Annotated in this window: 56 protein-coding genes, 1 tRNA gene, 1 pseudogene and 1 riboswitch (2 of these 59 running past the window's edge); of the genes and pseudogenes, 15 read left to right on the top strand and 43 right to left on the bottom strand. The window is 41.5% G+C overall.

Going from position 1 to position 57,671, the window contains the following annotated elements; all coding sequences use genetic code 11:
* A protein-coding gene (locus UE46_RS06310; protein ID WP_036062591.1) for a FadR/GntR family transcriptional regulator crosses the window boundary here: on the top strand, positions 1 to 505 show its 3' portion. 176 nt of this gene lie to the left of the window's left edge; only the last 505 of its 681 coding nucleotides appear in the window; its start codon lies off the left edge, out of view; its stop codon occupies positions 503 to 505.
* A gap of 5 nt (positions 506 to 510) precedes the next feature.
* Positions 511 to 1,725, top strand: coding sequence for a CynX/NimT family MFS transporter (locus tag UE46_RS06305; protein WP_036062594.1), 1,215 nt, complete (start codon positions 511 to 513; stop codon positions 1,723 to 1,725).
* A 60-nt stretch (positions 1,726 to 1,785) separates the two neighbouring features.
* Here UE46_RS06305 and UE46_RS06300 read toward each other — a convergent pair whose 3' ends face one another.
* The 9 genes from UE46_RS06300 to UE46_RS06260 form a co-directional block, all read right to left on the bottom strand.
* Positions 1,786 to 3,435: a peptide ABC transporter substrate-binding protein gene (locus tag UE46_RS06300; protein ID WP_036062597.1), complete on the bottom strand. Its 1,650-nt coding sequence runs from the start codon at positions 3,433 to 3,435 to the stop codon at positions 1,786 to 1,788.
* Between the two features lie 148 nt (positions 3,436 to 3,583).
* On the bottom strand, positions 3,584 to 4,777 hold the full coding sequence (locus tag UE46_RS06295) for a M20 family metallopeptidase (protein ID WP_036062599.1): 1,194 nt from the start codon (positions 4,775 to 4,777) through the stop codon (positions 3,584 to 3,586).
* 27 nt (positions 4,778 to 4,804) lie between these two features.
* Positions 4,805 to 5,659: a MetQ/NlpA family ABC transporter substrate-binding protein gene (locus UE46_RS06290; RefSeq protein ID WP_036062601.1), complete on the bottom strand. Its 855-nt coding sequence runs from the start codon at positions 5,657 to 5,659 to the stop codon at positions 4,805 to 4,807.
* Between the two features lie 49 nt (positions 5,660 to 5,708).
* A complete protein-coding gene (locus tag UE46_RS06285; protein WP_036062603.1) occupies positions 5,709 to 6,359 on the bottom strand; it encodes a methionine ABC transporter permease in 651 nt (216 codons plus the stop codon).
* Positions 6,360 to 7,376, bottom strand: coding sequence for a methionine ABC transporter ATP-binding protein (locus UE46_RS06280; protein ID WP_036062606.1), 1,017 nt, complete (start codon positions 7,374 to 7,376; stop codon positions 6,360 to 6,362). It abuts the gene before it with no gap.
* 134 nt (positions 7,377 to 7,510) lie between these two features.
* A riboswitch (SAM riboswitch) is annotated at positions 7,511 to 7,621 on the bottom strand.
* A 77-nt stretch (positions 7,622 to 7,698) separates the two neighbouring features.
* Positions 7,699 to 7,929: a DUF3006 domain-containing protein gene (locus UE46_RS06275; protein WP_036062608.1), complete on the bottom strand. Its 231-nt coding sequence runs from the start codon at positions 7,927 to 7,929 to the stop codon at positions 7,699 to 7,701.
* Between the two features lie 10 nt (positions 7,930 to 7,939).
* Positions 7,940 to 9,058 (bottom strand): MBL fold metallo-hydrolase, encoded by a 1,119-nt coding sequence (locus tag UE46_RS06270; protein WP_411431072.1) that lies wholly within the window; start codon positions 9,056 to 9,058, stop codon positions 7,940 to 7,942.
* A gap of 127 nt (positions 9,059 to 9,185) precedes the next feature.
* Positions 9,186 to 9,488 (bottom strand): HesB/YadR/YfhF family protein, encoded by a 303-nt coding sequence (locus UE46_RS06265; RefSeq protein ID WP_036062612.1) that lies wholly within the window; start codon positions 9,486 to 9,488, stop codon positions 9,186 to 9,188.
* A gap of 429 nt (positions 9,489 to 9,917) precedes the next feature.
* Positions 9,918 to 10,391: a Dps family protein gene (locus UE46_RS06260; RefSeq protein ID WP_036062615.1), complete on the bottom strand. Its 474-nt coding sequence runs from the start codon at positions 10,389 to 10,391 to the stop codon at positions 9,918 to 9,920.
* A gap of 228 nt (positions 10,392 to 10,619) precedes the next feature.
* On the opposite strand from UE46_RS06260, the gene UE46_RS06255 reads away from it, so the two are divergent.
* From UE46_RS06255 to UE46_RS06245, 3 genes are all read left to right on the top strand, one after another.
* Positions 10,620 to 11,045, top strand: coding sequence for an Rrf2 family transcriptional regulator (locus UE46_RS06255; RefSeq protein WP_036062617.1), 426 nt, complete (start codon positions 10,620 to 10,622; stop codon positions 11,043 to 11,045).
* Between the two features lie 90 nt (positions 11,046 to 11,135).
* Positions 11,136 to 11,873: an SMI1/KNR4 family protein gene (locus UE46_RS06250; protein WP_036062619.1), complete on the top strand. Its 738-nt coding sequence runs from the start codon at positions 11,136 to 11,138 to the stop codon at positions 11,871 to 11,873.
* On the top strand, positions 11,874 to 12,347 hold the full coding sequence (locus UE46_RS06245) for a low molecular weight protein-tyrosine-phosphatase (RefSeq protein WP_036062621.1): 474 nt from the start codon (positions 11,874 to 11,876) through the stop codon (positions 12,345 to 12,347). It begins immediately after the preceding gene.
* A 39-nt stretch (positions 12,348 to 12,386) separates the two neighbouring features.
* On the opposite strand, the gene UE46_RS06240 is transcribed toward UE46_RS06245, so the two are convergent.
* From UE46_RS06240 to UE46_RS06170, 15 genes and pseudogenes are all read right to left on the bottom strand, one after another.
* Complete coding sequence (locus UE46_RS06240) at positions 12,387 to 13,292, bottom strand: NAD(P)/FAD-dependent oxidoreductase (protein ID WP_036062623.1); 906 nt, start codon at positions 13,290 to 13,292, stop codon at positions 12,387 to 12,389.
* A gap of 125 nt (positions 13,293 to 13,417) precedes the next feature.
* Positions 13,418 to 14,155, bottom strand: coding sequence for an oxygen-insensitive NADPH nitroreductase (nfsA, locus tag UE46_RS06235; protein WP_036062624.1), 738 nt, complete (start codon positions 14,153 to 14,155; stop codon positions 13,418 to 13,420).
* 12 nt (positions 14,156 to 14,167) lie between these two features.
* Positions 14,168 to 14,677: a tRNA (uridine(34)/cytosine(34)/5-carboxymethylaminomethyluridine(34)-2'-O)-methyltransferase TrmL gene (gene trmL, locus UE46_RS06230; RefSeq protein ID WP_036062640.1), complete on the bottom strand. Its 510-nt coding sequence runs from the start codon at positions 14,675 to 14,677 to the stop codon at positions 14,168 to 14,170.
* A gap of 5 nt (positions 14,678 to 14,682) precedes the next feature.
* Complete coding sequence (gene queG, locus UE46_RS06225) at positions 14,683 to 15,807, bottom strand: tRNA epoxyqueuosine(34) reductase QueG (RefSeq protein WP_036062642.1); 1,125 nt, start codon at positions 15,805 to 15,807, stop codon at positions 14,683 to 14,685.
* Positions 15,808 to 16,177: 370 nt separating this feature from the next.
* Positions 16,178 to 16,248 (bottom strand) — tRNA-Gly (locus UE46_RS06220).
* Between the two features lie 526 nt (positions 16,249 to 16,774).
* Entirely contained in the window at positions 16,775 to 17,218 is a 444-nt protein-coding gene (locus UE46_RS06215) for a YrhA family protein (protein ID WP_118907477.1), read from the bottom strand.
* Between the two features lie 105 nt (positions 17,219 to 17,323).
* Positions 17,324 to 17,758, bottom strand: a complete 435-nt coding sequence (locus UE46_RS06210; protein ID WP_036059472.1) for an SMI1/KNR4 family protein — start codon at positions 17,756 to 17,758, stop codon at positions 17,324 to 17,326.
* 35 nt (positions 17,759 to 17,793) lie between these two features.
* Positions 17,794 to 18,229 (bottom strand): annotated as a pseudogene (locus UE46_RS06205) (SMI1/KNR4 family protein).
* Positions 18,229 to 18,657: an SMI1/KNR4 family protein gene (locus UE46_RS06200; protein WP_036059474.1), complete on the bottom strand. Its 429-nt coding sequence runs from the start codon at positions 18,655 to 18,657 to the stop codon at positions 18,229 to 18,231. The pseudogene UE46_RS06205 and the gene UE46_RS06200 overlap by 1 nt, the downstream one beginning before the upstream one ends.
* 60 nt (positions 18,658 to 18,717) lie before the next feature.
* Positions 18,718 to 19,152: an SMI1/KNR4 family protein gene (locus UE46_RS06195; RefSeq protein WP_036059476.1), complete on the bottom strand. Its 435-nt coding sequence runs from the start codon at positions 19,150 to 19,152 to the stop codon at positions 18,718 to 18,720.
* A gap of 39 nt (positions 19,153 to 19,191) precedes the next feature.
* On the bottom strand, positions 19,192 to 19,572 hold the full coding sequence (locus tag UE46_RS06190) for an immunity 22 family protein (protein ID WP_036059478.1): 381 nt from the start codon (positions 19,570 to 19,572) through the stop codon (positions 19,192 to 19,194).
* Between the two features lies 1 nt (position 19,573).
* Positions 19,574 to 20,053 carry a DUF6985 domain-containing protein gene (locus UE46_RS06185; RefSeq protein WP_036059481.1) on the bottom strand — a complete coding sequence of 160 codons (480 nt, stop codon included), beginning with the start codon at positions 20,051 to 20,053 and terminating at the stop codon, positions 19,574 to 19,576.
* Positions 20,054 to 20,059: 6 nt separating this feature from the next.
* Positions 20,060 to 21,550: a T7SS effector LXG polymorphic toxin gene (locus tag UE46_RS06180; RefSeq protein ID WP_233230995.1), complete on the bottom strand. Its 1,491-nt coding sequence runs from the start codon at positions 21,548 to 21,550 to the stop codon at positions 20,060 to 20,062.
* The gene (locus tag UE46_RS06175) at positions 21,537 to 21,839 is read right to left on the bottom strand and encodes a hypothetical protein (protein ID WP_036063051.1); all 303 of its coding nucleotides are present in this window, start codon (positions 21,837 to 21,839) and stop codon (positions 21,537 to 21,539) included. The genes UE46_RS06180 and UE46_RS06175 overlap by 14 nt, the downstream gene beginning before the upstream one ends.
* A 26-nt stretch (positions 21,840 to 21,865) precedes the next feature.
* Positions 21,866 to 22,153, bottom strand: a complete 288-nt coding sequence (locus UE46_RS06170) for a TIGR04197 family type VII secretion effector (protein WP_036063049.1) — start codon at positions 22,151 to 22,153, stop codon at positions 21,866 to 21,868.
* Between the two features lie 253 nt (positions 22,154 to 22,406).
* Here UE46_RS06170 and UE46_RS06165 point away from each other — a divergent pair, with 253 nt between their 5' ends.
* From UE46_RS06165 to UE46_RS06155, 3 genes are all read left to right on the top strand, one after another.
* Positions 22,407 to 24,536 (top strand): ArnT family glycosyltransferase, encoded by a 2,130-nt coding sequence (locus tag UE46_RS06165; protein ID WP_036063047.1) that lies wholly within the window; start codon positions 22,407 to 22,409, stop codon positions 24,534 to 24,536.
* A gap of 5 nt (positions 24,537 to 24,541) precedes the next feature.
* Positions 24,542 to 25,534, top strand: coding sequence for a glycosyltransferase family 2 protein (locus UE46_RS06160; protein ID WP_051493062.1), 993 nt, complete (start codon positions 24,542 to 24,544; stop codon positions 25,532 to 25,534).
* A gap of 142 nt (positions 25,535 to 25,676) precedes the next feature.
* Positions 25,677 to 26,291, top strand: coding sequence for a TVP38/TMEM64 family protein (locus UE46_RS06155; RefSeq protein WP_118907813.1), 615 nt, complete (start codon positions 25,677 to 25,679; stop codon positions 26,289 to 26,291).
* Positions 26,292 to 26,355: 64 nt separating this feature from the next.
* On the opposite strand, the gene UE46_RS06150 is transcribed toward UE46_RS06155, so the two are convergent.
* The 13 genes from UE46_RS06150 to UE46_RS06090 form a co-directional block, all read right to left on the bottom strand.
* Positions 26,356 to 28,164, bottom strand: a complete 1,809-nt coding sequence (locus UE46_RS06150; protein ID WP_051493061.1) for a glycoside hydrolase family 13 protein — start codon at positions 28,162 to 28,164, stop codon at positions 26,356 to 26,358.
* 18 nt (positions 28,165 to 28,182) lie between these two features.
* Positions 28,183 to 30,588, bottom strand: coding sequence for a glycogen/starch/alpha-glucan phosphorylase (locus UE46_RS06145; protein WP_036063045.1), 2,406 nt, complete (start codon positions 30,586 to 30,588; stop codon positions 28,183 to 28,185).
* 46 nt (positions 30,589 to 30,634) lie between these two features.
* Positions 30,635 to 32,062, bottom strand: a complete 1,428-nt coding sequence (glgA, locus tag UE46_RS06140) for a glycogen synthase GlgA (protein ID WP_036063043.1) — start codon at positions 32,060 to 32,062, stop codon at positions 30,635 to 30,637.
* Positions 32,059 to 33,207 carry a glucose-1-phosphate adenylyltransferase subunit GlgD gene (gene glgD, locus UE46_RS06135; RefSeq protein ID WP_036063041.1) on the bottom strand — a complete coding sequence of 383 codons (1,149 nt, stop codon included), beginning with the start codon at positions 33,205 to 33,207 and terminating at the stop codon, positions 32,059 to 32,061. Before glgD ends, glgA begins: the two co-directional genes overlap by 4 nt.
* Positions 33,197 to 34,339, bottom strand: coding sequence for a glucose-1-phosphate adenylyltransferase (locus UE46_RS06130; RefSeq protein ID WP_036063040.1), 1,143 nt, complete (start codon positions 34,337 to 34,339; stop codon positions 33,197 to 33,199). Before UE46_RS06130 ends, glgD begins: the two co-directional genes overlap by 11 nt.
* Positions 34,340 to 34,358: 19 nt before the next feature.
* Entirely contained in the window at positions 34,359 to 36,302 is a 1,944-nt protein-coding gene (gene glgB / locus UE46_RS06125; protein WP_233230994.1) for a 1,4-alpha-glucan branching protein GlgB, read from the bottom strand.
* Between the two features lie 232 nt (positions 36,303 to 36,534).
* Positions 36,535 to 37,530 (bottom strand): lipoate--protein ligase, encoded by a 996-nt coding sequence (locus UE46_RS06120; RefSeq protein WP_036063037.1) that lies wholly within the window; start codon positions 37,528 to 37,530, stop codon positions 36,535 to 36,537.
* 14 nt (positions 37,531 to 37,544) lie between these two features.
* Entirely contained in the window at positions 37,545 to 38,276 is a 732-nt protein-coding gene (locus UE46_RS06115) for an MBL fold metallo-hydrolase (RefSeq protein ID WP_036063034.1), read from the bottom strand.
* Between the two features lie 207 nt (positions 38,277 to 38,483).
* Positions 38,484 to 39,056: a VanZ family protein gene (locus tag UE46_RS06110; protein ID WP_036063033.1), complete on the bottom strand. Its 573-nt coding sequence runs from the start codon at positions 39,054 to 39,056 to the stop codon at positions 38,484 to 38,486.
* A gap of 154 nt (positions 39,057 to 39,210) precedes the next feature.
* Positions 39,211 to 39,657, bottom strand: coding sequence for a hypothetical protein (locus tag UE46_RS06105; RefSeq protein WP_036063031.1), 447 nt, complete (start codon positions 39,655 to 39,657; stop codon positions 39,211 to 39,213).
* Positions 39,658 to 39,697: 40 nt separating this feature from the next.
* Positions 39,698 to 40,150, bottom strand: a complete 453-nt coding sequence (locus UE46_RS06100) for a hypothetical protein (RefSeq protein WP_036063030.1) — start codon at positions 40,148 to 40,150, stop codon at positions 39,698 to 39,700.
* A 107-nt stretch (positions 40,151 to 40,257) separates the two neighbouring features.
* The gene (locus UE46_RS06095) at positions 40,258 to 40,605 is read right to left on the bottom strand and encodes a hypothetical protein (protein ID WP_036063028.1); all 348 of its coding nucleotides are present in this window, start codon (positions 40,603 to 40,605) and stop codon (positions 40,258 to 40,260) included.
* Positions 40,606 to 40,881: 276 nt separating this feature from the next.
* A complete protein-coding gene (locus UE46_RS06090; protein WP_036063026.1) occupies positions 40,882 to 41,544 on the bottom strand; it encodes a class A sortase in 663 nt (220 codons plus the stop codon).
* A gap of 987 nt (positions 41,545 to 42,531) precedes the next feature.
* Here UE46_RS06090 and ltaS point away from each other — a divergent pair.
* The 7 genes from ltaS to kdpDN all read left to right on the top strand — a co-directional run bounded on the left by ltaS (position 42,532) and on the right by kdpDN (position 51,868).
* Positions 42,532 to 44,520: a lipoteichoic acid synthase gene (gene ltaS, locus UE46_RS06085; protein WP_036063022.1), complete on the top strand. Its 1,989-nt coding sequence runs from the start codon at positions 42,532 to 42,534 to the stop codon at positions 44,518 to 44,520.
* Positions 44,521 to 44,638: 118 nt separating this feature from the next.
* A complete protein-coding gene (locus tag UE46_RS06080; RefSeq protein WP_036063019.1) occupies positions 44,639 to 45,877 on the top strand; it encodes a dicarboxylate/amino acid:cation symporter in 1,239 nt (412 codons plus the stop codon).
* Between the two features lie 381 nt (positions 45,878 to 46,258).
* Positions 46,259 to 46,396: a K(+)-transporting ATPase subunit F gene (gene kdpF, locus UE46_RS16475; protein WP_077912602.1), complete on the top strand. Its 138-nt coding sequence runs from the start codon at positions 46,259 to 46,261 to the stop codon at positions 46,394 to 46,396.
* Positions 46,397 to 46,415: 19 nt separating this feature from the next.
* Positions 46,416 to 48,089, top strand: coding sequence for a potassium-transporting ATPase subunit KdpA (gene kdpA / locus UE46_RS06070; RefSeq protein ID WP_036063016.1), 1,674 nt, complete (start codon positions 46,416 to 46,418; stop codon positions 48,087 to 48,089).
* Positions 48,090 to 48,095: 6 nt separating this feature from the next.
* A complete protein-coding gene (gene kdpB / locus UE46_RS06065; RefSeq protein WP_036063014.1) occupies positions 48,096 to 50,132 on the top strand; it encodes a potassium-transporting ATPase subunit KdpB in 2,037 nt (678 codons plus the stop codon).
* A gap of 12 nt (positions 50,133 to 50,144) precedes the next feature.
* Positions 50,145 to 50,699, top strand: coding sequence for a potassium-transporting ATPase subunit KdpC (gene kdpC / locus UE46_RS06060; RefSeq protein WP_036063012.1), 555 nt, complete (start codon positions 50,145 to 50,147; stop codon positions 50,697 to 50,699).
* A 17-nt stretch (positions 50,700 to 50,716) separates the two neighbouring features.
* On the top strand, positions 50,717 to 51,868 hold the full coding sequence (gene kdpDN, locus UE46_RS06055) for a KdpD-like non-kinase potassium sensor (RefSeq protein WP_036063011.1): 1,152 nt from the start codon (positions 50,717 to 50,719) through the stop codon (positions 51,866 to 51,868).
* Positions 51,869 to 52,300: 432 nt separating this feature from the next.
* Here kdpDN and UE46_RS06050 read toward each other — a convergent pair whose 3' ends face one another.
* The 6 genes from UE46_RS06050 to UE46_RS06025 all read right to left on the bottom strand — a co-directional run.
* Positions 52,301 to 52,954 carry a TetR/AcrR family transcriptional regulator gene (locus tag UE46_RS06050; RefSeq protein WP_036063009.1) on the bottom strand — a complete coding sequence of 218 codons (654 nt, stop codon included), beginning with the start codon at positions 52,952 to 52,954 and terminating at the stop codon, positions 52,301 to 52,303.
* Between the two features lie 15 nt (positions 52,955 to 52,969).
* The gene (locus UE46_RS06045) at positions 52,970 to 54,136 is read right to left on the bottom strand and encodes an ABC transporter permease (RefSeq protein ID WP_036063065.1); all 1,167 of its coding nucleotides are present in this window, start codon (positions 54,134 to 54,136) and stop codon (positions 52,970 to 52,972) included.
* Positions 54,136 to 54,861, bottom strand: a complete 726-nt coding sequence (locus UE46_RS06040) for an ABC transporter ATP-binding protein (protein WP_036063006.1) — start codon at positions 54,859 to 54,861, stop codon at positions 54,136 to 54,138. Before UE46_RS06040 ends, UE46_RS06045 begins: the two co-directional genes overlap by 1 nt.
* A 341-nt stretch (positions 54,862 to 55,202) precedes the next feature.
* On the bottom strand, positions 55,203 to 56,123 hold the full coding sequence (gene coaA, locus UE46_RS06035) for a type I pantothenate kinase (protein ID WP_036063063.1): 921 nt from the start codon (positions 56,121 to 56,123) through the stop codon (positions 55,203 to 55,205).
* Positions 56,124 to 56,194: 71 nt separating this feature from the next.
* Entirely contained in the window at positions 56,195 to 57,037 is an 843-nt protein-coding gene (locus tag UE46_RS06030; RefSeq protein ID WP_036063004.1) for a TIGR03943 family putative permease subunit, read from the bottom strand.
* Positions 57,038 to 57,052: 15 nt separating this feature from the next.
* Positions 57,053 to 57,671 carry the 3' portion of a permease gene (locus UE46_RS06025; RefSeq protein WP_036063002.1) on the bottom strand. 398 nt of this gene lie beyond the right edge of the window, so 619 of the gene's 1,017 nt are visible here — the last part of the coding sequence; its start codon lies beyond the right edge, outside the window; it ends in the stop codon at positions 57,053 to 57,055.

The raw sequence follows: 57,671 nt of genomic DNA, 5'->3' as shown, positions 1-57,671 counted from the left end.
TGTCGGCTTACTCGAAGTGAAGCAAGGAGATGGTACCTTTGTGTTATCAACAAGTGAGCTCAATGCTGTGCTTCAAAAGCGAATTAAAAGTGCCGCTGTCTTAGAAATTTTAGAAGTGCGACATGCGCTTGATCGGGAAGCTGTATCGCTCGCTTGTTTGCGTAGGACAGAGGAAGACTTGCTGGAAATGGAGCGGTTTCGTGATCAATGCTTCCAGTTCACGAAAGAAAGTAATTTAGAGAAGTTTGTGGAAGCAGATTGGCAGTTGCATCAAACGATTACGGCGGCTTCTTATAACCCATTATTAATTGATATGTATGCGCATCTATTTGAGGAAATCCAAATGTCGATTACGAGTACGACAGAAATGCATGATGCAAGCAATGCTGGGCACACGGATCTTATTTTGGCTATCCGAAATCAAGATGCCGCTTCTGCTGTACATTGCGTGGACATGTATATTTCGCAATTTAAACAAATCATTTTACCAAAGAAAGAAGGTTAAGTACGATGGAGAAAGAACTCATCTCCCCTGATGAAAAAGTAAAAGTACGGAGTCGTATTTTACTTATTATCGGTATTTTACTAGTCGCTGCCAATTTACGAGCGCCGATTACGGCGATAAGCCCTTTACTCAGCTATATTCGTGTGGATTTACCGATGTCGAACACCATGACCGGTTTCCTAACTACGTTGCCATTACTTGCTTTTGCTGGACTATCGCCATTCGTTTCCAAAATAGCGCGTAAATATGGCATGGAACTCGTTGTCTTTTTTGCACTGTGCTTGATGGTTATTGGTAGCCTTATTCGTCCTTTTGGTGGCATTTCACTACTTCTGTTGGGAACGTTTATGATTGGTATTGCGATTGCTGTTGGAAATGTATTACTTCCTAGTTTGATCAAAAAAGAGTTTCCTTTCAAAATGGGATTGATGACTGGTATGTACTCGATTTCGATGAATGTATGCGCTATGCTTGCCTCTGGACTCAGCGTTCCAATTGCTGTGAAGTCTGGCTTTGGTTGGCAAGGGGCACTTGTTTCCTTGTCCGCGGTTGCTATTATTGCGCTCCTCATTTGGTTGCCTCAGTTAAAATATAATAAGCCTCCTGTTTCTAATCATACGGAACACGCTACGAAAAAAAATATTTGGAAATCCCCACTTGCTTGGAAAATCACGATTTTTATGGGGATGCAATCGACGGTTTTCTATGTAATGGTCGCTTGGCTTCCTAATATCTTAATCAGTCAAGGAATGGCCAGTACTCAGGCTGGATTCATGCTTTCCTTATTGCAACTCGGGATTCTTCCCTTTACATTTATCGTCCCAATCATTGCTGGAAAAATGAAGTCGCAGCAACCTATCGTGATCACGATGGTCGTCTTGCTACTTTTAGGCACCACAGGGTTAATGCTCGGATCTGGACACCTATGGATAACAAGTATTTCTGTCTTTATCACTGGCGTGGCCTCAGGAACTGCGTTTAGCGTATGTATGATGTTCTTCAATTTACGGACAACGACAGCTACAGAAGCTGCTGATTTATCTGGTATGGCGCAATCCGTGGGCTATCTTCTCGCAGCGACAGGTCCAACGCTTTTCGGGATGCTTCACGATGTCACAGACGGCTACACGGTTCCACTTGGCATTCTTATTTTCGCGGGTATCCTGTTGTTTATTACTGGTTTAGATGCTTCTCGTGATAAAAAAGTCTTTTCAAAATGAATAGGTAACAAAGAAATCGCCAGCTCCTTAAAAATAATGGAGTGGCGATTTTTCTACGGTCTATTTTTCAATATAGGCACCTTTAAAACTGTACGGGGCACCGAATAAATGTTTTACTACACCTTTGACATAGGGCTTTTCAAGTACGGCGGTTGCGTTTTGGTAAAGTGGCGCAATCGCTGCATCTTCGTCGAGTAGTACTTTTTCAGTTTGGAGCATTGCTTGCCAACGAGCTTCTGGATTGGTTGCTAGCGTTGTTGTTATATCAGTTGTTAACTTGTCGTAAGCAGGGCTTGTATAGCTCATATTATTGTAATTGTTGTCTGTTTGCCAGCTTGCGATATAGGTCATTGGGTCTTTGTACGCTGGTGCCCAGCGCGAAAGTTGGATCGTGTAATCTTGTGCCTGGTCAAGTGCTAGCCTGTTTTTATATGGGACTGTTTTTAAGGTTATCTTTAATCCGTCGAGATTGGTTTCCAGTTCACTTTGGATGAACTCCAATGTTTTTTTAGCGAATTCTTGGTCATCGCCAACTAGTTCTAATGTTAGTTCCTTTTTCCCTAGTTGTTGTTTGGCTTTAGCGAAATGCTCTTTGGCCTCCGCCACATCGTAGGTTAGATGGTCACCACTGTCTTCGCGAAAATCTTTTCCTGTTTGTGGATTTTGAGCGAAGCCTTTTGGTATTTCTCCATTGATAGCCGTCGCGCCGTTAGCTATGACTGTATCAGCGAGTGCTTCTTTGTTAATCGCTTGAGCAATGGCTTTTCGTAGTTCTACATTCGCCACGTCTGTTGTCTTACCATCGCGTTTTTGATTGAATTTAAGCCAGTAAACGTACGAATCTGGTTCGGCAACGAATTCTTTATTTGTTTTATATTGGCTCGCATAGTCGCCAGTTAATGGTGCGCGGTCGACTTTACCAGTATTGTATAAATTAACTGCTGCTCCAGGTTCTTTCGCAACTTGGACGTCTATTTTATCTAGCTTCACGTTCTTTTTATCCCAATACGTATCGTTTTTGACAAAACTCCAAGATTTGCTCGTTCCAGACCAGTCAGCCATTGTGAATGGACCGTTGTAGAGTAAATGATCGGAATCCTTTGCAAAATCTTTCCCTTCTTTATTTACATAGCTTTCTTTTTGCGGGTAAAACGGCCCAAATGTGAGCAGGGAATTAAAGTACGGCACCACTTGTGTTAAGTTTACTTGGATTGTTTTATCATCCAGTGCTTTTATGCCTAACTCTTTTGGATCTTTTTTACCGTCGATGATGTCACTCGCATTTTGGACAACATCACGATATAGGAAGGAATACTGCGCACCTGATTTTGGATCGACGACTTTTTGCCACGCATAAATAAAATCGGCTGCAGTTAAGTTGGAACCATCAGACCATTTAGCGCTGTCACGAATTTTGATCGTATATGTTTTTTGGTCTTCGCTTATTTCTGGCATAGCTTCGGCTGCAGCAGGGATAATTTGATCGTTTTCGTCAAGTGTATAGAGACCTTCGAAAACTTGGTTCATTGCGGTAAAGCTAACACCATCTGTTGCGAGCGTAGTATCCATGAGTGGAATCTCTGTGGATTCGATGACGCGAAGGACTTGCTCGTTGCTAGCTTGACTTGTGGTATCTTTTCCACCTCCACATGCCGATAGAATAAGCACGGATAACATCCATATTGCGCTTAGTGTATATCTCTTTTTCATATGTAACTCCCCTTTTTTGTGTGAATATTTCTATCATACGCTATTTCTTAACTAAAATAAATACTTTTTTCTAAATTAAAAGATTAATTTAAATTTTATTATATTTTTCGTATAAAAGGAGACAAGCGCCGCGCTCATCCCCTTTACTTTAGATTTGTTTTGTTGCTTCATATTCTTTCTTAATATCGGCAAGCAGCGCTTCATCTGTATATAGTTCTAAAGCGGTTAACGCGATAAGTTTTGCTCCTTTTATTAAGGCTTTATCGCCGTCTGCGGATCTTGCGGCTTCTCTAAACTCGACGGTATGACCGATCAAATCGCTGGAGCCAATTTTGATGTAAGGGTGGATTGTCGGGATAACTTGACTGATGTTTCCTGCGTCCGTTGAGCCAATGCCGCGACTGTCAGTTTTGATTGGTTCGTCTAGCTGTTCGGCAATGCGGGCAAAGACGCGATTGAACTGTTTGTTAATCAAGAAATCATCGACGCCGTTTTGAATATTTGTCACTTTGAACGTTGTACCGGTTTGGATTGCAGCGCCTTCTGCTACTTGAATCACGCGTTTTGTGACTTCGTTTAGGCGATGGCGTTTATCAGCGCGTGTGAAAAAGCGAGCGCGAGCGTAATCTGGAACAATATTTGGTGCTTGACCGCCGTCTAGGATAATTCCATGGATACGTACATCAGATGTCACGTGTTGCCGCAATGCATTGACACCATTGTAAAATTGGATCAATCCGTCGAGCGCGTTAATGCCATCTTCAGGATTTGCCGCGGAATGCGCCGGTTTTCCAAAAAATTCGAACTCCAAAACGTCTACAGCCAAGGATGGTGTTGTTAGGGCTGAATCACTTGATGGATGAATCATGAGCGCTGCGTCAATACCTTTTAATAAATCGTGTTTAACAAAACTACCTTTTGCGCTACCGTTTGGACCACCCTCTTCAGCTGGCGTTCCAAGTACGACGACTTCTCCGCCAACTTCTTCTAAAATTCCAGCAACAGCAATCGCTGCTGCCACACTTGTTGTTCCGATAATATTATGACCGCATGCATGTCCAAGGCCTGGTAACGCGTCGTATTCTGCTAAAAATGCGACGGTTGTTCCGGGCTTTGATGCTTTTTTGCGAGCGATAAAGGCTGTTTTATGGCCTGCTACGTCGAGTTCTACTGTGAATCCTGCTTTTCCAAGAATGTTTGCCAGTTTTTCGCTAGCATAGAACTCTTCGTTTCCGATTTCTGGATGGTCGTGGATGTCATGACTTACCTCTATATAAAAGTCTTTTTGGGTATCAATATTGGTTTCGATGGCTTCAGACCATGTCAGTTTTGTTTGTACCATGTAAACATCGCTCCTTTAATTTAGGCTTTATTTTTTCGACCATGTTTCTTTGTATGTTTCTAACTCGCTCAGTGGAACAAACGCTGGAATCGAGCTTCCTTTATACGTATTATCGATAAATTTCTTCATTTCATCGGAGTGATAAATTTCTACGATTTTTTTCAGTGCGGCACGATCTGTGTCACCTTTGCGGACAGCGATGATATTGATATATGGTTTTGCTGTGTCGGATTCAAGGAAAATAGCATCGTTTAGCGGGTCTAACTTGGCTTCAACGGCAACCCCGTTATTGATTGCTGCTGCATCTACATCATCCAAGGCACGCGGGATTTGACCGGCAACCATTGGCTTGATTGTTAGGTTTTTCGGATTTTCTTTTACTGCTTCTGGAGAACCATTCCCATCAAAATCATCGACAAGTGTGATAAGTCCTGCTTCTTGAAGAAGTAGCAGTGCGCGACCGTAGTTTGTGCTATCATCTGGAACAGCGATTGTAGCGCCTTTTTTGATGTCTTTAATATCTTTTACTTTATTAGAATACACGCCCATTGGTGCGATAACGGTGGATGCGAGTGGTTCAAGATCTAATTTATTTTCTTTAATAAATGAATCGAAATAAGCGATGGTTTGGAAGGCATTGGCATCTAGGTCTCCATCCTCTAACGCGCGGTTTGGAAGGACGTAATCGCTGAATTCTTTTAATTCAATGTTGATGCCATCTTTTTTAGCGATTTTCTTGATTTCAGGCCATGTACGATCGCCGGCACTAACGCCGATCACGACGCTCTTCTCGTCCCCGTTTGCTTTGTCGTCTGTACCTCCACAACCTACTGCTACTACTGCTAATAATACTAATGTCAACGCTAAAATAATTTTTTTCATTTAAAAAACTCCCTTTGTTTTATTTGCTAGATTTGGAAAATGGACCGATCTAGCGGCGGCGAATTCGGCGGGAAATGAAGTTCCCAAGTGATTGAACGCTTTGGACGATAACGACCAGGATGATAACCGTGACCAGCATGGTAATATTATCATAGCGCTGATACCCGTAAGTAATCGCTAAGTTTCCGATACCTCCAGCACCAACAACGCCAGCCATCGCTGTTGCTCCAACGAGTCCGATTGTTGCAGTGGTCAATGTGAGGATTAATGAGCTAAGTCCTTCGGGTAACATGAAGCGCCAGATGATTTGCCATGCGTTAGCGCCCATCGCTTGTGCAGCTTCGATAATACCTTGATCGACCTCTAAAAGTGAGTTTTCAACAAGTCGAGCAATGTATGGACCGGCATAGAAAACGAGTGGCACGATCGCTGCTTTCACGCCGATACTTGAGTCGACGATGAAGCGGGTAACTGGAATCAAGGCGACCAACAAGATAATAAATGGCACGGATCGCAAAATATTAATGATCGGATTTAAAATATTGAAGATCACGGTATTTTGTAAGATGTGACCTTTTCTTGTGACAACGAGCAGGACACCAAGTGGAATACCGATCAAGCAGGCGAATAATAGCGACCACGTAACCATGTATAGCGTTTCAATAAATGCGGTTGTTAATTGTTCTGATGTGACTTCCATTTAGACACCCACCTCCTCTAATTTCACATTTTGCGTTGCGGCATAGGTAAATGCTTTGGCGATTTCTTCTTTTTCACCAGTTACTTCGACGATCATGTAGCCAAAAGCAATATCTTGAATCTCGGAAATATTACCGCTTAAGACGCTGACGTTCACATCAAATTGTTTGGCGATGTTCGAAAGTAATGGGTTACCAGATGATTCACCGACAAATGTGAATTTCCAAACGGTGGCATCGTGATTTTGAATAAGTTTAAGCGCGCTTGCCGGGATGTCGTCATTAATCACTGTTTTAACAAAATTCTTAGCGGTCTGACTCTGCGGATTTGAGAAAATATCGAATACTTTACCTTCTTCGATAACTTTCCCGCCTTCCATCACGGCCACTCGATTACAAATTTCGCGAATGACTGACATTTCGTGGGTAATAAGTAAGATCGTGATGTTGTATTCTTGATTGATTTTTTTGAGTAGTTCTAAAATAGCACCTGTTGTTTCTGGGTCAAGCGCGCTTGTTGCCTCATCGCATAGCAGAACTTCTGGGTTTGTAGCGAGCGCGCGGGCAATGCCGATACGTTGCTTCTGTCCACCTGAAAGCTGATCTGGAAAGTTCTTCGCTTTATCTGCCAATCCAACAAACTCAAGCAATTCCATCACTCTTTTTTCGCGTTCTTTGCGATTTGTATGTATCAATGCAAGTGGAATCGCGATGTTTTCGAATACCGTTTTGGAATTTAACAGGTTGAAATGTTGAAAAATCATCCCTATTTTCTTCCGTTCTGCGCGAAGCTCTTTTGGCTTTAAAGTTGTCAAGTTCGTTCCTGCCACGGAAACCGAACCTGTCGTTGGTCGTTCTAAGAGGTTCACCGTGCGAATCAGCGTACTTTTACCAGCGCCACTAAATCCTACAACGCCAAATATATCTCCTTTTTCAATGGTTAAGCTAACACCAGCAAGTGCCGTAATTTCTTTGCCACCACTTTTGAATGTTTTTGTTACGTCTGTAAATTCAATCATCTTCTCAACTCCCTTAGTTACCATAACTTGACCCACAAAAAAATCTCCCCTTAAGTTAATAAGAGGAGATTTCTAATCCAAACATCTATGTACCGAATAAGTATACAGTCATATTAATGCAGTCTTGTCGTCTCACCTTATCTACCAAGTACATAACATACTTGTTGGAATTGGCACAGTATCATAAATATGATCTGTTGCCGAGGTATCATAGGGCCAAATCCCTCCACCTCTCTGGATAAAATGCGTAAGTCGTTATTTATTTTTTTTAACTATATCGTGTATTTCGGATACTGTCAATCCTTTTTTAAAAGTTCTTCGTTTATGATTGGCTACGACGGCGCAACTGCTCTAGCTTTGCTTGGATTCTTGCTTTATTTTCAGCGGTTGTTTGTTTGTCTAACGTGATGGTCGTTCCTTCGATTAAGACGGAATCACCTTCATGAATATGGATGGGCAATTGCTTTTGTGGCAGGAGCCATTCCTTATGATCTGGCTCTAGTAGAAAAACTGCTTTTCCGTCTTCTACGCGGTCTAAAATTGCTTTTTTCATTCTGGTTCACCTACTTTACGGTGGCAATTCCTTGTTCTTTAATTTGCCGAACAATACCATCGCCAATACCGTTTATTTTTTTCAACTCTTCAATCGTTTTGTACGGTCTTTCAGCAATAATTTTATCTGCTAAAACAGGGCCAATACTTGCGAGATACTGCAATTCTTCCGCGCTTGCTGTATTAATATTAATCGTATCTGGTTGTGGAACGGCATTGCCTGGCTCCTCGCTCGTTTGCTTTCCTTCGCTGTTCCCTGCTTTCGGTGTACCCGATTTATCCGTCTCTACATGGAGTTGCTTGCCGTCTGTCTCAATCGTCACAGTTCCTTCTACATCCGTTCCATACGTCGTGATATCGCGGTCTTTCAACCACTGAATGACTTCACGATGAGGGTGTCCATAGGAATTCCCCAATTCGGCCGAATAAACTGCGACTTCTGGTTTGACCGCATCTAAAAAATACGGCTGATTCGATGTAGACGAGCCGTGGTGCCCTAAATCCAAAATCTGCGCGTTTAAGTTTAAGCCACTATCAACCATCTCACGTTCGCGCATTTTCTCAGCGTCACCCGTGAAAATTGCTGCGATATCTTTGTACGTTAGACGAATCGCGATCGAATCATTATTTGCATTATCAGAAAGTTTATTTGGACTCAGAACTTGAATGCCGAATGGACCAAATGTTGCCTTTTCGCCTCGTCTTGGCTCTTTATATTTCGCGTCTGACGCAAGTGCAGCATCAATTACACGTTCATAAATAGCGCTGTTAAACACGAGTCCATCCATCCAAATTTCCTTTGGTTTATATTGTTTAATCACTTTATCGGCGTTCCCGATGTGATCTGAATGCGGATGTGTTAGCAGTAGTAAATCAATTTTTTTGATATTCGCTTTTTCAAGGTCTATTAAAATACGGTTGTCATCATGCCGACCTGTATCAATCAAAATCGTCGTGCCATCATCGGCTTGAATGAGCGTACTATCACCTTGTCCCACGTCAAAAAAGGTAAATTTCGCGCCTGTTAGTGTATCTTCGGTAACGCTTGATGTTTGTGTATTGTTGGAACATCCGCTAATCAATACAATTAGCAAAATAAGGATACTCCAGCGTGTTAATTTTTTCAAAATCTCAACTCCCCAATTCTATATCTTTAGAATAGCAGAATCGCTTCCTAGAGTAAATAGGAACACGGAAAGTTGGGAGACTTTTGCAAAATAAAAACGGACTCCTTTTTTTAGAAGTCCGCCGCTTATTTTATTTTACTTTTTCAAAGAATTTAAATGTCACTTCTTCACTTTTTGGATTGTAATCAATCACCCAATCGTGGTCTTTGAAATACCAATAATCATGATCCTCTACGTAGAATAAAATATCGCCGATTTTGTGTTCCAATGCCACTTCGGTAGGTTTTTCAGCTACTAATCCAATAGAGAATCCTGGATGTAGGGAACTATTGGAGCCACCATATTTTGCGAATAATCTAATTCCATTGCCGTCAGCCGTGTTAAACTCGTTTCTGAACCAATGTTGTGCTTGGTCGCTTACTTCGATTTGCATTGTCATCACTCCTCTTCCCTATTTCGATTACTGCAAGGATAGCAGATATCTACACATTTCGCATGTATTTTGCTTATAGCTAGATAAGTGTATTTACCACTCTTTTAGAAAAGTTAAACTTCTTTACGTAAAAAAATACAAAGCCCGCTATTAAAACAGGCTTTGCATTTCCGACTATAGAAAAACCACCCGACATGATTGTTCGCCAAACCTCAGCGTGTTATTGGAGTTCTTCGACATGAAATGAGGTAGTACTCCAATATGCAGAGAAATCTCATTTATCTGCCATCCTTATGCGCTTAGTTTCTAGGCAAAAGCGAGTACCAGCAATGACTACAGACTCACTTTGTTCCTCTGCATATTGAGGCTCTAATTCGCTCCACTTCATAAGTGCCACAACAAAATGAGTGTTTGTCGACGCGCTGAAAATTATTTGTCTAATGGACCTTTACCAAGGAACGCTTGGAACATCCAAATATGTTTGTCGATTGAAGCTTTGAAGCCGATTAGCATATCTTGCGTTACGTCGTCGCCTTCTTTGCCTGTTAATTCGATACCTTGTTGATATTCGTCACGTAATAATTCTAACGTACCAACAAGATCTTCCATAAATTGTTCGATTGTTTTTGGTTTTGTGTATGGCGCTTCTTCTACGCTTGCGTTTTCTGTGAACTCCTTCAATGTCGAGAATGGCGCGCCACCAATTGCTAGTAAGCGTTCTGCCACTTCATCCATTTGTTCACCAAATTCGCTGTAAAGATCGTCCATTTTTTCGTGTAATGTAAAGAAGTTATGGCCACGCATGAACCAATGGATTTGGTGAATTTTCACCGTAAATACGTTTAAGTTCGCCACCTGATGGTTTAAAAATTCTTTTGTGTCTACTGAATTGACTGTTTTCATTTATAATTCTCCTCCTTATTTATAATAACTATTATCTAATAATAATTATAAACTAACTCTATTGATTTGTCCACTCGTGTGCTATATCACAAAGAATGTTAACGGAAATTGGTGCGTGAAGCCAATACTTGCTTGATACCCTGCAACAGAAATGTATAAACAAGGCTTTCTCTTCGGTTGACTTCTTCTGTTTTTGTAACTACAATGGTTACAAAGGAGTTGGTCTTGATGAAAATTAGTAGCCGTTTTACTGTCGCTACCCATATTTTATCACTAATTGCTACCCAAGAGCCACCATTAACCTCTGAGCGAATTGCGGGAAGTGTCAATACGAACCCTGTCGTCATTAGAAGGATTAGCGGCCAATTGAAAAAAGCAGGATTAATCGCAGTGAAAGCCGGGACTGGTGGCGCTTCCCTTTTAAAGCCGCTGGACCAGATTACGCTTTTAGAAGTGTACAAGGCCGTGGATAGTGTAGAAGATGGGGAATTATTTCAGTTTCATGATAGCCCGAACCCAGACTGTGAGGTTGGCGCGCATATTCAAGGTGCGATGGAGCAAACCTTACGTGATGCTCAAACCGCGATGGAGCAAGTACTCGCTGGCAAAACAATGGCGGATATTGTCGAGGCGATTCAGTTGGAGTTACACTAGAATTTCGTAGAGAATCATTTTTGATGTTAACGCGCGTCAAAAGTGATTCTTTTTGGTATACTAAATGAAAAGAAGAAAGAGGTGAATCGGATGAATATTTGGTTGCTTGGTACTGCCCCTGCCTCAGATGAACAAATCGCGGCTTGGGAAAATGAACATGATCTTACGTTACCTTCTGGATACAAGGAATTAGTGCGTGTACATAATGGCGGCCTGCTTAAAAAGAATCATTTTCCCGTCACGGAGCCAACATCTTACGGGCTCACAGATGCGGAAATTTATTCGCTCGCTGGTCTTGACGGATTGCAATTGCATATTCCCGAAGAACAGGATGTCGATCTGCCTGGTACGCAAGTTTATTTTCATCAAGACGGACACCGCTATATCGGACTTGATTATCAGATGGCCGAGCCTTGCGTGATTTATGTAGATTTTGAGACACTACAGACGCTAGTTGTGGCGGAAAATTTCGATCAGTTTATCGCTAGGCTCTATTTTTCTCCTTTTGATGTAGATGCAGCGCCGAACTATCCACTTGAAAAATTGGAACAGATGTTGGCGATGGCGAATGTGGCGAAAACGCTGGAAATTTTGCAGTTGTTGGAGGATCGTGAGGAGAAAGATTGGTATTTTATGCAGATTGAGGCCTTGCTTCATTCGGAAGAATCGCCATATCAGCAAATTGGCGTGACCTTACTTGAGAATCAGATTTATTATTTCAGAAGAAAATTAGATGCGAAGCGTGTTGTATCCATGTTAGAATGGCTTGAATCACAGCATTTCTGGCCTGAAAAGGTGGCGGAATTGCGGAAGGAGTGGGAAGATTAGATGGTAGTTCGTGTATTATTTGTATGTTTGGGGAATATATGCCGGTCTCCGATGGCGGAAGGAATGTTTCGCGCGAAGGTGGATGCAGCTGGTTTAACGGATCAAATTCGAATTGATTCTGCGGCTACGGGAAATTGGAATTTAGGGAATCCGCCACATCGCGGTACGCAGCAGGTTTTGACGAAGCACGGGATTGACCATACGCAAATGCGGGCGCGTCTTATTGATCAGGATGATTTCGCCGATTTCGATTATGTGATCGGGATGGATGGCTCTAATATGAAAGATCTGGAAGCATTGAAACCACTGGAAAGTGATGTTATCTTGAAAAAACTGATGGATTTTGCGCCGGATGAAAAACAGCAGGAAGTTCCTGATCCTTACTACACTGGAAACTTCGATGAAACAGAACGTCTTGTGAGCGCTGGTTGTGAAGGGCTTTTACGAGCTATTCGGGAGCGTTATTCGATATAACGAGAAAAGAGGATTCAGGTTTGAATCCTCTTTTTGTGCTTAAAATTTTTCTGTTGCGATATCCATGTTGACAGATCCTGCAACAATATTTCCTTCTGCCGCAGCAATTAGTAGTGACGATGGCCCGGCTTTTTGCGTTTCGCCAGCAATATAAATACCGGATTGACTCGTTCTCCCCATTCCGTCCGTTATAACTGAGCCAGTCTCTGCAATGTTGCATCCAAGTTTTTCGGCAAAAGGATTGGCTCGATGGAAAGATGGAACGACGAAGCCAAATGATCGCGTTACTTTTTCGCCTGTTCTGAATTCGATAGCTTCTAAATTCCCATTATCGCCATGGAGCGCTTGCACAGGTTCCATATTATATCGCATATCGTGCTTCTCAAGTTCGCGAATGCAATCGGCTGATAGTTGCGTCCCATTCGTTACAATATACAGATCCCGAGATATACTATAGAGCAATTTCGCCATATGTAGCACTTGCTCCTCTTTATTCGCGATCACAAACAACGGCTTATCTCGCAACTCCCACCCATCACAATACGGGCAACTAAAAATACTTCTCCCATAAAAATTTCTAACGGCTTCGATTGGAAATTCCTCTTGTATTCCGGTCGCCATAACGATTTTTTCTGCAGTATACTTCTCGTTTTCAGCCGTTTCTATAACAAAGATCCCTGCCTGTTCATCCCTCGAAACCTCCGTTATTGTCCTATTGAAATAAGTCACCGATGGATATTTTGTCAGCTCATTCAACCCGATATTTCGGAATTCGGCTGGCGTCGTCCCATCTCGCGTGATAAAGCCATGCGATTCATGCGTGACTCTATTACGATTCGTACCATTATCAAAAATCGCAACGTTTCTCCTCATTCTGCCTAAATTCAAACTCGCGCTAAGTCCAGCTGGCCCTGCCCCAAGGATAATACAATCAAAAATTATCACTCGAATCCCTCTTCTCCTCTTCATTTTTCAAAGCCAATTTAGCATAACACAAAATATCTCAAAACGGAATCATTACGATTTAAAATGTAAACTCCGCCATAAAAGCAGAGAATTTATTAGCTATCTTATTTTTTGCCTAAGTTTTTACTCGCTAAAAATTCTTTTAGATCAAGTCGTGTCGCATATTTTAAGCTACGTTCGATTTGATCCGTCCAGCCTTCCACGCGTTTTCCACCCGTTCTTGCTGCATAGTAATCACGAATAGTATCGTCATACTCGTTGAAATCTTGGATGCCTTTTGGTTGATAGTGGTTTTCATGATAAACAAGCTCCGAAGCAAGTCGTGGTTTAGGCTCAGAGCTTGTTGTTGGATGACCGATTGTTAGGCCGAATAGTGGTGTTGCGTAATCTGGAATCTGCAACAAGTCAGAAACTCGCGCGAGATCATTACGAATGCCGCCAATATAGCAAATGCCAAGTCCCATTGATTCTGCTGCAATCGCCATATTTTGCGCGGCTAAAGTCGCGTCTACCGTAGCCACAAGAAAGCGTTCCATTGAGGTTAATGAATCTGTTTCAGCACCGCGCGCTTCGCCAATTTGATGATGGCGTGATAAATCTGCAACAAAAACAAAAAACTGCCCCGTCTTCACGATATAAGGCTGCTTCCCAGCTACCTCAGAGATCGCCTCACGCAACGCTTTATCCGAAACACCGATAATCGAGTATGCCTGCACAAAACTCGACGTAGAGGCCGCCTGCGCACTTTTAACGAGAAGTGCAATCTCCGCCTCCGTCAATGCCTCATCTTTGAAATCACGTACAGAATAATGACTCAAAATCCCCTCAATCGTTTCATTCACACAATCCATCCCCTAGTCTTTAAAAATTTTACGATCATAATGCGGCATTTGATCAAGCGCACCGAATTGTTGTTGACGCAAACATTCATAAATCAAAATCGCCGCCGTATTCGACAAGTTGAGCGAACGAATATGATCTGTCATTGGGATTCGCAAACACGTATCCTCATGCGCTTCAAGAATCGCGTCCGGCAATCCTGTTGTTTCCTTCCCAAAAATAAAGAAATAATCCTTATTCGTATCTTGATAATTCACATCACTATATACATGCCGTCCAAATTTCGTTATAAAATAAAATTCGCCGCCAGCGTTGACTTCAAAGAATTCCTCGATCGAATCATAGTATTTCAGTTTCACATGATCCCAATAATCAAGACCAGCCCGCTTTAACATCTTGTCATCCGTCGAAAAACCAAGCGGTCGAATCAGATGCAAGTATGTATCCGTCCCCGCACATGTTCTTGAAATATTTCCCGTATTTGCCGGAATTTCCGGTTGATAAAGTACTACATGATTTGCCAATTTCGTCACCTTACTCCTATTAAATTCTTTGCTCGCGTAATTTCTGCCAGCACTTCTACATCGTCCTCTTGCACTTCTAGTAACGCCTGTTCTGCGTCTGCACCGCCAATTTTGCCAAGCGCCCAAGCCGCCGTTCCCCGAATCACAGGACGCGGATCTTCCGTCATGCACCGAATCAATTCTGGCACCGCCGTTTTATCCTTATAACGCGCCAACACAATAATCGCATTACGCTGAATCGGCTTCTTTCCACGCCAAGAACCCGCCATTGGTCCAAATTTTTCCTTGAATTCCTTATTCGAGATCGACAGCAGGGGTTTTAACTCTGGCTTCACCAATTCAGGATCAGGCTCCATCGCTTCGTGAAAATGGAAATCATGCCCCCGATTATAGGGACAAACCACCTGGCACGTATCACAGCCGTATAACCGATTATGCAACACATCACGATATTTTTCATCCAAAAAGCCTTTCGTCTGGCTCAAATAACTCAAACAAATTTTCGGATTCATCTTCCCTTCACCGAGCAAACTCCCTGTCGGACAGGCTTCCACGCACTTATTACAATCACCACACAAATCCCCCATCGGCTTATCCGGCGCAATAGGAAGATTCGTCAACGTCTCGCCCAAATAAGTAAACGAACCAAACTCCGGCGAAATCAGCAACGTATTCTTACCACGCCACCCAATTCCAGCCCGTTCAGCGACCGCCACATCAGAAAATTCACCCGTATCCACCATCGATTTAAAACGCGCCTCAGGAACCCGCTCTCGAATAAAAGCCTCAAGCAAATCCAGTTTTTCACGAAGCACCGTATGGTAATCCGTCCCCCACGAAGCTCGAGAAAAAAGGCCCCGGCGCGCTTCCTTCCGACTCACCGGCTCATTCTTCATCTTAGAAGGATAAGCAAGCGCAATCGCAATAATCGAACGCGGCTCCTTAAAAATAAGCTCTGGATAAACACGCTCATCGATATTCGGATGTTCAAATCCCGTTAAAACATCCTCTTTCGCAGCTACTTCCAACCTCGTTTTTAATTCCAAAAAAGGATCAGCCGAAGCAAATCCTATTTCTTGAATATCTATTTCACGCGCATAGCGGATAATTTCTTGTTTTAACTCGTTCATATCAATATTTTGCAAGGTTCGCACCTCAGTTCTTAGTATCTTAATGTTTTTTTTGCTCTTTTGTTGTTTTGGGTAAGACCTACATCCTGCTTTAAACAAATCGAGCGAAAGCGTTTGAAATGGAAAGTATGGGTGGAAGCCGGAAGCGGAGCGTACTAGTGTACGTGATGACTGAAAACAGGGAGGGAGTAGTTTCCCCGACCATGTAAGAAGTTAAGCGTAGCAAGCATTGCGTAGCAGAACCGGAAGTCCGCCCATACTTTTCATTGCGAACGCTTGTCGCCGATTTACATCGCATATCCTCTACACAAAAATAAAACGCAATGCTTCGCTTATAAAGGTCGAAACACTGCGTTGATAACAATTTAAGAGCGGGTGATGAGAATCGAACTCACGACAACAGCTTGGAAGGCTGTAGTTTTACCACTAAACTACACCCGCATAGTTCAGATCAATATGTTGTAGCAACATTTAATATATTATCACTACTAGGCCTGTTTGGCAAGAGTTTTTTGAAATTTTTTTGAATAATTTGTTGTCCTTTTCAAACTTTCTTCTATAATCTCCGCAGTTCGTATTTATTCTTCTTAAAAATCTCCCATTATCTCATCAACGAACTAAATCGAATGCTTCTTTTTTCAGGATAATGCACGCTCGATTATCGAGTTCCTCCTACGATATAATAATTAAGCAATCAAACTCACTTTGTAGAACACGTTGAGATTGTAGAGAAGAAATAGCTAGTGAGTTCTCAGATTTAAAAATAAATACAGAAAAAGCCGTATTAGGTATTGATTTTTAAATCGCACCTGATACGGCTTTTGTTATATCCTGCTGTTCAAAAAAACTCTAACAAGCTAGTCTCAAAAAGATTGCCACGTCACCTGCACTTAATCTCATTATATTTGTCATACTGCTCTAGAGGTAAATTTTTAACAAGTTCAATGTTTCGATCTAAATTATTAATTCAACCTATATTGCATAAAATATTTCTAATAGCTGCTTCTAAAAGTTCATTCAATGAACTAAATTGATTAATGATATCTCCACTTGGTTTATCAAGTTCTAAGAAAATGTTTTTCGTAATACTATAACAATACCAAGAAATATTGGAATCCCCCAAAAATACGTAATTATCTTCCCAGTCGTTCTCATTCCATATCTCGTTTGCAGCAATGAATCCATTATTAGTATCAGTCATATTGGCATTATAGATAACAAGTCCATCATAATCCAGACCGTTTCTTATTTTAAGGAAATCCGCATAATCAGGAAACCAAACATCACTAATTTTATCATCGTTAGTTCGTCTTTTTAACTCCAAAATTTCAGTTTCTGTTGCAGGTGCCTCAGGTTCTTCATCAAAAGATTTTTGTTCCTCAGCAATCTGTCTTAAGAGGTTTACTAACATTTCTAGTACTCCTTATTTCCCATGATATATTTCACAGAATAAAAACTGTATTAATAACGAGCTTAAAAAATCATTACTAATACAGTTTATCCTGTATGCCTAGCTTTACTTTATCAATGCTAAATAATAATTATCATCCTTCGACATGCATTGTAGAAATTCATATAGAGAGTCTGCAATTTTAATTTCATTATAGTATACAGGGCTTGTATCATTTCCTGTCACTTTGATAGACATCAAAACCGTTTCATCCACTTCAAAAAAGATAAGTTCATCTTCTAAGTCATCATATAGATCAATATCAGGGAAAAATTCATAATCATATTCTTTTTTACGGAAATCTCTAACTGAAATCGGGTCCATGAATCGATTTATATTGCCTTTAGAACTTTTGATAAAACCACAGCCTACTTCATTATAAAATTCAATAAGTTCTTGTGAAAAAGATACATCTAAATCAGATTGCGCCTCCTCAATCATTCCTGTTTTCAACGGATAGAAACTGTTTTTGTCATTATTGATTAAGAATGCATACTTCATTATCGAGTTCCTCCAATGGTATAGCAATTAAGCAATCAGTCGACTAAATCCATGTAATACGTATCATTCACTGCTATCTTTTGAAGAAATTCGGTTAAAGAATCAGCTATTTTAAATTCATCATAATAAATGGGACTTAATTCACTATCCGTCAACTTTATAGATAGCATGGCTGTTTCATTTGCCTCAAAGAAAATTAATTCATCCTCTAAATCATCATATACTTCTATAATCAGGGAAAAATTCAAAATCATTTTGCTTAAGTCGAAAATCCCGAACAGATAGCGGGTCCATCAATCGATTGACGTTCTGTCTCGAACCCTTGATAAAACCATAACCTAGATTTCTATAACAATCCACAAGCTCTTTTGGAAACAAAACTCCCAAATCTTCCTGTGCTTTTTCTATCGATTCAGTAGTTACCGGATAGAATTTATTTTCTTGATTAGTGGTTAAAAATATATATTTCATCATTTTATATAATACAAATCATCTACCATTATTTTCTCTAAAAACTCTTTTAACGAATTAGCAATTAGTGTGTCAAACAAATAAATAGGGCTTCTTTCACTATTACCTAGTCCAATTAAAATTGTTGTACTTTCATCTCCCTCAAAGAAGACTAGCTTATCTTTCTCAACTTCATCGAATATCTCTATATCAGGATAAAATTCATAATCATCCACTCGTAGTCTAAAATCTCTTATCGACTCAGGGTCCATTAATCTATTTATTTGATATTCTGACCCTTTAAAGAAGCCATATCCTATTTCTAGATAAAATTGTTTTAATTCAATTGGAAAAGTTAAGTTTAATTCTTTTTCAACCTGTTCCATATCTTCTAGACCCAGCGAATAAAAAATGTTTTCTATATTATCCCTAACAAAATCAAATCGCATTTTTTCACTCCTGCAAATAAACATATTTTGGCTTACAGATGAATTACTCATTTTTTATACTTACTGAAACAATTCCAAATAATATTTGTCGTCTTCCATCATTTTAACTAAAAAATCAACCAAGGAGTCGGCAATTGACACATCATAATAGTAAATCCGATTGTCATCCGCTGTTGTTCCAATCGACATAAGTGCTGTCTCACTTACTTCAAAAAATATAAGCTTATTTTCTTCATATTCATCAAAGATTTCAATGTCTGGAAAATATTCATAATCATTCACTCTTAAACGAAAATCTCTCACTGACTCTGGGTCCATTAATCTATTCATGTTATACTCTGAGCTTTTTAGAAACCCGTACCCTATTTCATTGTCAAAATCTCTTAACGATTTTGACAATGTTATATTTAATTCTGATTCAACTTTTACAATTTCATCTTCATTCAGAGGGAAAAACTCATTCTTCTCATCTTCATTAATAAAGTTGTATGTCATCACTTAGTCTCTCCATATTTAGTTCTTTATTGTTTTGTTTTATTCCTGAACATATGTGACTGTTCCTATAAATCTTATCTTGTTACTTTTATAATCACTTATTTTCGTTTTCCCCTCATATTTATAATCATATATCAGCATGACTGTATTATAAGGTTCGTCAATAGTAACACTTCTAAAATGATCTATTAGTTGATTATCATAAGAAAAATCCTCGAGAAGAATCTCTATATCCTCAGAATTATCGTCAGACCAAAACTTCTCAACTAAATCTCGGTCGTAATAACCTAACGCAAAATCTTTTTCGAAGAGGGAGGGGGCGCTGTCTCCATCTTCTGTATATTTTATTTCAAAATACACGTTAAAATTGTTTTCTTCAAAATTCCCAAACCACAGAGAAACATAAGAACCTGCTATCATTCTATAGTACGATGTCTTGATAATCTACTTCTTCTACTTTTTCATCTTCAATTCGAACGCCCACACCATTATCTATATCCCAAGTACAATCACAAACTAAGCCTATTCTTCTCACACCGTTCTTCCTAACACGTCTAACGATTAATTGTGTAGGAATTACTAGATTACCTAATTCCTCAATGGTGCTAATCTCAGGAGCAGTTCTATCTGCCTCAGCTTCACCTGCCATATCTCTATATTCCTCAACATTCTCTTCATAGTATTCTAAAATGCTTAGTTCTACAGTAGCCATAATTTCATCCATATTTGTTATGAAATTTGTATATGCATCACGTTGAATAGGTGAAAAATTAGCATCTTCTTCCCCATCAATACTTAAAACAACTTCATATTTTCTTCCAAACATTGTAATTGAAGTTTTTCCACTCCAGTACATGTCGAATTCTATTTTGCCAAATAAATCATCATTTATTTTTTTCATTCAAATCTACTCCTTTGATCTTAAGTTAATATTATATTCCCCTACGCCACCAAGATGTTTATAAACCCCATTTATTTTACTAGGCACTAACTGGATTGTTTCTAAATCATTTAACTCATGCCAAGTATATTTATTGTCTTCTCGCCAGTCTGCAACATCATTAGCTGTCCACTTTTCTTTTCCTTTAGACCATTCCTCCGCAAGCAGTTCATCAGCCGCAGCAAAATTTTTCTTTCTATCATTTGTCATGTTCGCTAATTTAATTTCCCCTTTAGAGAACGGTGAAAAATCAGGCATTGCCCCTTTATATTTTACCCCAGCAAGTTTTGTCTCATCCAGAAACGGCTTCACTTCTGGTTTGTTAGATATAAATATGGAGTTTCCACGTGATCCTTTCCATTCCCCGTAATTTAATGGGGTTTTCTTTATCCTAGCATCAAAACTACTGTATTTAGGTTTTACATTATAACCTTTTGTATACTTGAATACTTCCTTCATATTTACATCTGTATAGATTGTATCAAAGCTCTTCTTGGGTATTTTGATACCCCTACTTTTCATTGTTATACCGCCTAGTATAACCGCTGAAATAATGGAGAAACTTTGCATTTTGGTAAGTGGTTGATCTGGATTCAGTATATTGATGCCCTTTACAGCACCAATCATATAATCGGTCATAAAGTCGCCTGATTCTTCATTCTCTATTTTGATTGTACCATCTTTTAAAGAATCGTTATAAGCAATCGTTGCTTTGGCGCTTTCTTGGTCGGTGATGCCATTTTTACTCAGAACCCAATAGTTACCCTCTAACGTTTTCGTATAGTCATCGAAGTTATACTGCTTTGTCTTCTTCTCAGGTACCAAACCTTCTAGCCAACCCATACTCATGTTTTTGGTATTAAAGGTGTGACTCACTGTGTTGAATGCTTTACTACTCTGAATCTCCGTTAGTCCTTGTTTCACTTGGTGTAGCTTTGCCGCAACATCATACATCACATTTTGATGGCTTGAATCAAATTCTAAATAACGTTCAATAATTTGCATTTCCTGCTGTAATTGCCCCATTGCTGTTTGCATTCCTAATTGCATCCCAATTTGTTGCCCTAGTGAGGAACCACCCGCCATCGATTTCATTTTGACTAGCAAGTCTTCGTATCGATTTTGACACTTCCTTATCTCGCCTTGAAGTGCCTGTAATTCATCGGAATCAATTCGTGCATTCATGGATGGGTCAACTTGATTATGAAAATCTGTCGTATACTTTTTAAGAATCTCTTCGGCATCTGTCATACATGCCTTGGTGGTGTCCACAATCGGATAATGCACCGTTTGGTAGTACTTCTTCGCGCTGTCCGCGATTTCACCCTTGATCTCATCATCCGCTATAATCTTCGCGACTGCTTTTCGATAATTCGTCAATGCTTCTTTCAGTTGTTGCGACTCTCGTAAAAATTGTTCTACAAAATAACGTACTTCGCCAATATCAATGCGTGGCATCCGCTTTCGCCTCTTTCGCTCGTTCGACATCGGCTTTTGCTTGTTTATGTTCTGCTTGTAATTGATCATCTAAGTTGTAGAGGCGTTTTTGCGTCATTCGTTGTTCCTGCGACAAATCTACCGCTATCGCACCTAATTTGTTCTCTGAGTGGTTTCCCCGCCACGCATTTCCAACCTGTGTGAGTAAATTCTCTTGTTGGCGTTTTAATTGCCGAAACTCCCGCTCTGCTTCTTCTAATTCCCGTTTTTTCTCTAAACTCTTTCTCACTGCTTCCTCCTGTTGTTTCATCCCTTCTGTTCACTCCTCATGTCCTGTTATTTGTCTAAATGGAGCGCTTTACTCCACATATCCGCCATTTCTTTCTCAGAGGCGACAAATGCCTGTTCGACATTTTTTAAGTTCTGTACATCTTTGTTAAAGGCTTCTGGCATCGTTTTTAGCATGTGTGCGACATCCATACTGCTTTGTACGAGTTGGCGCGCGGAACTCGTGGAATAGGACATTGTCGGTTGTAGGTTAAATGAAATATCATTGGCGCTGCCACCTATTTCTTTTGCGTGCTCAGATAAACGTCCGCTTGGTAATTGGATTTTCTTTGACATTAGTTGCACCCTTTCTGGTTAGTTTTTTCATGCAATTTTTGGAGCATATTCTCATACATCGCCTTAATTATACCATTGCTATATGAAGAAATAAAATCACTTACGCATCTTTTTCCAATTGCTTATAATCTGATTTCACTCCCAAACCCAAATTAAACACCTCATTCCCACATTTAAAACTAATTTCCCACTCTGTTCATTCTTTTTTCACATTTGCCATATACACTGAGATTATCAGCAAAAGAAGGAAGTGATGGAAATGGTGAAACAACGACGATTGGATTGGTATTTAATTGGTATTGCAGTGCTCGCTGCGTTTCTAAATTTTTGGGGTGTCTGGAATGATGATACGGTAAACCCATATTATACGGCGGCAGTTACGAGTATGACGGAAAATTGGTCGAATTTCTTTTACGGGGCGCTTGATCCTTCGGGGTTTGTAACGGTGGATAAACCTCCTGTCGCGCTCTGGTTACAAACGATTAGTGCACTTATTTTTGGGATTCATGGTTGGAGTGTTATTTTACCGCAAGCACTCGCAGGTGTTGGATCTGTATTATTACTTTATTTCTTGGTAAAACCGACATTTGGTAAGTGGGCAGGCCGGATTGCAGCGCTTGTGATGGCAACAACTCCGATTGCAGTAGCGGTTAGTCGGACGAACAATGTGGATAGCATTCTTGTTTTTGTATTACTGCTCGGCGCTTGGGCGTTGTTTAAAGCCGTACGTAAAGGTAAGATTGGCTTTTTATTATTGGCATTCGTTCTGATTGGTGTCGGATTTAATGTGAAAATGCTCCAAGCTTACATGGTTGTCCCAGCATTTTTATTATTCTACTTAATCGCAGCAAAATTAAATTGGAAGAAAAAAATGTTACATCTCGTTATCGCGCTTGTAATGATGCTTGGTGTTTCGGTTTCATGGGCTGTCGTTGTAGATAGTACATCTGCGGACTCTAGGCCTTACGTTGGTAGTAGTCAAACGAACTCGGTATTGGAATTGGCATTTGGTTATAACGGGATGGAACGATTGTTAGGTCAGGAAACGGGAACGAATTCTGGTGGCGCAGGACAAGGTGATGGCATGCCTTCTAGCTCTAACAATAATAATATTGCTCCTGATACAAGTACGGAGTCTTCTCAAAATGGGCAATCCAACTCTGGTCAGCCTCCAACACCTCCTAGTGGTTCTTCCAGTAGCGACGGTGGCGGAATGGGTGGTACGCCTCCAAGTGGTAATGGTGGCGGTGGACCTGGTGGACAAAATGGTGGTGGGCCTCAAGGTGGCGGCTCTAAAATGACAGGCGGAACTGGTATGTTTGGTACCGGTACAGCTGGGCCATTGCGTCTTTTCCAAACAGCTCTTGGCGATCAAATCAGTTGGTTATTACCAATGGCGCTCTTCGGTATGGCGGCTATCTTTATCGCTAATTGGAGTCGTAAACGTCGCTTCTTCCAATGGAATACTGCACAAAAAGAAATGGCTTTCTGGGCAGCGTGGCTCATTCCAGTCGCAGGTTTCTTCAGCATTGCCAACTTCTTCCATCACTACTATTTAATCATGTTAGCCCCTGCAATTGCAGCGTTAACTGGTGCTGGATTTATGGCTTTACTGCATCTCTTCCGCAAAAATAAAGGCGTACCGGGCTACTTATTGCCAACCGCAGTCATAGCAACGACCGCTTTACAAATGTTCTTTATCGCACAGTATTCGATGCTTTGGATGGGCGTTGTCGGAATCATTGGTCTTGGTCTTGGAACTATCCTATTCGTGATTAAGCGCAAACAGCCTTCATTTACTTCGTGGATCGCGATTGCCTCATTGATCGCCCTACTCCTCGCACCAACGTATTGGGCATTAACACCGATGATTTATGGCGGAAACAGCGCGCTTCCTGAATCTGGACCACAGCTAAAAACAAGTAGCGGCGGTGGTTTTGCAGATGCGACGGTCAATGAAAAATTGATTGCTTACCTCGAAAAGAATAGCAGCGGAACAGAATTCTTATTTGGCACAACGGATGCTTCGACGGCGGCACCTTATATTATAAAAACTGGTGAGTCCGTGATGGCGCTCGGTGGTTTCAATGGTACCGATCCAATTTTGACCGTGAAAGAATTGAAACAGATGATTAAGGATGGCAAAATTAAATACTTCTATTTACCATCGAACAATAAAGGTAGCAGTTCTGATGTCGTAACTTGGATTAAGAAAAATGGTACGGAAGTGGACAGCTCGGAATGGAGCAGTGAAACAACTTCAACAGCCGATGCTACAACAAGCGCAACGACGAGTGAAAATATGCAAGGTGGTGGCGGCATGCAAGGCGGTGCTGGTGGTCAATCTGGCGGCACACTTTACAAACTAACTGGAGAGGATTGAGTGCTATGGCAAAGAAAATCTCGGTGGTCATCCCACTTTATAATGAAGAAGCTGTCATCGAGCAGACGTATGAACGCATGACGCACGTGATGGAACAGCTAGCGATGGATTACGAACTCCTCTTCGTGAATGATGGGAGTAAAGACAAGACATTATCGCTCGTTCAAGCCTTTAGTTTCGCAGATCCTCACGTGAAATGTCTTCATTTTTCTAGGAACTTTGGGCATCAAATCGCGATAACAGCTGGGACGGATTATGCAAGTGGCGATGCGGTTATTATTATCGATGCTGATTTACAAGATCCCCCAGAGCTGATTCCGGAGATGATTCAAAAATGGCAAGAAGGCTATGATGTCGTTTACGCTCAGCGAATGAAACGTAATGGCGAAACCTTTTTCAAAAAATGGAGTGCGAAAATATTCTATCGGACGTTGCATAAACTAACTGATGTGGAAATTCCCGTTGATACTGGGGATTTCCGCCTCATGGATAAGAAGGTGTATACAGAACTCAAAAAGTTAAACGAGAAAAATCCGTTTGTTCGTGGTTTGGTGAGTTGGCTCGGATTTAAGCAGACGGCATTGCTATACGAACGTGAGGAACGAGCCGCTGGAGAAACAAAATATCCGCTTAAAAAGATGTTAAAACTCTCGATTGATGGGATTACGTCTTTCTCCTATCAGCCTTTAAAATTAGCGAGTTATGCTGGTGCCGCTCTATCTGGCGCTGGTTTTGTCTATATGTTGATTGTCCTTTTCCAAACGTTATTTACGGATACGACAGTGAATGGTTGGTCTTCGATGATTATTATTCAATTGTTATTTAGCGGTTTTGTTCTTGTTATTCTAGGAATGATCGGCGAGTATATCGGCCGTATCTACGATGAAGTAAAGGATCGTCCACTGTATATTGTGGCTGAAAGTTATGGTTTTGATCCTAAACGCGCGAACAGTGAAACGCTACATTATCCTACATTTATGGAACAAAAAGCGAATTAAAAAGTGTAAAGCCATATTATTTTGCGAATGATCGGTCGTCGCGAATAATATGGCTTTATTTCTGCCTGCTCGCTTAAAACTGCATTTTAAAGGGTATTATGAGAAAATAATAGAAACTGTCGGATTGGGTGGGATAACTATGATGGATATGTATAATTCGGTGAAAGAATTTTTCTCATATGATAATATAATGCAGTGGATGCAGTCTTATCGTGCGTTTGGACCGCTACTCGCTTTTTTCTTACCGTTTATTGAGGCATTTCTGCCGTTCCTACCGTTTTCTTTGTTTGTGATTGTCAACGTGAGTGCATACGGATTCTTCTGGGGCTTCACGATTTCGTGTGTTGCTGCGATACTTGGGAGTTTATGCGTTTTTTGGATCATTCGGAAATTTGGGCAGACGCGGTTTTTGCGGTTTATTACGAACCATAAACATGTGCGCAAAGTGATGGATTGGATCGATGAACACGGTTTTGGTCCGATTTTCATTTTGTTGGTGATGCCTTTTACGCCTTCATCTGCGGTCAATGTTGTTGCCGGCTTATCTGAAATTCGCTTTTATCAATTTTTGCTGGCGTTGATTGGCGCGAAAGTGATCAAGGTTTTTGCGATTAGCTATATCGGTTATGATTTGCGTGATATTATTCAGCATCCTGTGAAATTACTTATTCTGATCATGCTTGTGGTCGTTTTGTGGTATGTTGGCAAGCGTTTGGAGCGTTGGATGAATACAAAAAAGAAGGACACGATGAATTAGTATCGACTCTATATCGCATAAAAGCAGTAGCCTTTTTTCGAGATAAAGGCTACTGCTTCTATTTTTATACAAAGAAAAATTCGTATGGTCCTATCGTGCTTTCGTTAATATTTGCGGACTCCAAAATTGGTTGCCATTCTGCTCGTTCTGGATAGATGTCCGAGAGGTTCACTTTTTGCTCTTCCCCAGTCGGATTCATCACGAACACACGCCAATTATCTTGATCAATGTAGCGAATCACGCCAAACAGAGTTCCAAGGGAAAACGGGTGATATTCGCCTTTTTGCAATGCCTCATTTGTATTTCGCAACTGAATCGCCGCGTGATAAAAGTCGCTGATTTCAGCATCTTCTCGTCCCCATGGATAAAATTTGCGATTGTCTGGATCAGCGCCACCCGTTAGTCCCGCCTCATCCCCGTAATATACGCAGGGCACGCCTGGTAAGACCATCAACAGGTGAATCGCCAAACGTAACTTCGCTTTATCCTCAGATAACATTGTAAAAATTCGCTCGGTATCGTGTGTCCCAATATTATTCAAATTCGCCGCCAATGCCGCGGCAGGATAATTTTCCTTGATGGCCATCGTTCTTTGCGCCGCTTGTTTCGCCGTCATATCGCCATTTATAACATCGATGATAATATGCCGGAAAGGATAGTTCATCACGCCTTGTAACATGCCACCCTCCAAGTAATGGCGCCGTTTATTGTACGCAATTTTGTTCGAAGCATCTTCCCAAACCTCACCAATTAACACGCGATCTGGATACTTCATTAACTTTTTGCGAATCCCCGCGATGAATTCATCTGGAAGCTCGTCGGCCACGTCTAGGCGCCAACCGGAAATTCCGCGCGACGTCCAATGATCGATCACGCTATCGTCTCCTGCATAGATCAACCGCTTGAAATCGGCGTCCTGCTTGTTCACCACTGGCAAATTGCTAACACCCCACCACGTATCATATTGATCGGGAAAATCATGAAATGTGAACCAAGAATAGTATGGCGAATCCTTGCTCTGATACGCGCCCACCGATGTGAAATGGCCATTTCGATTGAAATAAACGCTATCTTCACCAACATGATTGAAAACGCCATCCAAAATGACTCGCATTCCCATATCGCCAGCTTTTTGAATCAGTTCCGCCAAAATCGACTCATCGCCAAACATCGGATCAATTTTTTTGTAGTCGGACGTATCGTATTTATGATTGCTCTTCGCCTCAAAAATGGGACTTAAATAAAGCCCAGTAATGCCGAGATTCTGCAAATAGGTCAGCTTTTGCGTGATGCCATCTAAATTACCACCGAAAAATTCCCATCGCACAATCTCGCCTTTATCATTTTTAATATAATAAGGCGTGTCCTCATTCCTAGCGTAAATAAACGAATCAGGTTTCGGCTCGCGGACATGATCATCCGCATTGAAAAACCGGTCCACAAAAATATGATAGAAAACTGCCTTTTGATACCAATCTGGCGCATTATCTGCATACTCAAAACACGTCAGTTGGTAGGTGGACAACTCATGATAATTTTCCGTAAAAAAGCCTTCCCCGCCATACTTATCTGGATTATTGAAATAGTAGGTTGTCCTTGCTTCTGTATCGAAGTTTTGCTGGATTTTGAAGTAATAAAAGTATAAACCCGTGGCAGCATGCGGCTTGAAAGATACGGTATACGCCGAATCTTCCGTGTGCACCATCTCGAGACTCTGCTCCTCCATGCCATCTTTATGAATTTTCAGTTCCACTTTTGAAACGTAAGGAAGTGCGACGTCAATTCGAAAATCAACCGTCGCCTCCACATCTACTGCGCCAAAAGGTCGTTTATATAACTCATTCCATGAATCGAACTGGACCACATTTGCCATCGTTTAAACTTCCTCTCGTCACAGGTTTTTATTGTGATGAACGTTCCAAATTTCATCCGCGTAATGCATAATCGTATAATCCGAAGAAAATTCTCCCGCGTGCGCGATATTTAGCAGCGACATCTGATTCCACTTCTTCCGATCGCGGTATAACCCATCAATACGCGATTGCGCCTGAACATACGAATCATAATCTTTCAAAACAAAATACTCATCATTATACTTCAAAAGGGAATCAAAAATTTCGCGTCCCTCGGCTTCAATATGTGGAATCGTACCATCGACCAGCGCATCCAAACAGCGTTTCAACCGCGGATTATGGTCGTAAATCTCGTGGGAATGATAGGAATTCGAATCGTAAAAATGATATAACTCCTGATCCTGCATTCCGAACAGCAACATATTCTCATCGCCCACTTTATCACGAATCTCCACATTCGCCCCATCAAGCGTCGCAAGCGTGATGGCGCCATTTAGCATCAATTTCATATTACTCGTTCCCGATGCTTCTTTTGTCACGAGGGAAATCTGCTCACTCACATCTGCCGCTGGAATTATTTTCTCAGCTAGCGTCACGCCATAATTTTCAACAAAAACAACTTTGATTTTGCCATCAATGGAAGCATCATTGTTCACCAAATCAGCCACAGCATTAATCAGCTTGATAATTTCCTTCGCGTACGAATAACTTGGCGCCGCTTTTGCCCCAAAAATAAACACGCGCGGAACGATATCATTATCGGTTTTCGTTTCCTTCAGGCTCAAATAAAGCGATAAAATATGGAGCACATTTAGCAATTGGCGCTTGTATGCGTGAAGTCGCTTAATCTGTACATCGAAAACCGCATGAGGATCAATCTCAATTCCCATCGTTTCCTTCACATACGCTGCCAAACGGGCCTTATTCGCAAATTTGACCGCTTCTAATTTCTCAAGTAACACCGAATCGTCTTTAAAAGCCTTCAATAAATACAGCTCATTCGGCTTCTTCTTCCATTCTGTGCCAATGTAATCACTAATCAATTCGCTCAAACCCTCATTGCTCAGCAACAACCATCGGCGGTGCGTAATACCATTCGTTTTATTATTAAATCGCGCTGGATACGCCAAATAAAAATCATGCAGCGCCTTCTCTTTTAAAATTTCCGTATGCAACTTCGCAACACCGTTAATACTATGACTACCAATGATCGCCAAATGCGCCATGTGAATCACACCATCTTGGATAACTGCCGTTCGGTACGTAAAGTTTTCACCGTAAAGCGGCGTCATACTCTCCAGATGGCGACGATTAATCTCACAAATAATTTGATAAATCCGCGGTACTAAATTCGACAGCATGCTTTCTGGCCATTTTTCGAGCGCTTCCGCCATGATCGTATGATTCGTATACGAGCAAGTTTTCATCGTAATCGCCCACGCCGCGTCCCAGCTCATGCCTTCTTCATCTAACAAAATTCGCATCAATTCAGGAATACACATCGTTGGGTGGGTATCGTTAATATGAATCGAAACCTGCTCTGCCAAATGCTCCATCGGAATACCAAGCCTGCGATAATAACGAATAATGCTCTGAATACCCGCTGATACAAAAAAGTACTCCTGCTTCAAGCGCAGCAAACGTCCGTCATAATTAGAGTCATCTGGATAAAGTATCTCTGAAATACTATGAATCGATTTCCGACGATCTTCCGAAAAATACCCCAATTCTTCACTCGGCGGGATCTCGGCGGACCAAAGACGCAAATTATTCACCGTATCATTTTCATAACCAGTCATCGCCGTATCGTAAGGCACAGCCCAAATATCTTCCGTATGCGAATAAATCGGGATAATCCGACCATCTTCCTGTTCTTCTAAATGCACATCTCCGAAAAAGCGCACGATCTCCGCTTTATTTTCACGTCTCGTTTCCCAGACGTTCTCATGTCTCAACCAGTCATCTGGTAACTCCACTTGGTATCCATTGACAAACTTCTGCTTAAATAGACCATTGCGATACCGAATACCATTCCCATTTCCAGGAACGTCACACGTCGCCATCGAATCCATAAAACAAGCCGCTAAACGCCCAAGACCCCCGTTTCCTAATCCCTGGTCCGCCTCGATTTCCTCAAGGCTCACAAAATCAATACCAAGCTCTTGTAATCCTTCTCGAACGGTGTCCAGAATACCTAAATTCAGCAAGTTACTTTTTAATAATTTTCCTGGAAGAAATTCAATTGAAAAATAGTAGACCTGCTTTGCCTGCTCCTGCTGATATTCCTTCTTTGTTTGCATCCAATTTTGGGCCGTGTACTCTTTTACAACACTTCCGAGCGTGATGTACTGTTCCAGTGGCGTTAAATCGTGAGCTTCCGAGGCATAAAGACTCGTTAGAGCGCGATTATATTCTTTTTTAAACTGCTCTTTACTTATTTTCAATACGATTCCTCCTCATCAGGTTTGACCGGTCTGCATCTTGAAAACATCAGTATTCCTCGTAAATACCCTTGTACTTTTCTGCTGAAACTTTCCAGCTGAAGTCTTTTTCCATCGCTTGTTCCACGAGGCCTTGCCAGACAACGGGTTGCTCTGAAAAAACCGCGATTGCCATTTCCAAAATATCTCGGAAAACTGTGGCATTATAATGATCAAAACTAAAACCAGTACCTTCTTGTGTATATTGATTGTAAGGCGTCACCGTATCTTTCAAGCCGCCCGTTTCATGCACAATTGGGAGCGTTCCATAACGCATCGCGATCAGCTGCGAAATCCCGCACGGTTCAAACCAAGATGGCATTAACAACATATCTCCAGCCGCATAAAGTTGTTGCGCAAATCCGATATCAAAGGCAATATTCGCCGACATTTTTTCCGGATAAACGTGTTCAAAAAAGCGGAAAGAATCTTCAAATTGTGATTCTCCATTGCCCAGAATCGCGATTTGGATGTCTTTTTGAAGCAATTGATCTAAACTTTCTTCAAGTAGCTGGCAACCTTTTTGGTGCGTCAACCTAGAAACCATGATAATCAGTGGCACATCGGCTCTTACTGGCAAACCTAACCGTTTTTGCATCGCCGCCTTATTTGCTGCTTTCCCAGCTAAATCGTCTTTACTAAAATGCGTTGGAATCAGTGGATCGGTCTCAGGATCATTCAACTCTTGGTCAATGCCATTCAAAATACCAACAAGTTTCCAAGCATTCGCACGAAGTAAGCCGTCCAAATTCTCACCGTATTGTGCCGTCTGAATCTCCTTGGCATAACTCGGACTCACCGTTGTAATCCGGTCCGCAAACTGAATCGCGCCCTTCATAAAATTGACATTCTCATAGTATTTGATCCCATCCTCATGCCACGTCTGCATCCCAATCCCAAGCAATTCCTCCAACACACGCGGCGAATAAATGCCTTGAAATTGTAAATTATGAATCGTGAGTACCGTCCGAATCCCACGATACGACTCAATCCAGTGATACTTATCTTGAAGGAGCAGCGGAACAATCCCCGTATGCCAATCATTGACATGCAACCAATCCGGAATAAAATCAATTTTCTCCATCATTTCACACACCGCCATCGAGAAAAACGCATAACGCTCCGCATCATCATAATCCCCATACACATTCGGTCGGTCAAAATAATACATGTTATCTATAAAATAAAATGTTACGCCATCCTGCTCCAACATCTTCACACCACAAAACTGTTTGCGCCATCCGACATCCACCGTAAATTGCGTCACATCCACCATCTTGCTCTTATATTCCTCCGCAATCTTCGTATGAAACGGTAAAACTACGCGGATATCGACGCCCTGCTTCACGAGCTCCTTTGGTAAAGCATACGCGACATCAGCGAGTCCGCCGACCTTCACGAACGGAAATACCTCCGCCGCTGCAAATAAAACTTTCATCCTATTTCCGCCTTTCTGCTCGACTCCATATGCTCATCCTTTTTAACGACAATTGGGTTTTCCCTCGTGCCAATCAACTCAATTCCTGGTGCAATCACGCTCTTTTTATCCGCAATGACATAATCTAATCTGGCGCCCGCACCGACTTTCGCGCCTTGCATGATCATCGAATTTTTAATATCCGCGCCCTCTTCCAATACCACATTTCGGAAAATCAGCGAGTGTTCCGCCGTCCCGCGAAGCAAGCAACCATTGGCAACCAGGCAATCCTTAATATCCGAGTTCTCTGCATAAAAAGTAGGCACCTCATTCTTCGCTTTCGTGTGGATTTTCTGATTTTCTTGGAATAAAGCCGATAAATTCGAGCCTTCCAGCATATCAAAATTCCCTTCAAAATACGAATTCACGGAATAAATTTGGCGCATATAGCCTGTATACTCAAAACCATTCGCATTCGTATGTTCCACCGCTTGTTCCATCACCGCATCCAACGAAAAATCGCGCCCCGTTTCACGATAATTTTTCAATAAGTTCAGCAATAAATCCTGTTTCAACAAATAAATTTCGAGACTAAGCGAACTTTCCGCCTCGATCCGTTCGTCTTTTCCAACGACCGTATTCGTCAAAATTTGCCCTGCTGGACTCATCTCAAAAACGCTCAAATCATCATGATCGCCCGCTTCAATCGGCGCCGTAATTTTCTTGTAAACCACCGTAATATCCGCTTCCTGCTGCTTATGATGCTGCAAAATCGTTTTCAAATCGATATTACAAATCATCTTGCTACCCATAATCACCACATATTCCGTCGCGGATTTCGTCAAGAAGTTCAAGCTATTATCATAATTCTCCTGCGAAAAATCGTCCGCATTGCGCTCATCAAAAACGAATAATCCGCCATACATCGTGTTCAAATCCCATTCCTTACCACTACGAATATGATCAAATAACGAGCGATTATTCTCATTTAAAAACATCGCAATCGTGTTAATACCAGCATTCGTCATGTTGGAAAGTGGAAAATCAACCAACCGATACCGACACGCGAATGGCATTGCCGCAAGTGGCCGATTTTTCGTTAACGGCTGTAACCCTTCCTTATTCTCCGATAGATTCAAAATCCCACATATTTTATTAGCCTTCATCTTCCGACACCCCAATCACGTCATGGTGACCAACAACTTCAATTTCGTCCCCACCAATAATTTCAACATTATCCGCAATAATCGCATTTTCCCCGACAATCGCCCGCTTCAAAATAACATTTTTTCCAATGACGGCGTTTGGCATAATCACACTGTCCTCGATCACACTATTTTCGCCAACTTTCACATTTTGCGACAAAATCGAATGCGCTACTTTCCCATTAATAAAGCAGCCATCCACAATCAGCGCATTTTTAACACTCGCCTGTTTCGTAATATGTTGCGGCGGTGCAATCGGGTTTTTCGAATAAATCCGCCAATCCCGATCCCGAATATTCAGCTCATGGCACGGATTAATAAACTCCATGTTCGCTTCCCAAAGACTCGAAATCGTTCCCACATCTTTCCAATATCCCGCAAACCGGTAAGCAAAAATATGCTCGCCATTATTCAAATAAGCTGGCACAATATTTTTCCCAAAGTCGCTCATATCAATATCTTTCGCCTGCGCCTCTTTTAAATACTGCTTCAACAAACTCCATTTAAAAATATAAATTCCCATCGAGGCCAAATTACTTTTCGGCACAGCCGGTTTCTCATCAAACTCAATAATCCGCTCGGTATTATCGACATTCATAATCCCGAACCGCGACGCCTCTTCCATCGGCACCTCAATAACCGCCACCGTCAATGCCGCATTTTTCGCCTTATGATAATCGAGCATTTTCTCATAATCCATTTTGTAAATATGATCCCCCGATAAAATCAACACATATTCCGGATCATGACTATCAATAAAGCCCACATTTTGATGAATCGCGTGCGCTGTTCCCTTAAACCACTTCTCGCCTTCCAAACTAAGATGCGGTTGCAAAATCGTCACGCCGCCACTCTTATAATCCAGATCAAAATAAGAGCCATCGCCGATATGGTCATTTAATTCTAGCGGTTGATACTGCGTCACTACACCCACCGTATCAATCCCCGAATTCGAACAGTTACTTAGTGAAAAATCAATAATTCGGTATTTCCCACCAAATGAAACAGCTGGTTTTGCCATTGTTTTCGTTAAATCACCGAGCCTTGAACCTTGTCCACCTGCTAAAATCATTGCAATCATGTCATTTTTCATTATTTTCCGGGTTCACCTCTTACAGCGAATCCCTTTCACCGCCCTTTTTATATCCTTTTATTCGTTTCGGCTTCAAAATCAATACACTCATCGCAGGAAGAATGACTTCTATACTATGAGGTTGTCCGTTATACTCCTCTTGACTCGTGCGCATTTCCGGCTGAGCCACATCCCACGTCCCGCCAAAATCACGCGACTCCGTATTCAGCAACTCCGCATACACCCCTTCATACGGCACGCCGATCCGCACATGCTGCCTCTCCACTGGTACAAAATTACACACCACAATCAAAAAATCGCGTGGCTTCAATCCTTGGCGAATAAACGTCAACATCGATTCATCCCGATTATCCGCATCCAAAATCGAAATCCCCGCAGGTTCATGATCCTGCTCAAACAGCGACCGGTGCTCTAAATAAAGCTCATTCAACGTCCGCACAAAAAATTGATACTGATGATTCAAATCCTGCTCCAAATCCGCCCATTCCAATTCCTCTGCAAACTTCCATTCTAAAAATTGCCCCGTCTCATTTCCCATGAAATTCAATTTTTTACCAGGATGCGTCATCAAGAAAGCCTCCAGCGTCCGCAACCCAGCAAACTGGTTATAACGATCGCCCGGCATTTTATGCATCATCGACTTCTTGCCATGCACCACTTCATCATGCGAAAGCGCCAAAATATAATTTTCCTTAAACATATACATAAACGAAAACGTCACGAGGTTAAAATGGTCCTTGCGAAACAGCGGATCCATCTCGAAAAACTTCAAAATATCGTTCATCCAGCCCATATTCCACTTATAATTAAAACCAAGTCCACCTTTGTCAACAGGCATCGTTACATTCGGATAAGCCGTACTCTCCTCCGCAATCATCAGCATATCCGGATAACGTTTAAAAACCTCCGTGTTCAACTTTTGCACAAAAGCAATTCCCGCCCTATTCTCGTTGCCACCATCCTCGTTCGCTTCCCAATATCCATCGTCATAATCCAAATAAATCATGGAAGACACGGCATCGACCCGCAAACCATCCAAATGGCACATCTCAATCCAAAACAGCGCATTCGAGATCAAAAAACTATGCACCTCGGCCTTAGATAAATCAAAATTAAGCGTTCCCCAGCGCACATTATTCGCCTGAAATGACTTCCAATATTCAAATTGAGGCGTGCCATCAAAATACGACAACGCATTATCATTCCGACAAAAATGGCCAGGAACCCAATCCATAATCACGCCAATATTCGCCGCATGACACGCATCCACAAAGCCCATAAAATCTTCCAAGCTCCCGTAACGCGCCGACAACGCATAATAACCCGTGATCTGATAGCCCCAAGACGCGTCCAGCGGGTGTTCCATCAACGGCATAAACTCAATATGCGTGAATCCCATCTCCACCACGTACGGAATCAAATTTTCCGCCAGTTCCGAAAAATTATAAAACTCAGCATCCCCGTCCTTCGGTTTCCGCCATGATCCAGCATGCACCTCATAAATATTCAGCGGTGATTTATACACATTCTTGCGTCTCCGCTTTGCCATAAAGCGCCCATCCGTCCACTTGAAATCCGGTAATTTCGTCACAACCGCTGCATCTTTCGGCCTCGTTTCAAACGCCAGAGCATACGGATCCATCTTCAACTTCACGTTCCCGTTCGCATCCTCGACCAACACTTTATAATGCTGCCCAGCCTGCGCCACGTCCGAAAAACCTTCCCAAATCCCTGTTTCCTGAACCTTTTCAAGCCGCATTCCGTTTTCCCAATCGCAAAAATCACCTACAATCGCAATTCTACGAGCATTTGGAGCCCAAACACGGAATGTAAATCCTTCCTTACCATCCATATCCACTGCAAATTGACATCCCAACAGCTGATAACTTTGAAAATGACTTCCCATATTAAATAAATATGTATCCGCTTCTGACATGTTCCCGATCTGCAATTTATTGCTCACTTCACCACACCCTTTTTGAATAATCTGTTTTTTCTAATCCTCAAAACAAGATATCATTCTGTCTGCGTTCTTTATGAAGTAAAATCGGAAACCGTCAAACAAATTTCCTTACCTTTAATATACCAGATTATCGCTCATTTTGAAAATAATACCATCATCAGAATGACACTATTTTCACGCCTTCCAAAAAAAGAGCACAAACCGTTTTGGCTCGCACTCTCTAGCTTCCATATTAATACACTAAATCTAAGAAATCTTCTTTCGTAATGTTGCCAAAATAGTGTTTCATATCTACATCTTTCAATGCTTCCTCGATCGCCTGACGCTGGTAATTCACGCCACGGAGTTTACCCTCAATCTCCGTCACATCGCCGACCCCAAAGAAATCGCCAAAAATCTTGATATCCGCAATCACACTTTTCACAACATCAAGGCGCACATCGATGCCACCAACCGGGAATCGTTTCGTCCGCTCCAAGTTAAATTTCGGCGATTTTCCGTAGTTCCAGTCCCAATTATTGTAACGCGCCGCCGAAATCTCATGAATTTTCTCCCAATCCGCTTCCGTCAATACATATTCCTTCACATCCGCCACATCACTCACTTCAAAAATATCGAGCAGCAATAAATCGCGAAATTCCTCCGTCGTCATTTTTTGCTCCATAAATTCTGAAATATTCGCGACACGACTACGCACCGATTTGATGCCCTTCGACTCAATCTTATCCTTGCGTACCTTCAGAGACGCAACAACATCATCCAAATTAAGATCAAGCATCAACGTCCCATGCGAAAACATCTTACCCTTCGTTGCAAACTGCGCATTTCCAGACACTTTGAAACCATCGATCAGTAAATCATTGCGTCCTTTTAACTCCGCGTTCACACCTTGACGCTTTAGCGCTGCCACAATTGGCTCCGTGAATTTCGCGAAGTTATGAAATGAATCACCATCATCCTTCGTAATAAAGCTGAAATTCAAGTTCCCTTCATCATGATAAACCGCGCCACCGCCTGATAAACGACGCACAACCTTGATATTATTTTTCTCCACATATTCCGTATTAATTTCCTCAATCGTATTCTGATTCCGCCCAATAATAATCGACGGCTGATTAATGTAGAAAAGCAATACCGGCTCATCCAAATTGAGCTCCGTTAAAATAAACTCTTCCACCGCCAAATTAATTGTCGGATCCTTCACGTTCTTATTATCAATAAAATACACGCCTTATTTCCTCCTTAAAATTCGATAATTAAGCCCTTTTCAGCTAAAATAATCTGTCCGTCAAATTCCGACGCAGCTTCAGCTTTTAGCCTTGCCAGCTCGCCAAACTGCGGTAAATGCGATAATAGCAATGTCTTCACACCCGCGTCATGCGCCAATTTTCCAACTTCCGTGCTCGCCATGTGAATCTGACTTTTTCCAGCCAAATCCTTAAAGAAATTCGTATCCGCCATCAACAAATCGGCACCCTTTGCGAAAGAAACAAAGGACTCTTGGTACGCCGAATCCGCTGTGAACACAAAGACTTTCCCATTCGCCTCAACCCGCATCGCATAACAAACGACCGGATGCACCGTCTTTAAAAAGGTGATCGTAAATGGTCCAACATGAAGCGCCTCACTCGGATTATACGCAATTCCCTCCGACACGTTTGGCATTGTTAGATAAGAAAAACCACGCGCATCCTCATCATGCCCATACATCGGCAACACAGGAACATCCGCGTTCATCCCACCAATCAAACGATAATGCTGCAAAATCCCAACATCCGCCACATGATCTGGATGATAATGCGAAATAATCGCCGCATCAATCGCGTTTGGATCAATATAATTTTGCATAATAGAAACGGCACTCGCACCGACATCAATCAATAATTTAAATCCGTCCTCTTCTAATAAATAGCTCGACGTTCCTTCATCCACTTTCGGATAGCCACCCCAATGACCAAATACAGTCAACTTCATGCCGCCACGTCCTCTCACGATTTAGTTTACCTTTTTATCATACACTAAAATGGAAGCGGAGGATAGATTTTGCGCCCAGAAAAAAACACGCCATCTTCATGACATGTTCCCCGCTTTTATTGATTTTGCATTGAGGCTGGCGGTTGATATTTCAAATCGTTTAGCCCGCTTATAATCATCTATCCCGAATAACTGCTTCAATATACATCAAAAATGATAGACATTCAACTTTTGAAAAAGCGGTTTACATATTCGAAATAGCGCGTACCCAATCATTCCACCACTCACATTCCAAATCAAATCATCTATATCTACATATTTGAAAGCAGCTTGATATAGAATATTTTGCAGTAATTGCAATAGTTCGATAGACATTGACAAAGTGAGCGCCAACAAAAACATCCTTTTCCAGCTAACTTTATACTTTGAACATAGTGGGTACAAACAGCCAAGTGGTATAAACATAATAATATTGGCGACAACTTGAAAAATAGCCTGACTAACATCCAGATCTCCACTATAAATGTAGATATCCCAAACAGTTGCAAAAGGTATGATGTTAATTCCAGTTGCACCATCTCTTAAAATACGAGTATCTTCAATCAACATGCTATTTGTCATAATTGGAAACATCGTATAGCCTACGACACCTGTTGCATACATAAACATACATGATTTAAATACTATTTTCTCAATCGGCTCTTTCTTCCTAATCCATCGAATCAAAAAGAATACATAGATAATAGGCGCAATGAGAAGTATAAATTTTGCAGTTAGCATAACCTAACGCCACCTTATTTTTTAATAATTCCTATACCTTTAGTCGTATCGTTATTGCTTGTTTTCTCCGTTTTATATAAAAAAACAATAACGCTAATTATTATTGAACTTTTTTCAAAATTTCACCTCCATGCTAGATTACAATCAAAACCTATCAAAAAAACGGAATTAAGCTTCTTTTATACATTTTCAATTTAACTACCTCTTCATATATTTTATTACCCTTCTCCCAAGTTATCTTGATTGCTTGAACCTCGTCTATATCTGGACCATCATAAAATGTCATAGGATCAGGGATAGTCCGGCCGTCAAAATTGCCAGCTTTCTTATTTTTCAAATCGTGCTCCTCAAGGAAATTAACAGATTCGCCATCCATCATCATGTCCACTTGTAAAACTTTCGGTTCTGTAAGTCCGCGCCATTTTATATAACCACTCCAAGGATGGTCTGTTGAATCCGTCACTCCCGCAGCTCTCGGTTTATAGACAACTTTCCAATATTCACCTTTTGAATATACAATAGCTGGTTGCAGCAATGAATATGTTATCCAACTGCCTAGAAAAATAATCACAATTAACCAACGATATTTCTTTTTTGTCATGATAAAGCTCTCCATTATCTAATGATTTAAATCCTCCACCTCAGAACAGTGGTTTTACGAAATATCTTTTCTTCCAATATAAGTCCACTAATTCTGATTTCATAGTGCCATCTTTTTCCCATGTGATTTTAAACGTTGTACTATCACCCAAAACCTCTTTTTTAGGCGGATTATAAAATGTTTCATTATCTATCAATTTCTTCCCATTAAAGTTACCAGTTTCAACCGCTAGCATTTCTTTATCAAATAATGGATATGCTTCCTTGCCATCCTTCTGTTCAACTTTCAACAATTTAACATCGTTCATGTTCCGCCATTTTATGACACCCCTCCATGGATACTTCTCCGTGTCTGCTTCATCACCTTTTCTTGGTTTGTAAACTATACTCCAATTTTCACTACTACCTTTAAGAATTGGTGGTTGATTGAGAGAAATTCCTACATAAATTAAAATTACACTTAACGCTATTCCAGTACATATTTTCTTTTTCATGTTTCCTCCATACATTTTTAGTTTTAACTATACTACTCAGTCTGCCATAAAAAGTAGCCAAGTAATTATTGGTGTACATACAGATAGGTACTATCCTTCAATATTTCTTAATTATTATCCTTTGACGGATATTTAACCTCAACTTCGGTACCCTCTTCTTTAGAATAGGGACGAAATAGTATGGGTTGTCCTTTTCCTGTATAGAAATACTGGTACACGACCCCTTCTTTTTCACCATCAACTTTTATTCGTTTGATATAATCACCACTAAACTCCCAATCCCAAACATAGCTTATATCACGTATTTGATCAAAAGGTATACCCTGCTCTAGTACATAAGCATCATTTTTTTGCTCTGCGTGATTTTTAGAATATAAGTGGAGTATGGTGGCACCGATAACCAATGTGGCCAAAAACCCAATAATACCAATTATTACTATTGAACGCTTTTTCAAAGTTTCACCCCATTTAAGTCAGATGCCTTCATCCACTGTATTGGCTAAGATAGTAGTTAGAATTTATCACTATATACCCAATTTCCAATTCACATCCTAAAAGTATCATGAACATTCGAAGTAAGCAATTACATTTCGAACTTCTTTAGGAAATATTTAGTTTCAATAGCGCTTTCTTTATCATTTTTTTAGAAACATAGTCTTATAGAAGTTCATCACAAAAAAACACGCCCAACACAGAATCCAAGATCCCATGTCAAGCGCACTTCAAAAATCTTATTTAAAATACTTATCCTCTTTCTCCTTCGTCAGTTTCTCCGTCGAAACTAACTTTCCAATCGCAACAAAACGTTGATCCGTCTCAGTCGCAACATCACACGTAATCAAAGTAATCTGCGGCTCTTTCGTCTCATCAATCACGCTAACTTCCGTGTCTTTAATCACTTCCGTCTTCGTCACTTCATACGTATAAAGATTCGTTAAATCCGTCAAGTAAACCTTTGCGCCTTCCTTGACATCCATCAATGGTCCAAGTAACATCGAACCATTACGCATATGATGCCCAGCAAGCGGGTAGTTTCCTTTCCCCATGACCTGATCTGGTCGCATCGTTGTCGCACCAGCAAGTAAGTTCGCCGTATTCGTTCCTTTTAAGACCATTAAACTAAGATCTACGCTTGGAATCGCGATCGAACCAACAACTGCCTCCTTGTCATAATCCGTTGCACCTTTCACAACCGATGACATCGATGGTAATTCCACACTTGCAAAATCAAAAGTTGCATCTCTATTCTGATTTTTATCAATTGTTTCCGCACTGTAATTCGTTACCGAGTCCCGCTCACTTAAATACTTCACAATCCCGCTCTTAATAAACGGAGAAAGCACAAGAACCAGCCCGATAATTAAAATAATAATAGCAATCGTTTTCTTCAATATATACTCCTCCTTGCTGTTTCTATATTATATAGTAGGAAGAGCGTAGAAAGCAACTAAGAAAAGCGGAAACGGCCCGTTAGCTCCGACAAAATTTGTTAGGGGGCGTAGACAAATCCCTCCCTTGGATTTTTCGGAGGCACCGAAAATTTCGAGGAGTTGGCCGTTGGAGCTGGATCCAACGAAAAGCAGAAACGGCCCGCCTAGCTCCGAAAAAAACTGGAACGGCCGCAGTAAAAAGCCGCTCTTGCTTTTTATGGAGGGCGTGAAGTTTTCGAGGAGTTGGCCGTTGGAGCTGGATCTAATGAAAGGCGGAAATAGCCCGTTAGATCCGACAAAATTTGTTAGGGGGCGTAGATAAATCCCTCTCTTGGATTTTTCGGAGGTACCGAAAATTTCGAGGATCTGGCTATTGGAGCTAGATCCGAAGGCGCAAACATCAACAAACTCCTAAATTCAAGACATCACACTCTCTAGATCTCAAAACTTCAACAAAAACAAAGCGTACTTCCAAATCTATCCGTAACCCCACTGGCGGTCCGATATTTGCTCAACGTTCATTCTAAGTTCGGCGTATAAGAACCACTGATGGATTACATACTCGCTTCGCTCTCATGCATATTGAGGCTCTAAATCGTCAAGGGATGCCTCATAAGAGCCACAACAAAAGGGAAACACCCCACTGCCTCACCACTACTCCATGCATTTTTTTATACACACATTCTTCACCTTCCCTTCACAATTCCCCCTCATCACCAGCACAACTCCAAACCAAGCTCCACTAACCCATTTTCGCTCTCTTATGCCATTTCTAGAACATATCAGCCTCAAGACGCATGTTTTTTAGTTTCATTTTTGTTAAGGTTATGTTACTATTAGATTAACGTGGGTTTGGAATTAGCGTGATGCTTGTTGCATTTAGAGCCCAGTTTTTTTTATTCTTTTTCGACAAAAACAATACTAAATGAGAGTATTAGAAGAGGTGAACATATGAACGAACAGAAAGGAAAAGTCCTTAATTTCTTGAGTAAGAACTACGGATTTTTTATTCTAGCCGTCATCCTATTTTGGCTGAAGACATACATTGCATATCAAACAGAATTTAATCTTGGTATTGAGAATGCCATGCAACAATTTTTACTACTTATTAATCCACTGAGTTCGGCTGTGTTCTTTTTAGGACTTGCCCTATTCGCAAAAGGTAGACGCTCGTTTATCTGGATTATCGTCATTGATTTCCTCATGACGTTTATCTTATTTGGAAACATGGTTTACTACCGATTCTTCAGCGATTTCATTACGTTGCCGAATATGAAAGAGGCGTCAAGCCTTGGTGAACAAAGTGGTAGTATCGGCGCCCTGCTTAGCTGGACCGATGCACTTTACTTCCTAGATGTTGTGTTCTTGATCGGATTGCTTGTCTTCCGTGTCGTGAAACCTGACAAAGAAGCGCGCATTCGTGCTCGTAAAACAGTCGGTGTCTTGACGCTTGGTGTCGCAATGTTCTTCGCTAACTTAGGACTTGCTGAAATTGATCGTCCGGAACTTTTGACTCGTACTTTTGACCGCACGTATATCGTGAAATATCTTGGTATGACGAATTTCCAAATATATGACGCTGTGAAAAGCACGCAGAACTCAACGCAACGAGCGCTCGCTGATAGTAGTGATGTCAATGAAGTGTTGAACTATACGAAATCCAATTATGCCGCGCCAAACCCAGAATACTTTGGTAAAGCGAAAGGCAAAAACGTGATCTACATTCACTTGGAGAGCTTCCAACAGTTCTTAATTGGCTACAAACTTCACGGTGAAGAAGTAACACCATTCATCAACTCGTTCTTTAAGGACAAAAATACATTTAGCTTCACGAATTTCTACCATCAAACCGGTCAAGGGAAAACTTCCGACGCCGAAATGATGCTTGAGAATTCTTTATTCGGACTTCCACAAGGTTCTGCCTTCTCAACAAAAGGTAAGAACACATACCAATCTGCGCCTGCTATTTTAGGTCAGCAAGGATATGATTCCGCTGTATTCCATGGTAACTATAAGAGTTTCTGGAATCGCGATGAAATTTACAAACAGTTTGGCTACAATCATTTCTTTGATGCTAGCTACTACGATATGAACGAAAAAGACGTTTCGAACTATGGCTTGAAAGATAAGCCGTTCTTCCAAGAGTCAGAGAAATATATCCAAACATTGAAACAACCATTTTATGCGAAATTCATCACGCTAACAAATCACTTCCCTTATCCAATTACACCGGAAGAAGCGACGATTGCACCTGCTGATACTGGCGATTCATCCGTGGATAGCTATTTCCAAACAGCGCGTTATTTAGATGAATCCGTGAAAAGCTTCGTTCAGTACTTGAAAGATAGCGGTTTGTATGAGAATTCGGTCATCGTTATGTACGGCGATCACTATGGTATTTCTGATAATCATGCCCAAGCAATGAGTAAAGTGCTAGGCACGGATTACGACGCTTATCAAAACGCTCAAGCGCAACGTGTGCCATTCATGGTCCGTGTTCCAGGCGTGGAAGGTGGCGTAAAAGATACGTACGGCGGTGAAATTGATATTTTACCAACCTTGCTTCACTTGCTAGGTACCGATACGAAAAACTACGTACAACTCGGTAATGACCTGCTTTCTAAAGATGCAAAACAAGTTGTACCATTCCGAAACGGTGATTTCATTACCCCTGCTTATTCCATGATTGGTGGCAAGTTCTACAATCAGAAAACAGGCGAAGAAATCACAACAGAAACCGCTACTATGAAAGCGACAAAAGAAGGGGTAGCCAAAGAGCTAGAACTTTCCGATGAAGTGTTACAGGGCGATCTACTTCGTTTCTACACACCAGAAGGTTTTAAAGAAACCGATCCTTCGAAATACAACTATAACAACAAAAATAAAACAACAAGTACAGATAAAGAAACAACAAACTCAACAGAAACCGAAACAAAATAAGTATTTCAACCTCTGACGCACAAATGTCAGAGGTTTTTCTTATGACTTTTCCAAAAAAGCTTCCCTTTCCTCGCTGTAAATGCTATTCTATAAAAAGATAAAGGGAGGTTTACTACATATGAAGATACTAAAAAACTATGCTTTCAGTTTGTTCCTGATCGCAGGAATTATAATTGGTGGTGCAGCTGGCCTCATTTTTGGTGATAAAACAGCTGTTGTCAAACCAATCGGTGAAATATTCCTAAACTTGATGTTCGTCGTCATCGTACCGCTTGTCTTTTTAAGTGTCTCCTCTGCCATTGCGAACATGCAAGGTATGAAGCGACTTGGCAAAATTATGGGCACGATTTTTGCGGTTTTCTTTTCGACCGCTTTGATCGCTGGTGTCATTGCATTTATCGGGACAACCATTTACAACCCGCTAAAAGGTGTCGACATGACGCAGATCATGAAAAATTTACCGGCAGCACCCGAAGCACAGAGTTCAACAATTGGGGAAACGCTCGTAAAGACATTCACCGTACCCGATTTTCTAGACTTATTTTCTAAATCTAATCTATTACCGCTTATCGTATTCTCGATCCTTCTAGGCCTTGCTACATCGATGGCAGGCGCAAAAGGAAAACCAGTAGCAGATTTTTTGAATGCCGGTACCGAAGTTATTTTAAAAATGGTCAAGGTCATTATGTACGCCGCGCCAATTGGTCTCGGTTGTTACTTTGCTGATACAGTAGGTAAACTTGGACCTCAAATTATTAACGGTTATTTGAACTCTTTCTTACTCTATTTAGTGCTTGCCGTTGTTTATTATTTTGGCGCTTTTACGTTATATGCTTTCATTGCGGGTGGACCGCTTGGTGTCAAAGTATACTGGAAAAATGTGATTACACCATCGATTACAGCGATTGCAACATCTTCTAGTGCCGCTTGTATTCCAGTGAATTTACAAGCAACGAAAAAAATGGGCGTGCCTGATGATATTGCTGAAACCGTTATTCCTCTTGGGGCCAACACACATAAAGACGGCTCGGTTATGGGCGGTATTATCAAAATCATCTTCTTGTTCACCCTCTTTGGGAAAGATATGACGTCCCCGATGAGTATTCTCGCCATTCTCGGTGTAGCTTTCCTTGTTGGAGCAGTGATGGGCGCGATACCAAGTGGTGGTATGACCGGAGAATTAATGATCTGTGCCGTATTCGGTTTTAATCCCGAGCTTGTTGGTACAATTATGATTATTAGTACGATAATTGATATACCTGCAACATTACTCAATTCCACAGGAAATACCGTATGTGCGATGCTTGTTAGTCGCTTTGTCGAAGGTAAAAACTGGCTTTCAAAACAATTTGCATAGTCTTACATGAAGCGAAAAGAAGTTGTTCAGACTTCTTTTCGCTTTTTTATTTTGTCTAAGACTGTGGCCCATCCTCGCTTCTAAAAAATCTTTTAAATTATGGTTTACTTTTGTGAAGATTAGGAGTATGATATGTCGCATAGCTCAAAAATAGAAATAATAGTTCACTTGGTTAAGTACTGGTATAACTGGTGTTTCACGATTTTTGATCGGCTATATTTTAAAATTGATAATCGATTTTTCAACAATTTCATAACGCGCAAATGTCGAGAATCAGAGCTTGCATTTTGCGATGAGTAAAAGGGAGATGACATGACATGTATCTAGCCAACTGACAAAATTGTTGGAGGAAGCTAGTACGTCCTGACTTATGATCCGCGGATGAGAAATCTGGGGTATTTTTTTTATGACGGAATAATTGTTAAGTGGGAGGATTTTTTTATGATTGCTATGTTGATAGTTTCAATTCTTGTGTTGGGTTATTTAGTTTATGCGCTAATCCATCCAGAGAAATTTTAATTAAGGGAGATAGTACGACATGGAAATTTTGCAAATTGTTGTGGTCATTTTGATTTTATTTTGCTTAATCAAACCGCTTGGAACATACATGTACCATATTTATGCGGGGACAGCGACAAAGGGAAATCGCTTTTTTGGAAAAATCGAGGCTGGCATTTATCGCCTTGCTGGCTTAAAAGAGCGCCCATCAATGTCATGGAAACGGTACGCCTTTTCACTTTTATTACTGAATGGTGTATTCATTATTTTCGGTTTTTTAGTTGTTTTTATGCAAGGCTTGTGGGCGAATCCTACTGGTTTAAAGGGACTCGATCCAACGCTTGCTTTTAATACGGTGATTAGTTTTATCACCAATACGAATCTACAACATTACAGCGGGGAAACGGCGCTGACAAATATGACGCAAATGATTTTTATCACGATGATGATGTTTACGTCGGCAGCTACAGGGATTTCTGTTGCCATTGCATTTATTCGTGGGATAACGAGTAAGAGCACGACGCTTGGCAATTTTTATGAAGATTTCACGAAGACGATTATTCGATTACTGCTTCCGTTCGCGTTTATTTTGACGCTGGTACTGGTAGCTTTAGCGGTTCCTCAGACACTCGCTAGTTCGCAAGTAGCAACAACATTAGAAGGCGTGAAGCAAACGATTGCGCTTGGGCCCGTTGCTTCGATGGAGGCGATTAAACATCTGGGGACAAACGGCGGCGGCTTTTTTGGAGCCAACTCTGCGCATCCTTTTGAAAATCCAACACCACTTACCAATGTGCTTGAAATGCTGGCGATGTGGTGTATTCCCGCCTCTCTCACCTATACTTACGGACGCTTTGCTAAAAATCAAAAACAAGGTTGGGTCATTTTTTCAGCCATGTTTATCCTATTCCTCGTTTTCTTAAGTCTGATTTTCATGTCTGAAAGAGCGGGAAATCCTGTTTTAACAGAGCTTGGCGTTTCTACTTCGCAAGGTAGCATGGAAGGCAAAGAAATGCGATTTGGGCTTGCTGGTTCGACGCTTTTCAGTACGATTACAACGGCCGCAACGACTGGGTCGGTTAATAATATGCACGATACCTTGACGCCCCTCGGTGGTATGGGAACGCTCGCGCTGATGATGCTAAACGTTGTGTTTGGCGGTGATGGTGTTGGTTTAATTAATATGTTGATGTACGCGATGCTTGGCGTTTTCCTGTGTGGTCTTCTAATCGGTCGAACGCCAGAATTTTTAGGTCGCAAAATTGAACCTAGAGAAATGAAGCTGATTACGCTGACACTTCTCGTTCATCCGATTATTATTCTTGTTCCCACGGCTATTGCGCTCCTTACGACGGCTGGAACAGATGCGATTTCCAATCCAGGATTTCATGGTATGACGCAAGTTTTATATGAGTTTACTTCTTCTGCTGCAAATAATGGCTCTGGCTTTGAAGGCCTTGGTGATAACACAGCATTTTGGAATATGACAACAGGGATTGTGATGTTTTTAGGACGCTATCTATCCATCGTTCTATTACTCGCTGTCGCTGGTTCGATGACACGCAAGCAATTTATTCCAGAAACGATCGGTACGTTTAGGACAGATAATGGTTTATTCACCGGCATTCTCGTGATGGTCGTGCTTATCATTGGCGCCCTCACATTCCTACCAGTACTCGTTCTTGGTCCAATTGCGGAAAGTTTAACTTTATAGGGGTGTATGAAAATGGAGAAAAAAAACGTGTTATTTAACCGAGAAATGATGCTCACTGCTGTAAAAGATAGTTTTGTGAAATTAAATCCAGCGACGATGATTAAAAATCCCGTCATGTTCGTTGTTGAAATTGGAACATTTGTCGTCTTATTACTCATGCTCTTCCCCTCCTTTTTTGGGACAGAAGGCGCATTTGGATATGAACTTGCGGTATTTCTGATTTTATTCGTCACCATTTTATTTGCCAATTTTGCGGAAAGTTTAGCAGAAGGTCGTGGTAAAGCACAGGCTGATTCACTCAAAAAAACAAAGCAAGATACGACCGCGAAACGTGTTCAAGCGGATGGTTCGATCAAAGAAATTTCGGCGACAGAATTGCGTAAAGGTGATATTGTCCTCGTGGAAGTTGGCGACCTTATCCCGAGTGACGGAGAAATTATTGAAGGCCTCGCATCGATTGATGAATCGGCTATTACTGGTGAATCCGCGCCAGTTATCAAAGAAAGTGGCGGTGATTTTGCCTCTGTGACTGGTGGCACGATCGTGCTTAGCGACAAGATTAAAGTCCGCATCGAGAGCAATCCCGGCGAATCTTTCCTTGATAAAATGATTTCCATGGTAGAAGGTGCGAAACGACAAAAAACGCCGAATGAAATCGCGCTTACTATCCTGCTCATTACGCTCACCATCATTTTTCTGATCGTTGTTATAACGCTCTACCCGATTGCCCGTTTTAACGGTGTGGACCTCTCTATCTCGACACTCGTGGCACTGCTTGTTTGCCTGATTCCAACAACCATCGGCGCGCTTCTTTCCGCCATTGGGATTGCTGGAATGGACCGTGTTACCCGATTTAACGTCCTTGCGATGAGCGGGAAAGCCGTCGAAGCAGCTGGTGATATTAATACAATAATTTTAGATAAAACGGGAACGATCACTTTTGGAAATCGGATGGCGAGCGAATTTTTACCAGTTGGTGGTCATACAGTCGCGGAGCTTGCTCAAATTGCTGCGATCAGCTCTTTAAAAGATGATACACCTGAGGGAAAATCAGTTTTAGCGCTTGCGAAACGAATGGAAATCGATTATCCCGATGATACAACCCAAATCGCTGAAGAAATCGAGTTTCAAGCAGAAACACGAATGAGCGGTATTACATTACAAGATGGTCGCAAAATTCGTAAAGGCGCAGCGGACTCGATTAGCGGCTGGGTCGCACGCCTTGGTGGTGTTTTACCCGCAGAAATGCAAGAAGTCGGCGATAGTATTGCCCGACTTGGTGGGACTCCCCTCGCAGTTTCCGTTGATTCAGAAGTCTATGGTTTTATTTATTTAAAAGATACCGTGAAACCGGGCATGCAGGAACGATTCGCCGAGCTGCGCAAAATGGGAATCAAAACTATCATGTGTACTGGCGATAACCCGCTGACAGCCAAAACAATTGCCGCAGAAGCTGGCGTCGACGATTATATTGCAGAGTCCAAACCTGAGGATAAAATTCAAGTCATTAAAGATGAACAAGCCCTTGGAAAACTCGTAGCGATGACTGGTGATGGTACGAATGATGCGCCTGCACTCGCTCAAGCCGATGTTGGTTTAGCAATGAACTCTGGTACGATCGCGGCAAAAGAAGCGGCGAACATGGTCGATCTTGATTCCGATCCTACAAAAATCATCGAAGTCGTGTCCATTGGGAAACAATTATTGATGACACGCGGTGCTTTGACCACGTTTAGTATTGCTAACGATATTGCCAAATACTTTGCGATTATTCCAGCAATGTTCGCGATTGCAATTCCAGCAATGGATCGTCTCAACATTATGCAACTTGGCTCCCCTACTAGCGCGATCATTTCGGCACTCATTTTTAACGCCCTGATTATCCCGATGTTAATACCACTCGCAATGAAAGGCGTAAAATACGTACCAATGAAAGCTAGTAAACTACTCAAAAAGAATCTATTTATTTATGGACTCGGCGGCGTGATTGCCCCATTTTTCGGTATTAAAATAATTGATCTGGCCGTTTCGGTCTTCATTTAGGGGGAAAACAAGATGAAAGCACTACGTTTAGGCCTTATCTTCATCGTTATCTGCGGGCTCGCCTATCCACTCGCAGCGACTGGCGTGGCACAAGTCCTTTTTCCGAGCCAAGCAAATGGTTCGCTGATTGAAAAAGATAACACGGTCATCGGTTCCAAATGGATTGGACAAGATTTCACAGCGGCTAATTATTTTCACGGTCGCGTTTCTTCTATCGCAAACGACGCCAGTGCTAGTGGATCGAAAAACTTAGCTGCCTCTAATCCAGAACTTAAAAAGCGCACAGAAGCAACGATCGCACAGCTCAAAAAAGACAATCCAACGATGAAAAATACAAATATCCCCGCTGATCTTGTCACAAACTCAGGTTCCGGCCTTGATCCTGACATTTCAGTTGCCAGCGCTAATTTGCAAGTGGATCGTGTGGCTATGGCTAATCAACTTGACCACACCACCGTTTCAAAACTGGTTTCCGATAACACCACTAACCGTTCGCTTGGAATTTTTGGTGAACCTCGTGTGAATGTTTTGCAATTAAATCTAGCCTTAAATGAGCTATTAGATTAAGGAGGGGCCGACAAGCTATGACCGAAGAAAATGATTTTTCCTTTCGCCGTAAAAGTCCCGAAGAAATTCTCGCTGAAATCGAACGCTTGAAAAAAGGGAAACTGAAAATTTACATTGGTTCTGCGCCTGGCGTTGGTAAGACGTATCGAATGCTCTCCGAAGCGCAGGATTTAAAAAAAGAAGGTATTGATGTCGTGATTGGCCTTGTCGAAACCCATAAGCGGCAAGAAACCGCGGATATGATTGGCGAGCTTGAGACGATTCCACTGAAGCAAATAAACTATAAAGGCACGACTTTTTTTGACCTCGATGTCGAAGCTATTATCGCGCGGAATCCCGACGTTGTTATTATTGACGAGCTGGCGCATACGAATATTCCTGGTTCGAAGCATAGCAAGCGATATCAGGACGTGCTCGATATTCTTGACCACCGAATTAATGTCCTGTCCGCCGTGAATATTCAACATCTGGAAAGTTTGCATGACGCCGTTCAGACGATTACTAGTGTGAAGGTGCGCGAACGTATTCCAGATCATCTTCTCGACGTGGCAAATGAAGTTATACTGATTGATGTCTCCGCTGAAACCCTTCAAAAACGGCTACGCGAAGGGAAAATATACGAGAATCATAAAATAAGCCAATCACTAGAAAATTTCTTTACACAGCGAAATTTATCGGCATTACGTGAAATGGCATTACGCGAAGTCGCGGACGATGTGGACGATAAAGCCGATAAGACCGCAGCCATGATACGCGCTGCCGCGATAAATGAGAAAATTTTGGTTTGCGTTAAAAATGATGATAATGCTGAAAAATTGATCCGTCGCGGTTGGCGGATATCCAATCGATTACGCGCAGAATTGTTTATTTTAACGGCGATATCTGGTACGTGGAATGATCTTGATCCATATACTCGAAAAAAATATGAGGCTTGGAAGAAACTCGCGAATGAATTTGATGCACATTTTATTGTGGAAACGAATCATAATCGCAAAATTTTCAATGTGATCACAGATGTGGCCAAGCAGCATCATATTACGCAGATTATTCTTGGTCAATCAGTGAAAACGCGATTGGAGGAGCTCGCAAAGGGCTCCGTCGTGAACGCAATTATGCGCGAGACAGATGGAATTGATATTCACATCGTAGCAGATTCTCGGAGGAATTGAGAAGAACGTAAAAAAGCAAAAACCAGGGATTGTGGTTTTTGCTTTTTTGGAATCATTTGCCGATTTTGAGGTTCAATACGTAATGCTTCTGAAGCTGAATTTGGAATTAGTTCTTGGTTTTTTAATGATGTTAAGAGGCTAGAAAGGTTGGGATCTCTATGTTTGTGTGTTAGTTGTAATTTGTCACCTTCGGATCCAGCTCCAACGGCCAGATCCTCGAAATTTTCGGTACCTCCGAAAAATCCAAGAATGGGATTTATCTGTGCCCCCTAACAAATTTTGTCGGATCTAACGGGCCGTTTCCGCTTTTCAACGGATCCAGCTCCAACGGCCAGATCCTCGAAATTTTCGGTGCCTCCAAAAAATCCAAGAATGGGATTTATCTGCGCCCCCTAACAAATTTTGTCGGATCTAACGGGCCGTTTCCGCCTTTCAGTTAATACCATCCAGTATATACGTCACCGTCCGCTCTACTTCCACGTCGTCGTCCCAATCGGCGTCTGGCATGATCATGAATCGTGTCACTAAAAATCCAACGATATTCGTAATCAAAGCTCGCATAATCGTACTCGTTGGCATATCGTTAATCTCTCCGCGCTCTTTATAAAATCCAATAATTCGATCGAACTGCCCCTTCACATGTACCATGAAAATTTTTGAAAATTGCTCCCGCATCTCCTCATGGTACAATAACTCCTGCATGTATATCTTAATCACCTGACTATTCTCACGCGCGAACTCAAAGCGATTTCGCACAAGTGATCCAAGAAATGTACGGAAATCTGGGTACTCTTGTTCAAAAACCTCTGCCACAAAAGTTCGTACCAAAAATGGTGCCACACTATCAATCATAATCGGTACAGTAATCGATGTCAGCAAATCTTTTTTCGTCTTATAATGTCTGAAAATCGTCCCCTCCGCAACGCCAGCTCGTTTGGCAATCTCACTCGTTGATGTTGCCGCAAATCCGCGTTCTGCAAACAGTTCAATAGCCGCTGCTACAATTTTTTTCTGCTTATCGCTCATTTTTTTATCCTGCTCGGCTACCTCAAGCATCTGTGTCAGAATATCTTTACTTTCTGTCATTATCGCCATTCCTTCCTATATTTTACGATATTTTTTCAATGCAAAAATGTTTAGAATCATAAATACGAGCGCAAATCCTACTAAAATGTAGAAATCTGTTGCAAAAGACGCAAAGCCCTCTCCTTTTACCATAATCGATGTAAGCGCGTCTGCTCCGTAATAAAGTGGCATGATATGCGCGATCCACTGCAACCAATCCGCCATTCCTTCTAACGGGAAAATACCGCAGAATAGGACTTGCGGAACAATGACAATCGGGATAAACTGCACAATTTGGAACTCATTATTCGCAAATGTCGATAGCAATATTCCAAGCGTCAATGCCACCATAGCGAGCAATAAAGTGATCAATAAGACGTACCAAATCGAGCCTAGTTGCACCATATTTAGCACATGAATCGAGTACAACGCAACGATAACCGATTGTGCCAAGGCAAAAATACCAAATCCCAATAAGTACCCTGTTTCGAGCTCCCAGCGTTTGATCGGCGTCGCCATTAATCGCTCTAAAGTCCCCGTCGTCCGTTCTCGTAAAAACGAAATACCCGCAATTAAAAAGACAAAGAAGAAAACAAAGAATCCTATAAAAATCGGCCCAATCGTATCAAAAAATGTCGTATCCGCATCTCCGTAAATGTAGGCCGTAGAAATCGATAATTGCTGCTGATGCGGAACGTTCAAATCCAATGATGGCAACTCTAACTTCTGTCCTGTTTGGGCTTCATATTGTTTCGCAAAGGCTCCTAGCGATTGCTGTATTTTCACGCTCGCCTCTTGCATCGAAGCACCTAATTGTTTCATCGCGTCTTTTTGTTCCGCCATCAAAGCCGCCTGCAATTTCATCTGAATTTGCTTACTAACACCAGGATCACTGTTTTCAAAAGTAAGTTTTACATCCGAACCATCCTGTACAATAAAACCGTCTAATTTATCTGAAGTAATCGTATCCTTGACATTAGCAACCGAATCGTACTCTTTCACCGTGATATCCGTGTCCTTCAGTTGCTTCACCATCTCTGTCGAAACACCCTCGACACCAACTTTCGGATTCACCGCGTCCCCATCAAATAAATAATTAATGAGCGTTATCAAAATGAGTGGCGCAATAAACATCAACGCCAGCGTCCTTTTATCCCGTCTAAATTGATTCGCAATTCGCTTTACAATCGCCATCACACGCATCATGATTTCGCACCTCCAAATTGTAAAAAGGCATCTTCTAATTTTCCAGTACTCGTCTGCGCTTCGAGTTCAGCGGGCGTTCCAAGCGCGATAATTTTCCCATCACGAACCATGGCTAACCGATCACATTTTTCAGCCTCATCCATCACGTGCGTCGTTACTAGAATACACTTTCCTTCCGCCTTCAACATATCAAGTTCGTCCCAAATCGACTTCCGAAGCTCCGGATCAATCCCCACAGTCGGCTCATCCAAAATAAGTACATCCGGATCCTGCAACATCGATATCGCGAGTGACAATCGTCGTTTCATACCTCCCGAAAAATCACTGACCTGTTTGTTCAGCTCACCCTCTAAATTAACTAATTTCGCCGCATAAGCAATCCGTTCTTTGCGCTTTGCTCCCTTTAAAGAATACAATGCCGCGAAAAACTCCATATTCTCCTTCGCTGTCAAATCAACATAAAGCGCGTCAGATTGGGCCATATAGCCGATATTCGCAATAACACTAAGATTTGGCATTCGTTTATCTAAAACTGTTACCTCGCCAGATTCACCTTTTTCCATTCCGACAATCACTTTGACCAGTGTCGTTTTACCAGCACCAGATGGCCCTATTAAGCCAAATATTTCACCTTTTGGTACTTCTAATTCAATATCCGTCAAAATCTTTTTCTTGCCCAATGTCACATTTAAATCCGTCACACGAATTGCTGCCTCTCCCATTTCTCCAGCCTCCTTAGTTCTATTAAAATGCCTCTCACTAAAATGAGTGATTACTCACTTTTTATTTTACTCCAAAAAAACAATTTGTAAAGAAAAAACACTTGAAGGCGAAACATTAAGAAGTGAAGACGACAGGCGTTCTAACCTCAGCCAATGGATTACCTATTCACTATGTTCATATGCATATTGAGGCTCTAATTCAGCAAAATACGCTTCATAAGAGCCACAACAAAAACCCCGATGACTTTGAGCAGCTCCGGGGCTTCTTTGTGTGTCCGATCATTCTTTTTCCTACAAACCGCCTAACACATTTTTTCAATTCTCTTCTCCGTCATCAGACACTATTTTCTCAAATAAACATCCGAAATTAAATGATCGGCGCCCTTTTTCAAAATCAGCTGGGCTCGATATTTCGTCCGTTCAATATTCTCCTTTAAGTTCACCCCGTTAATCTTATCCCAAGTATCCAAAGCAAATATGCGCGCCTCTTCTTCTGTGATTTTCGTATAACGGTGAAAATAAGAGCTAGTATCTTGAAAAGCCGTTTCGCGCAACATAAAGAATCGTTCTAAATACCAACGCTTAATCTCCGTTTCCTCCGCATCCATATAGATCGAGAAATCAAAGAAATCACTAGGAAAAACGGCTTGTTCCGGATCTACTTGTAACACGTTAATGCCCTCTACGATAATAATATCTGGCTGGCTGATCACGCGTGTCTCCTCTAAAACATCATACGTAAAATGAGAATAAAGCGGGACTTCCACATTCTCTTTATTGCTTTTCAAATCGTTCAAAAAAGCCACAAAACGAGTGCGATCATAGCTCTCGGGAAAACCTTTGCGCTCCATCAAGCCTTTTTCTTCAAGCACTGCATTGGGATACAAAAAACCATCCGTCGTAATCAGTTCCACCTTGCGCGTTTTTGAAAACCAGCGATCCAGCATAATTTTGAGTACGCGAGCCGTCGTACTTTTTCCAACCGCAACGCTTCCAGCAATACCAATGACGAACGGTGTGTGTGTCGCATGTCGTTTCAAGTATTCCATTTTCTGACCATGAATAAAAACTTGCTCATGGTAGTGAATCGCTAACAATTTGACAAGCGGTAAATATATTTCAGCGATATCTTCCAAAGAAATACGATCATTTAACCCTCTGATATTCTCGAGTTCTTCCGCTGTTAACATTTGGTCTTTACTTACTTCCAGCTTACGCCAATCCTCGCGCGGAAAGTGAAAGTAGGGTGAATAATGATTCATATTCATTTCCATCCTTCTCTAGTTCGTTTTTAGACAAATTAAGCATAACGCATGTGAAGCATTTCCGCAACCTAATATTTGCGATATACATACACATCTTTCGGTTTTGGAATCTCGCCATATTTTGTTACTTGCACAGCCGGGATATCCATTTTAAAAGGGGCATAATATTCCTGTTCGATCACGCCATCCACTTTTATCCACGTATCATTGCTCAAATCACGCTCACCATCAGGAAGGTGCACGAGCATGCCGTAGACGCCAGAATCCGCCACACAATGAATAATGCCGAAACGGAAAACAAACAGATTGGCGCCCTTCGTCACGGGATCATTATACACAAAGCCAGTAAATTCAATCCGTTTGCCTTCAAACTCGCCTGGATAACTATAAATAATCTCCATCGTCATCAAATAATTCGCGTCCGTGACCTTAATCGGATCATCATGAATAATCGCCGCTTTTTCCTTCGCAATCATTTTATCATAATCTGATTTACCAAAATAACCACTCGTATCCGGCTTTAAAAATTGATTCATCGCGTAAGGATCGTCCCCCGCCGCGTTATTCTTCGGAAAATGAAAACCTTTTGCGTCCACAATCGTCGAATTAAGCGTCGCGATTGGAAACATAAATCCTGCAACCAATGGATAAATAAGTAAACCATAAACCAAAATCTTTTTCCAAAATGTATTCTCGCCATCGTGCGTATGCCCCATATGATCATGGTCTTGCGCCAAATCCTCGTCACGGAAAATCATGATTAGTTGCACCAATCCAAGTAAGAAAGCCGCAACCATTGCCGCCAGCGAAAGATACGCATACTTCATATTAATGTATTTGCTGATATCGCCTGTGATATGTAGCTGCATCAAGTAGAAGGCGAATCCGAATAAAATAAACACACGAAACATTAAAACGCCCTCCTTCTAAATTAATAATGCATAAATAAACACAGTAACGGTTACACCAACCACGATAAAAGCAACAAACTTCGCTCTAAAAGTCGCCAACATCATCATTAAATTTTTAATATCCAACATCGGTCCAAAAACAAGAAATGCCACAATCGACTGCGTGGAAAAGACGCTACGGAATGACGCACCAATAAAGGCATCCGCTTCCGAACATAGCGACAGGACAAACGCCAAAACCATCATTAAAAGAATCGACAAAACAGGCCCATGTCCAATCGAAACAAGCGTCGATGTCTTAATGTACGTTTGCATGACCGCTGCAAGTAAAGCGCCAAACACAAGAAATTTCCCAACAGAAAAAAACTCATCGACAGCGTGTTGCAATGTATGCCAAACCTTCTCTTTCATCGACATTTTCGCTTCATCGTGTTCATGATGATGATGGTGATGCTCGTGCTTTTCCACCGGCATTGTATCTGCTGAACCACTTGCCATCGCGCCTACACCAGCGACCGCCATCACTGTTTGCGGCGCTTCTTTTTCCTTGCGCTCACTCGCTGTTTCATACAATACAAACTTCTCTTTCAAACCCTCACCTTTATAAAAATAAGCAATCGCGTTTCCCACAACC

Origin of the sequence: Listeria weihenstephanensis, assembly GCF_003534205.1 — a bacterium.
Lineage (GTDB): Bacteria > Bacillota > Bacilli > Lactobacillales > Listeriaceae > Listeria_A > Listeria_A weihenstephanensis.
This window is presented reverse-complemented; position numbering and strand designations above follow the sequence as displayed.

Coding starts and splice junctions, on each gene's coding strand:
- UE46_RS06080 (WP_036063019.1), top strand. CDS start 44,639: ATGAAGATACTAAAAAACTATGCTTTCAGTTTGTTCCTGATCGCAGGA.
- UE46_RS06150 (WP_051493061.1), bottom strand. CDS start 28,164: ATGGCAAATGTGGTCCAGTTCGATTCATGGAATGAGTTATATAAACGA.
- UE46_RS06275 (WP_036062608.1), bottom strand. CDS start 7,929: ATGAAAAAAGCAATTTTAGACCGCGTAGAAGACGGAAAAGCAGTTTTT.
- UE46_RS06110 (WP_036063033.1), bottom strand. CDS start 39,056: ATGCTAACTGCAAAATTTATACTTCTCATTGCGCCTATTATCTATGTA.
- UE46_RS06130 (WP_036063040.1), bottom strand. CDS start 34,339: ATGAAAAATGACATGATTGCAATGATTTTAGCAGGTGGACAAGGTTCA.
- UE46_RS06185 (WP_036059481.1), bottom strand. CDS start 20,053: ATGAAAAAAATAAATGATGATTTATTTGGCAAAATAGAATTCGACATG.
- glgD (WP_036063041.1), bottom strand. CDS start 33,207: ATGAAGGCTAATAAAATATGTGGGATTTTGAATCTATCGGAGAATAAG.
- UE46_RS06180 (WP_233230995.1), bottom strand. CDS start 21,550: ATGCCACGCATTGATATTGGCGAAGTACGTTATTTTGTAGAACAATTT.
- UE46_RS06050 (WP_036063009.1), bottom strand. CDS start 52,954: ATGACAGAAAGTAAAGATATTCTGACACAGATGCTTGAGGTAGCCGAG.
- UE46_RS06190 (WP_036059478.1), bottom strand. CDS start 19,572: ATGATAGCAGGTTCTTATGTTTCTCTGTGGTTTGGGAATTTTGAAGAA.
- coaA (WP_036063063.1), bottom strand. CDS start 56,123: ATGAATCATTATTCACCCTACTTTCACTTTCCGCGCGAGGATTGGCGT.
- UE46_RS06285 (WP_036062603.1), bottom strand. CDS start 6,359: ATGGAAGTCACATCAGAACAATTAACAACCGCATTTATTGAAACGCTA.
- UE46_RS06290 (WP_036062601.1), bottom strand. CDS start 5,659: ATGAAAAAAATTATTTTAGCGTTGACATTAGTATTATTAGCAGTAGTA.
- UE46_RS06265 (WP_036062612.1), bottom strand. CDS start 9,488: ATGCAAATCGAAGTAAGCGACCAAGCACAACATTGGTTCAGAAACGAG.
- glgA (WP_036063043.1), bottom strand. CDS start 32,062: ATGAAAGTTTTATTTGCAGCGGCGGAGGTATTTCCGTTCGTGAAGGTC.
- ltaS (WP_036063022.1), top strand. CDS start 42,532: ATGAACGAACAGAAAGGAAAAGTCCTTAATTTCTTGAGTAAGAACTAC.
- kdpB (WP_036063014.1), top strand. CDS start 48,096: ATGAAAATGGAGAAAAAAAACGTGTTATTTAACCGAGAAATGATGCTC.
- UE46_RS06100 (WP_036063030.1), bottom strand. CDS start 40,150: ATGAAAAAGAAAATATGTACTGGAATAGCGTTAAGTGTAATTTTAATT.
- UE46_RS06105 (WP_036063031.1), bottom strand. CDS start 39,657: ATGACAAAAAAGAAATATCGTTGGTTAATTGTGATTATTTTTCTAGGC.
- kdpF (WP_077912602.1), top strand. CDS start 46,259: ATGAGAAATCTGGGGTATTTTTTTTATGACGGAATAATTGTTAAGTGG.
- UE46_RS06195 (WP_036059476.1), bottom strand. CDS start 19,152: ATGACATACAACTTTATTAATGAAGATGAGAAGAATGAGTTTTTCCCT.
- UE46_RS06045 (WP_036063065.1), bottom strand. CDS start 54,136: ATGCGTGTGATGGCGATTGTAAAGCGAATTGCGAATCAATTTAGACGG.
- UE46_RS06250 (WP_036062619.1), top strand. CDS start 11,136: ATGAATATTTGGTTGCTTGGTACTGCCCCTGCCTCAGATGAACAAATC.
- UE46_RS06040 (WP_036063006.1), bottom strand. CDS start 54,861: ATGGGAGAGGCAGCAATTCGTGTGACGGATTTAAATGTGACATTGGGC.
- UE46_RS06165 (WP_036063047.1), top strand. CDS start 22,407: ATGGAAATGGTGAAACAACGACGATTGGATTGGTATTTAATTGGTATT.
- UE46_RS06030 (WP_036063004.1), bottom strand. CDS start 57,037: ATGTTTCGTGTGTTTATTTTATTCGGATTCGCCTTCTACTTGATGCAG.
- UE46_RS06255 (WP_036062617.1), top strand. CDS start 10,620: ATGAAAATTAGTAGCCGTTTTACTGTCGCTACCCATATTTTATCACTA.
- UE46_RS06300 (WP_036062597.1), bottom strand. CDS start 3,435: ATGAAAAAGAGATATACACTAAGCGCAATATGGATGTTATCCGTGCTT.
- queG (WP_036062642.1), bottom strand. CDS start 15,807: ATGAACGAGTTAAAACAAGAAATTATCCGCTATGCGCGTGAAATAGAT.
- UE46_RS06210 (WP_036059472.1), bottom strand. CDS start 17,758: ATGAAGTATGCATTCTTAATCAATAATGACAAAAACAGTTTCTATCCG.
- UE46_RS06260 (WP_036062615.1), bottom strand. CDS start 10,391: ATGAAAACAGTCAATTCAGTAGACACAAAAGAATTTTTAAACCATCAG.
- kdpA (WP_036063016.1), top strand. CDS start 46,416: ATGGAAATTTTGCAAATTGTTGTGGTCATTTTGATTTTATTTTGCTTA.
- UE46_RS06170 (WP_036063049.1), bottom strand. CDS start 22,153: ATGTCAAAGAAAATCCAATTACCAAGCGGACGTTTATCTGAGCACGCA.
- kdpDN (WP_036063011.1), top strand. CDS start 50,717: ATGACCGAAGAAAATGATTTTTCCTTTCGCCGTAAAAGTCCCGAAGAA.
- UE46_RS06160 (WP_051493062.1), top strand. CDS start 24,542: ATGGCAAAGAAAATCTCGGTGGTCATCCCACTTTATAATGAAGAAGCT.
- kdpC (WP_036063012.1), top strand. CDS start 50,145: ATGAAAGCACTACGTTTAGGCCTTATCTTCATCGTTATCTGCGGGCTC.
- UE46_RS06115 (WP_036063034.1), bottom strand. CDS start 38,276: ATGAAGTTGACTGTATTTGGTCATTGGGGTGGCTATCCGAAAGTGGAT.
- UE46_RS06155 (WP_118907813.1), top strand. CDS start 25,677: ATGGATATGTATAATTCGGTGAAAGAATTTTTCTCATATGATAATATA.
- UE46_RS06305 (WP_036062594.1), top strand. CDS start 511: ATGGAGAAAGAACTCATCTCCCCTGATGAAAAAGTAAAAGTACGGAGT.
- UE46_RS06200 (WP_036059474.1), bottom strand. CDS start 18,657: ATGCGATTTGATTTTGTTAGGGATAATATAGAAAACATTTTTTATTCG.
- UE46_RS06245 (WP_036062621.1), top strand. CDS start 11,874: ATGGTAGTTCGTGTATTATTTGTATGTTTGGGGAATATATGCCGGTCT.
- UE46_RS06175 (WP_036063051.1), bottom strand. CDS start 21,839: ATGAAACAACAGGAGGAAGCAGTGAGAAAGAGTTTAGAGAAAAAACGG.
- UE46_RS06215 (WP_118907477.1), bottom strand. CDS start 17,218: ATGTTAGTAAACCTCTTAAGACAGATTGCTGAGGAACAAAAATCTTTT.
- UE46_RS06295 (WP_036062599.1), bottom strand. CDS start 4,777: ATGGTACAAACAAAACTGACATGGTCTGAAGCCATCGAAACCAATATT.
- UE46_RS06280 (WP_036062606.1), bottom strand. CDS start 7,376: ATGATTGAATTTACAGACGTAACAAAAACATTCAAAAGTGGTGGCAAA.